The sequence below is a fragment of the Sinomicrobium halophytocola genome (genome assembly GCF_052983395.1).
In genome coordinates, this window is record NZ_JBRKIT010000001.1 from 57672 (window position 1) to 115342 (window position 57671).

Annotated in this window: 40 protein-coding genes and 1 tRNA gene (2 of these 41 cut by a window edge); 29 read left to right on the forward strand and 12 right to left on the reverse strand. The window is 43.9% G+C overall.

What is annotated here, in order from left to right:
• Nucleotides 1-284, forward strand: the 3' end of a protein-coding gene (locus ACVBDY_RS00225) for a TIGR00341 family protein (RefSeq protein ID WP_447173475.1). It extends 1186 nt beyond the left edge of the window; 284 of the gene's 1470 nt are visible here — the last part of the coding sequence; the start codon falls outside the window, past its left edge; the stop codon is at nucleotides 282-284.
• A gap of 60 nt (nucleotides 285-344) precedes the next feature.
• Here the strand turns inward: ACVBDY_RS00225 and ACVBDY_RS00230 are convergent, their stop codons facing one another.
• Both ACVBDY_RS00230 and ACVBDY_RS00235 read right to left on the reverse strand, forming a co-directional pair.
• On the reverse strand, nucleotides 345-1112 hold the full coding sequence (locus ACVBDY_RS00230) for an ABC transporter ATP-binding protein (RefSeq protein ID WP_447173476.1): 768 nt from the start codon (nucleotides 1110-1112) through the stop codon (nucleotides 345-347).
• Complete coding sequence (locus tag ACVBDY_RS00235; protein ID WP_447173477.1) at nucleotides 1112-1849, reverse strand: MlaE family ABC transporter permease; 738 nt, start codon at nucleotides 1847-1849, stop codon at nucleotides 1112-1114. The genes ACVBDY_RS00230 and ACVBDY_RS00235 overlap by 1 nt, the downstream gene beginning before the upstream one ends.
• A gap of 167 nt (nucleotides 1850-2016) precedes the next feature.
• Between ACVBDY_RS00235 and pafA the strand changes: the two genes are divergently transcribed.
• Entirely contained in the window at nucleotides 2017-3666 is a 1650-nt protein-coding gene (gene pafA, locus ACVBDY_RS00240; RefSeq protein ID WP_447173478.1) for an alkaline phosphatase PafA, read from the forward strand.
• 70 nt (nucleotides 3667-3736) lie between these two features.
• On the opposite strand, the gene ACVBDY_RS00245 is transcribed toward pafA, so the two are convergent.
• From ACVBDY_RS00245 to ACVBDY_RS00265, 5 genes are all read right to left on the reverse strand, one after another.
• Nucleotides 3737-5194, reverse strand: coding sequence for an alpha-L-fucosidase (locus ACVBDY_RS00245; protein ID WP_447173479.1), 1458 nt, complete (start codon nucleotides 5192-5194; stop codon nucleotides 3737-3739).
• Nucleotides 5195-5217: 23 nt separating this feature from the next.
• Complete coding sequence (locus ACVBDY_RS00250; RefSeq protein WP_447173480.1) at nucleotides 5218-6666, reverse strand: alpha-L-fucosidase; 1449 nt, start codon at nucleotides 6664-6666, stop codon at nucleotides 5218-5220.
• A 44-nt stretch (nucleotides 6667-6710) separates the two neighbouring features.
• Nucleotides 6711-9116 carry a glycoside hydrolase family 3 N-terminal domain-containing protein gene (locus tag ACVBDY_RS00255; protein WP_447173481.1) on the reverse strand — a complete coding sequence of 802 codons (2406 nt, stop codon included), beginning with the start codon at nucleotides 9114-9116 and terminating at the stop codon, nucleotides 6711-6713.
• A 108-nt stretch (nucleotides 9117-9224) separates the two neighbouring features.
• Nucleotides 9225-10760 carry a SusD/RagB family nutrient-binding outer membrane lipoprotein gene (locus tag ACVBDY_RS00260; protein WP_447173482.1) on the reverse strand — a complete coding sequence of 512 codons (1536 nt, stop codon included), beginning with the start codon at nucleotides 10758-10760 and terminating at the stop codon, nucleotides 9225-9227.
• Nucleotides 10761-10771: 11 nt separating this feature from the next.
• Nucleotides 10772-13894, reverse strand: a complete 3123-nt coding sequence (locus ACVBDY_RS00265; protein ID WP_447173483.1) for a SusC/RagA family TonB-linked outer membrane protein — start codon at nucleotides 13892-13894, stop codon at nucleotides 10772-10774.
• A gap of 798 nt (nucleotides 13895-14692) precedes the next feature.
• Between ACVBDY_RS00265 and ACVBDY_RS00270 the strand changes: the two genes are divergently transcribed.
• On the forward strand, nucleotides 14693-15493 hold the full coding sequence (locus tag ACVBDY_RS00270) for a membrane metalloprotease (RefSeq protein WP_447173484.1): 801 nt from the start codon (nucleotides 14693-14695) through the stop codon (nucleotides 15491-15493).
• Nucleotides 15494-15612: 119 nt separating this feature from the next.
• A complete protein-coding gene (gene era / locus ACVBDY_RS00275) occupies nucleotides 15613-16494 on the forward strand; it encodes a GTPase Era (RefSeq protein ID WP_447173485.1) in 882 nt (293 codons plus the stop codon).
• 23 nt (nucleotides 16495-16517) lie between these two features.
• Here the strand turns inward: era and ACVBDY_RS00280 are convergent, their stop codons facing one another.
• Nucleotides 16518-17012 carry a hypothetical protein gene (locus ACVBDY_RS00280; RefSeq protein ID WP_447173486.1) on the reverse strand — a complete coding sequence of 165 codons (495 nt, stop codon included), beginning with the start codon at nucleotides 17010-17012 and terminating at the stop codon, nucleotides 16518-16520.
• A 131-nt stretch (nucleotides 17013-17143) separates the two neighbouring features.
• Between ACVBDY_RS00280 and der the strand changes: the two genes are divergently transcribed.
• From der to ACVBDY_RS00315, 7 genes are all read left to right on the forward strand, one after another.
• Nucleotides 17144-18448: a ribosome biogenesis GTPase Der gene (der, locus tag ACVBDY_RS00285; protein WP_447173487.1), complete on the forward strand. Its 1305-nt coding sequence runs from the start codon at nucleotides 17144-17146 to the stop codon at nucleotides 18446-18448.
• Between the two features lie 445 nt (nucleotides 18449-18893).
• The gene (locus ACVBDY_RS00290) at nucleotides 18894-19472 is read left to right on the forward strand and encodes an RNA polymerase sigma factor (protein WP_447173488.1); all 579 of its coding nucleotides are present in this window, start codon (nucleotides 18894-18896) and stop codon (nucleotides 19470-19472) included.
• 377 nt (nucleotides 19473-19849) lie between these two features.
• Nucleotides 19850-20827: a FecR family protein gene (locus ACVBDY_RS00295; RefSeq protein ID WP_447173489.1), complete on the forward strand. Its 978-nt coding sequence runs from the start codon at nucleotides 19850-19852 to the stop codon at nucleotides 20825-20827.
• Between the two features lie 162 nt (nucleotides 20828-20989).
• A complete protein-coding gene (locus tag ACVBDY_RS00300; protein ID WP_447173490.1) occupies nucleotides 20990-24499 on the forward strand; it encodes a SusC/RagA family TonB-linked outer membrane protein in 3510 nt (1169 codons plus the stop codon).
• Between the two features lie 18 nt (nucleotides 24500-24517).
• A complete protein-coding gene (locus ACVBDY_RS00305; protein ID WP_447173491.1) occupies nucleotides 24518-25987 on the forward strand; it encodes a SusD/RagB family nutrient-binding outer membrane lipoprotein in 1470 nt (489 codons plus the stop codon).
• Nucleotides 25988-26121: 134 nt separating this feature from the next.
• Nucleotides 26122-27618, forward strand: a complete 1497-nt coding sequence (locus ACVBDY_RS00310; RefSeq protein WP_447173492.1) for a calcineurin-like phosphoesterase C-terminal domain-containing protein — start codon at nucleotides 26122-26124, stop codon at nucleotides 27616-27618.
• A gap of 10 nt (nucleotides 27619-27628) precedes the next feature.
• Nucleotides 27629-28885 (forward strand): hypothetical protein, encoded by a 1257-nt coding sequence (locus ACVBDY_RS00315; protein WP_447173493.1) that lies wholly within the window; start codon nucleotides 27629-27631, stop codon nucleotides 28883-28885.
• Nucleotides 28886-28960: 75 nt separating this feature from the next.
• On the opposite strand, the gene ACVBDY_RS00320 is transcribed toward ACVBDY_RS00315, so the two are convergent.
• Nucleotides 28961-29464, reverse strand: coding sequence for a DUF456 domain-containing protein (locus tag ACVBDY_RS00320; protein WP_447173494.1), 504 nt, complete (start codon nucleotides 29462-29464; stop codon nucleotides 28961-28963).
• A gap of 332 nt (nucleotides 29465-29796) precedes the next feature.
• Here ACVBDY_RS00320 and ACVBDY_RS00325 point away from each other — a divergent pair, with 332 nt between their 5' ends.
• The 6 genes from ACVBDY_RS00325 to hemW all read left to right on the forward strand — a co-directional run bounded on the left by ACVBDY_RS00325 (nucleotide 29797) and on the right by hemW (nucleotide 35867).
• Nucleotides 29797-30165, forward strand: a complete 369-nt coding sequence (locus ACVBDY_RS00325; RefSeq protein ID WP_447173495.1) for a BlaI/MecI/CopY family transcriptional regulator — start codon at nucleotides 29797-29799, stop codon at nucleotides 30163-30165.
• Nucleotides 30162-31865 (forward strand): TonB family protein, encoded by a 1704-nt coding sequence (locus ACVBDY_RS00330; RefSeq protein WP_447173496.1) that lies wholly within the window; start codon nucleotides 30162-30164, stop codon nucleotides 31863-31865. Before ACVBDY_RS00325 ends, ACVBDY_RS00330 begins: the two co-directional genes overlap by 4 nt.
• A gap of 74 nt (nucleotides 31866-31939) precedes the next feature.
• Nucleotides 31940-33091, forward strand: coding sequence for a tetratricopeptide repeat protein (locus ACVBDY_RS00335; RefSeq protein WP_447173497.1), 1152 nt, complete (start codon nucleotides 31940-31942; stop codon nucleotides 33089-33091).
• 92 nt (nucleotides 33092-33183) lie between these two features.
• Entirely contained in the window at nucleotides 33184-33750 is a 567-nt protein-coding gene (locus ACVBDY_RS00340; RefSeq protein ID WP_447173498.1) for a hypothetical protein, read from the forward strand.
• A 213-nt stretch (nucleotides 33751-33963) separates the two neighbouring features.
• The gene (gene ruvC, locus ACVBDY_RS00345) at nucleotides 33964-34518 is read left to right on the forward strand and encodes a crossover junction endodeoxyribonuclease RuvC (RefSeq protein WP_447173499.1); all 555 of its coding nucleotides are present in this window, start codon (nucleotides 33964-33966) and stop codon (nucleotides 34516-34518) included.
• Nucleotides 34519-34739: 221 nt separating this feature from the next.
• Nucleotides 34740-35867 (forward strand): radical SAM family heme chaperone HemW, encoded by a 1128-nt coding sequence (gene hemW, locus ACVBDY_RS00350; RefSeq protein ID WP_447173500.1) that lies wholly within the window; start codon nucleotides 34740-34742, stop codon nucleotides 35865-35867.
• A gap of 158 nt (nucleotides 35868-36025) precedes the next feature.
• Here hemW and ACVBDY_RS00355 read toward each other — a convergent pair whose 3' ends face one another.
• Nucleotides 36026-36991 carry a M20/M25/M40 family metallo-hydrolase gene (locus ACVBDY_RS00355; RefSeq protein ID WP_447173501.1) on the reverse strand — a complete coding sequence of 322 codons (966 nt, stop codon included), beginning with the start codon at nucleotides 36989-36991 and terminating at the stop codon, nucleotides 36026-36028.
• Nucleotides 36992-37178: 187 nt separating this feature from the next.
• Between ACVBDY_RS00355 and ACVBDY_RS00360 the strand changes: the two genes are divergently transcribed.
• From ACVBDY_RS00360 to ACVBDY_RS00375, 4 genes are all read left to right on the forward strand, one after another.
• The gene (locus tag ACVBDY_RS00360; RefSeq protein ID WP_447173502.1) at nucleotides 37179-37928 is read left to right on the forward strand and encodes a cyclase family protein; all 750 of its coding nucleotides are present in this window, start codon (nucleotides 37179-37181) and stop codon (nucleotides 37926-37928) included.
• A gap of 93 nt (nucleotides 37929-38021) precedes the next feature.
• Entirely contained in the window at nucleotides 38022-38393 is a 372-nt protein-coding gene (locus ACVBDY_RS00365; RefSeq protein ID WP_447173503.1) for a DUF4260 domain-containing protein, read from the forward strand.
• Entirely contained in the window at nucleotides 38390-39028 is a 639-nt protein-coding gene (locus ACVBDY_RS00370) for a DUF4230 domain-containing protein (RefSeq protein ID WP_447173504.1), read from the forward strand. Before ACVBDY_RS00365 ends, ACVBDY_RS00370 begins: the two co-directional genes overlap by 4 nt.
• An 86-nt stretch (nucleotides 39029-39114) precedes the next feature.
• Nucleotides 39115-39483 carry an MmcQ/YjbR family DNA-binding protein gene (locus ACVBDY_RS00375; RefSeq protein ID WP_447173505.1) on the forward strand — a complete coding sequence of 123 codons (369 nt, stop codon included), beginning with the start codon at nucleotides 39115-39117 and terminating at the stop codon, nucleotides 39481-39483.
• A 154-nt stretch (nucleotides 39484-39637) separates the two neighbouring features.
• Here the strand turns inward: ACVBDY_RS00375 and ACVBDY_RS00380 are convergent, their stop codons facing one another.
• Nucleotides 39638-41041, reverse strand: coding sequence for a dipeptidase (locus ACVBDY_RS00380; RefSeq protein WP_447173506.1), 1404 nt, complete (start codon nucleotides 41039-41041; stop codon nucleotides 39638-39640).
• A gap of 124 nt (nucleotides 41042-41165) precedes the next feature.
• On the opposite strand from ACVBDY_RS00380, the gene ACVBDY_RS00385 reads away from it, so the two are divergent.
• A tRNA-Leu gene (locus ACVBDY_RS00385) sits at nucleotides 41166-41247 on the forward strand.
• A 381-nt stretch (nucleotides 41248-41628) separates the two neighbouring features.
• Here ACVBDY_RS00385 and ACVBDY_RS00390 read toward each other — a convergent pair.
• Entirely contained in the window at nucleotides 41629-42594 is a 966-nt protein-coding gene (locus ACVBDY_RS00390) for a substrate-binding domain-containing protein (RefSeq protein ID WP_447173507.1), read from the reverse strand.
• Between the two features lie 424 nt (nucleotides 42595-43018).
• On the opposite strand from ACVBDY_RS00390, the gene ACVBDY_RS00395 reads away from it, so the two are divergent.
• From ACVBDY_RS00395 to ACVBDY_RS00425, 7 genes are all read left to right on the forward strand, one after another.
• Nucleotides 43019-44383 carry a glycoside hydrolase family 16 protein gene (locus ACVBDY_RS00395; protein ID WP_447173508.1) on the forward strand — a complete coding sequence of 455 codons (1365 nt, stop codon included), beginning with the start codon at nucleotides 43019-43021 and terminating at the stop codon, nucleotides 44381-44383.
• A gap of 75 nt (nucleotides 44384-44458) precedes the next feature.
• Complete coding sequence (locus ACVBDY_RS00400; protein WP_447173509.1) at nucleotides 44459-47536, forward strand: SusC/RagA family TonB-linked outer membrane protein; 3078 nt, start codon at nucleotides 44459-44461, stop codon at nucleotides 47534-47536.
• A gap of 1 nt (nucleotide 47537) precedes the next feature.
• Nucleotides 47538-49172, forward strand: a complete 1635-nt coding sequence (locus ACVBDY_RS00405; protein ID WP_447173510.1) for a RagB/SusD family nutrient uptake outer membrane protein — start codon at nucleotides 47538-47540, stop codon at nucleotides 49170-49172.
• 546 nt (nucleotides 49173-49718) lie between these two features.
• The gene (locus ACVBDY_RS00410) at nucleotides 49719-52517 is read left to right on the forward strand and encodes a glycoside hydrolase family 2 protein (RefSeq protein WP_447173511.1); all 2799 of its coding nucleotides are present in this window, start codon (nucleotides 49719-49721) and stop codon (nucleotides 52515-52517) included.
• A 14-nt stretch (nucleotides 52518-52531) separates the two neighbouring features.
• A complete protein-coding gene (locus tag ACVBDY_RS00415; protein ID WP_447173512.1) occupies nucleotides 52532-54307 on the forward strand; it encodes a hypothetical protein in 1776 nt (591 codons plus the stop codon).
• A gap of 6 nt (nucleotides 54308-54313) precedes the next feature.
• Complete coding sequence (locus ACVBDY_RS00420) at nucleotides 54314-55828, forward strand: sialate O-acetylesterase (RefSeq protein WP_447173513.1); 1515 nt, start codon at nucleotides 54314-54316, stop codon at nucleotides 55826-55828.
• 377 nt (nucleotides 55829-56205) lie between these two features.
• Nucleotides 56206-57671 carry the 5' portion of an FAD-dependent oxidoreductase gene (locus ACVBDY_RS00425; RefSeq protein WP_447173514.1) on the forward strand. 934 nt of this gene lie beyond the right edge of the window, so 1466 of the gene's 2400 nt are visible here — the first part of the coding sequence; its start codon is at nucleotides 56206-56208; its stop codon lies beyond the right edge, outside the window.

A 57671-nucleotide genomic window follows, 5' to 3' on the forward strand; every position in this document is an offset into this window, starting at 1 on the left:
GTTTCCTGGAAGATGAAGTATCAAGGCTACGAAGGCTTACCTATAATGTAGATTTCGCAAAACTGAGCCAGGAAGCTAAAGTCTTGTATGACGGCATAGGGGAATTTGGCTTTTCCAATGAAATCAGGACGGATTTTGCCAGAACGGATACGGTACCCGCTTTTACTGTAAAATGGAAGGAATCCGCTTCCGGGCCCCAGCGTGAAAAGGAATATGAGAAACTGAAAAGTTGGTTACAGCTGAAAACTTCTAATGATAAAGTGGAAATAAAGCAATTGAATTAAAAATAAGATCGGGGGACCTTATAGAAATTCGCCCCCCGATCTTATAATATACAGTTTTTATCAGTTTCTCTCCTCAATATACATCTGCCGGACCTTTTTAAAGAGTTCCGAAGAGTATACAAAATCGGTCACTGTTTCGTTATCAGTCTTAAAGATCTCCTTGTTACTGCCCTCCCAGGCTTTATAGCCGTCTTTCAGGAAAACGATCTTTTCCCCGATTTCCATTACGGAGTTCATATCATGCGTATTGATTATCGTGGTAATGTCATACTCCCGGGTGATTTCCTGGACGAGATTGTCAATCACGATTGCCGTTTTCGGGTCCAGTCCGGAATTGGGTTCGTCGCAAAAGAGATATTGCGGCTTGTTGACGATCGCCCTGGCAATAGCCACCCTTTTTTGCATTCCTCCTGAAATTTCCGAAGGGAATTTGTGATGAGCGTCCGTAAGTTCTACCCTGTTGAGTACAAAATCTACCCTGTCCCGCATTTCACCTGGAGAGTTACTGGTAAACATCTTCAGGGGAAACATCACGTTTTCTTCCACGGTCATGGAATCGAAAAGGGCGCTTCCCTGGAATACCATGCCCATCCGCTGACGGAGTTCCCGTTTTTCATCATCATCCATATCCGAATAATTGGCACCATTATATATGATATTTCCTTCTTCGGGAGTGAATAGTCCGAGAAGCGATTTGAGAAATACGGTTTTCCCGGAACCGCTCTGCCCGATGATAAGGTTTGTTTTGCCTTTTTCGAAAGAGGTTGAGATGCCTTTCAGAACGGGTGTACCGTCAAAGGATTTATGTAAATTTTCTACAACAATCATCAGCCGAGTAACATTTGAGTGAGAATATAATTAATGATAATGATCACTACGCTGGTCCATACAAAAGAAGTGGTACTGGCTTTACCGACCTCCAGAGCCCCCCCTCGCATGTAAAACCCGTGATAGGAGGGTATTGTGGCCAGTATAAATGCAAAGATAAAGGTTTTGGAAAAAGCGTAAAAAACGTGATAGGGCTTAAAATCGATCTGAAGCCCCTCTATAAACTGAGTGCTGGTATTAAACCCTCCCAAGACACTTGCAGCCCAGCCTCCCAAAATCCCCAGGTACATAGATATGGATATTACAAAAGGGTACAGGAGCAAGGCAATTATTTTTGGAAAGACCAGGTAATTCAGGGCATTAATTCCCATTACCTCTAAGGCATCTATCTGTTCGGTAACACGCATAGTCCCAATACTGGAAGTTATATAAGAGCCCATTTTCCCGGCCATGATAATAGAGATAAAGGTAGGGGCAAATTCCAGTATTACCGATTGCCGTGTGGCAAAGCCCACCAGGTACTTTGGAAGTAGAGGGGAATCTGTATTTAAAGCAGTCTGTATGGCTACTACCCCGCCTACAAAAAACGAGATAAAAACCACAATGCCCAGGGAACCGTATATCAGGTCGTCAATCTCTTTGAGAATAAGGCTTTTCATTATTGTCCACTTGGTGGGCCTCCTGAAAACTTCCAATATCATTAAAAAATACTTGCCAATGGATTCGAAATACTTCATACGGTAAAAATATAGTAACTAAAGTAAAAAAAAATAATGTTAGGCGGTTTATTTCGTGAGGATCATTTTTTTTGTGATTGTAGAAGGATATATCGTTAAATAATGCATAGGTAATCGGATTTTAATGAGAACTGTTTACTTTTACAGGTCTTAAAATTTTAAAAGTTATGAGAAAATTAGCAGCTGCGGTATTATGTGTATTCGCAGCCTTCGGTTCTAAAGCACAAACGGAAGAAACTCCTTATGCAAAACCCAAACTTGTAGTAGGTATCGTAGTAGACCAGATGCGGTACGATTATATCACCAGGTTCTGGGAAAGATATGGTGACGGCGGTATAAAACGCCTGGTAAATGACGGCTTCAATTGCAGGAATAACCATTATAATTATGTGCCCACTTATACAGGTCCGGGGCATGCCTCCGTATATACGGGGACCACTCCGGCAACACATGGTATTATAGGAAATGACTGGTATGATAAGGAAGAGGACAGAATGGTATACTGTGCAGAGGACGATACACGGCAGTCCGTTGGTACGGAGTCGGATGCAGGGAAAATGTCTCCGCACCGGATGAAAACCACTACCATAACAGACCAGTTAAGACTGGCTACGGAACTCCGCGGTAAGGTTATAGGAGTGGCCCTGAAAGACAGGGGATCAATTCTGCCGGCAGGGCATGCTGCTAATGCCGCTTATTGGTTTCATGGCAAAGACGAAGGGAAGTGGATAACCAGTTCCTATTATATGGATGAGCTTCCCGAATGGGCAGAAAAATTTAACCGATCCGGCAAAGCGAAGGAATATGCTACCACATGGAATACGCTCTACGATATAGATAGCTATGTGGAAAGCGGCCCCGACAACAATTCTTATGAGGGTCCCTTTAAGGGAGAAAAATCGCCGACATTCCCCCACGAATTAGGTAGGTTAATGAAGAATAACGGAGGATATGACATCCTGAAATCGGTTCCTTACGGGAATAGTCTGACCGTGGATTTTGCTCTTGCCGCTCTTGAAGGGGAAAGTCTTGGGCAGGACGATATTACCGATTTTCTCGCGGTAAGTTTCTCGGCTACGGATTATGTAGGGCATCGGTTCGGGGTAAATTCGAAAGAAGTACAGGATACTTACCTGAGACTGGACAAGGACCTCGCCCGGCTTCTTTCCGCACTGGATGAAAAAGTAGGGAAAGGCGAGTATACCGTTTTCCTTACGGCAGACCATGCCGCGGTACAGGTGCCTTCCTATCTGCAATCCCTCAATATCCCGGCCGGTTATTTTGACCAATTGAACTTTACACTTTATATAAAAGACTTCGCAAAGGAAAAGTATGGGGTAGACGGATTGATAACAAATATCTCCAATTCCCAGATTTTTATAGACCACAAAATTGCCCGTGAAAATAATCTGCGTATCCGGAATATACAGGACGACCTGGTAGAAGAAGTTATACAGTACAAAGATGTGGAGAAGGCATATGCGGCACATGTATTTACCGAAGCGGAATTTACGGAGAGGATTACCGCACTGTTACAAAGAGGGTACAATCAGAAAAGATCAGGAGATGTGCTCTATGTGCTGGCACCTGCGGTTATTTCTTATTCTAAGACCGGGTCTACGCATGGCTCTGCTTTAAACTACGATACCCATACCCCTCTTTTATTTTTCGGAAATGGGATCAGGAAAGGGAAAAGTACTGTTGAAGAAACACATATTAACGATGTGGCTCCTACCATTGCGGCCCTCCTGGGTATTGCGTTCCCAAGCGGCACTACCGGCCACCCGGTACAAAAGGCAATAGAGATCGAGGACTAAATGTTCCAGGTTATAAGTTACAAGTTGCAGGTTCAACCAAACCTGCAACTTGTAACCTGCAATCTGAGATCTAATACACTTCAATATTGGAGATCAACGGGCATGCTTTGGCGCTTGTAATGTTTATACGTATTTTGCCTGTTCTTACCGCGCCTGTTTTCAGGATACGCTTATAGCCTATGGTGGTGGCAGCGGCTATTTCTTTCCAATCATCTCCCTGCTGTACCTCTATGGTGAAAGATTCGACTCTTTGTCCTAGTTCTATATATTCCTGGAGGAGGATATAAGAAACCTGTTGTTCTTTTCCGAGATCAATTTCAACCGAAGCAGTGGTCGTATCATCGTCCGTAGCCCAATAGGTGTGTTTTTTATCATCCGTTACGTTAGTTGCCGCATATTCCCCGGACTTTCCGCGGTATGTGGTCGCTGTTGCCGGAGCTCCGGCAGCAAGGTTGGTACGAAAGGTATCATCCATAAGTTTTCGCCATCCCCGAAGGGCTTCCACATCGTTCTCGTGGATGAGGCCACGTTTGTCCGGAGGTATGTTGAGCAATAAGTTGGAACCCCGACCTACGGAAGTTAGGTAGAGATCAAATAACTGTTCGGCTGTTTTTACTTTGGAGTCTTCTTCTTCATGGTAGAACCAACCCGGGCGGATTGACACATCGACTTCGGCGGGGATCCATTGTTTTCCGTCTGCGGAACCTGTGGATAATAATTTTTCTATACCGGCTTTTCCGGCATATAACGTATCATTGGAAATGGTATTCCAGTTGGTTTCTCCGGCCAGCCCTTTTTCATTACCTACCCAACGGATATCCGGTCCGGCATCGCTGAAAAACAATACTTGCGGTTCGGGTTGTATTTTGTGCACCATATCCAGCGTGGCCGGCCAGTCATAATAAGTTTGTCTGTCGATATTCCGGGTTTCATTGGCACCTCCGTAGTAACCGTCACCGCCGTTTGCACCGTCAAACCACATTTCAAAAGCCGGGCCGTAATTGGTGAAAAGTTCTTCGAGCTGGTTGCGATAATACGCGATATAGGACGGTTCTCCGTAGTCGGCGCGGTTGCGGTCCCAGGGAGACATGTATATGCCGAATTTAAGGCCATGACGTTTGCAGGCTTCGGAAACTTCTTTTACGATATCTCCTTTACCGTCCTTGTAGGGGCTGTTTTTAACGGAATGTTCGGTGTATTTACTTGGCCACAGGCAAAAACCATCGTGGTGTTTGGTAGTGAGTATAACACCCTTGAATCCCGCTTCCTTAAGTGTAACTATCCATTGGTTTACATCGATGTCCGTCGGGTTGAATATGGAGGGATTTTCGTCCCCGTAACCCCATTCCTTACCGGTGAACGTATTGGTAGTAAAGTGGATAAAGGCGTTCAGCTCCATTTCCTGCCATGCCAGCTGGGCCTCAGAAGGAACAGGGCCTAAGGCTTCCGGAGCGGATACCTGTTTTTTGGGTGAATTACAGGAGCAGAGGGTAAGGAGGGTTGTGGTGATAACGATTAGTCTTTTCATGTTTTCCGGTTTTGTACTCAAATTTATTTTTCCCTTGTATAGGAAAATGCGATGGCGGGAACATCTTTACTTTGTTGCAGGGAGGCGGGTAAAAATACCCTGACCCGGTTTCCTTCTTTTTCCCATTTTACATTTTTCCCGGTTTGGAGAAGTTTTATACTGCTGCCCTTTTTCGGGAGGTTGCCTTTCCATATTACGGTTTCCGGTACGGTTTTTCCCTCCGGAAGGCAGACAATGGCATAGGTTTTCTTTTTCTTCAGGTTTTGGGTAAAGTAGGTGTTTCCGTCGCTGTAATGATCTACAGTACGGGTATTGTAGATCGCTTCTCCGTTTTCGGACATCCATTTCCCGATTTCTTTTAAACGGTCTATGACTTCCTGCGAGAGGGTACCGTCCGGCCTTGGCCCTACGCCGAGCAGCAAGCTGCCTCCCTTGGCTACAATCTCCGCGAGGGAGTGAACAACCTTTGCTGCGGATTTAAACTCATCACCCGGAACGTGACTCCAGGCATTTCCGAGGGTCATACAGCTTTCCCAGGGGTTGTCTATTTTTTCATCCGGAATTCTCTGCTCCGGGGTCTGGTAGTTCTCATACGGGCCGTGTACGGTACGGTCAACCATCAGGATGCCCGGCTGAGCTTCTCTAGCCATGGTAGCTATTTTCGGTATATCTATGTCCTGGCTCCATTCGGGGATTGGCGCCCCCCAGGAGAGAACTTCGTCATTGACGGTTTCCCGGGGGCGTACCCAGCCGCCGTCCAGCCAGAGTATATCGATGCTACCGTAATTGTGCATCAACTCGCTGATCTGGTTAAAGGTAAAATCCTTGAATTTATTCCATCGCCAGGGATTTTTGCGGATGTCGTAATTATTGTTTCGGGTTGCCGTGGCGTATTTGGGCCACCAGTAGTATTCGGAATGCCAGTCGGGTTTGGAGAAATAAGCCCCGATCATAAAACCTTTTTTACGAAAAGCGTCGAATACATATTTGGCGACATCCGCACGGGGATTACCTGCAAAGGGACCGTTGGATATCTTAAAATCGCTTTGCCTGGTATCGAACATATTAAAACCGTCGTGATGTTTTGTGGTGAAAACCAGGTATCGCATTCCTGCGGCATCGGCGGCATCAGCCCATTGTTCCGGGTTGAAGTTTACGGGATTGAACTTTTCACTTTGTCCCCAGTACCATTTTTTATAATCGTTATAGCTTATGGTGCTGTCCCGCTCTATCCAGTCCTCCGAGCAGATGGACCAGGATTCTATGATGCCCGGAACGGCATAAATGCCCCAGTGAATGATCATGCCGAATTTCTGGTCCTGCCATTTATCCAGCTTTTCGATCACTTCCGGATCTTTCGGCGCTTCATAGATAGCGGATCTCTGGTGCAGGTTATTTTCCTGCGCATGGGCAGAAAGGGCCAGGCCGAGACCTGCGCACAAGCCCAATACCGCTTTTTTGTAAAAAGTCATGTAAGATCTGTTTTTACTGTTTTCTGTGAAAAGATATGAAATTCTCATGGGTTATGTATCTTGATATTATGGGATATTTCGAAAGAATCGTTAAGTCTTATGTCTTGGGAAGAAGCCCCTATCATGAGGGAGAAAGTCCCGGCTTCCGTTACCCATTCTTTCCGGGTATTCCAGAGCATCATGTCTTTGGCTTTCAATTCGAATTCCAGGATTTTCTCTTCTCCCGGTTTGAGGTGAATTCTTTTAAAGGCCTTAAGCTGTTTTTTTGGAGTGACAACAGAACTTACATCGTCGCGAAGGTATACCTGGGCCACTTCATCACCGTCCCTTGTACCGGTATTTTTTATTCGGAATTTTATATTTACGGCGATGTCATTTTCAGTTTCATCAACAGTTACATTAAGTCTGTCATATTGAAAATCGGTGTAACTCAGGCCATGGCCGAAACTGTAAAGCGGTTTGGCATCTTCTTCCACGTAATTGTGTTTTACGGGGAACAGAGCATTGTAATACACCGGTAATTGTCCTACGGATTTAGGAACAGAAATCGGCAACCTTCCGGCAGGGTTATAATCGCCGAAAAGCACATCGGCAATGGCATTACCACCTTCCTGTCCCGGATACCACGCATCCAGGATGGCGGGGACATTTTCCGAAGGCCAGTTGAGGAGCAAGGGACGTCCTTTGATAAGGACAAGGATAGTAGGGGTCCCGGTCTTTACAATGGCCCGGAGTAATTCGTTTTGTTTGCCGAGGAGATCAAGGGTAGCCCTGTCATAGCCTTCCCCGCTTTCCATGTCGCTTATGATATCTGCGTTGGCATCCGAATTGACAGTGGCGGCGCCTGTGTCTATATATTTTGTTTTAAAGTCGCGGGCACTCGAACCACCCAGGATTACTACGGCTACTTCTGCCTGTTCTGCAACTTTTACCGCCCCGGGAATATCAGTTTGAGTAGTATCGCGAATGGCACATCCCTTCACGTAAGTGACTTTAGCGGAAGGAGAGACTTTATTTCTTATACCCTCCAGTACGGTTACGATATTATGTTCTGCCTGGGGCGCTGTATAATCTCCGAGTTGATTATATATGTTATCGGCATTGGGGCCTATGACAGCTATACTCTTTATGTCTTTGGACAAGGGGAGCAGGTTCTCCCGGTTTTTGAGGAGGGTTACGGACTCCCGGGCTACTTTGCGGGCAAGCGCTATATGTTCCCGGCTGCGTACTTCCTTTTCAGCTTTTTCAGGATCTACATAAGGATTTTCAAACAACCCCATTTCAAATTTAAGCCGAAGTATCCGACGAACAGATTCATTCAGCGTATTTTCAGATACTTTTCCGGATTTCAGGGCTTTCAGAAGATATGCTCCGTATCCTTTACCCCCCAGGTCAGCATCTACTCCGGCATTTATAGCCAGCGCTGCTGCCACCGGGAAAGTACCTGCAATGTGGTGGTTACCGAGCAAACCTTCTATACTGCCCAGATCGGAAACGACAAAACCCCCGAAATTCCATTCACCGCGAAGGAGGTCGTTTAGCAGCCATTGATTGGCGGTACTCGGGACACCGTCAATAGAGCTGTATGCAGTCATTACAGAAAGGGCGCCGGCACTTACGGCGGCCTTAAAAGGAGGAAGGTAACTGTGTTGTAATTCACGGGTTCCCACATGAACCGCATTGCCGTTATGTCCGCCTTCAGGGACACCGTATGCGGCGAAATGTTTAAGTGTGGAAATAAGGTTATAACCGCTTTTCAGGTCATTCCCCTGAAATCCGCGAACCATAGCCTCACCCATTTTACTGTTGAGCACAGGATCTTCGCCATAGGTTTCTTCTACTCGCGACCAACGTGGTTCACGGGCAAGGTCCAATACTGGTCCGTAGCCGACATGACCACCCTGAAGGCGTGCTTCTTCGGCAATAACGACGGCCATTTTTTTTATCAGCTCCGGGTTCCATGTGCTGCTTTGTCCGATGGAGGTGGGAAATACGGTTGTGCCGATAGCCATGTGGCCGTGGGGACATTCTTCGGAGAGCAGGAGGGGAATACCCAATCTGGTTTCTTCTACGGCATATTTTTGTATGGCATTGGTGGCTTTCGCGGCCAGTTCGGGATGGAGTCCCGTTTCCAGTGTTTTTTTTGTCCACGGATCTGCGCGAAGCGTTGCCCACAACATGCCTATATGCTGTTCCTTTATAGCCTTGCGGAAGGCATCGCTTTCCGTGACTTTATTTCTTTTTTTAGTATACATGTCCCATCCGAGAAGCGTGCTGAGCTGCCCGACTTTTTCCTCGATGGTCATGCGTTGTAACAGGTCGGTTACTCTTTGTTCAACGGGAATCGAACTGTCTTTATAAACAGGAAGAGCAGTACTCTTTTTTTGGGCGATAACAGGTAAGTGACTGATGAGAAGTATGATCCATATGGCGTGCCGGAGTGCTTTCATTGTCTGTACGGGATTTTTCCAAAATTAATAAGAAAAGAGGTTGTAATTAAAGTAACAACCTCTTTTCATAGTTAGTAGCTAGGTTATGTAATTGCTTTTTTTCATGAGTTAATCCACATCCCACCACACCCTGGTTGTAAGAACATCCGGGCCCTGAGCTTGTATTACAGCTTCATAATTTTCTCTGTTAGTAAGTACTTCTCCCTGAGGATAAGTGAGTCTCCGGGGTATACTACCATTAGTGACATTACCAGGATAGTTTACCGGAGTTAATTCGGGAAACCCTGTCCTTCGCCAGTTGGCAAAAGCCTCGTATTCGTTGAGGAAGGTTACGATCCAGTATTGTATGTTGATCTGTTCCAGCGCCTTGCTGGGGTCAAAAGGGTTTTCTGACAGGTATTCTGCAATTTCGGTATTGGAAATAACAGCTTCAGGATCATACATCTCCAGGTATTTCATCGCTGCGGTAACGCCGGCATCGTAATGTGCCTCCACATCTCCTCCGGCAAGCCCCCATCTGAATGCGGCCTCGGCGAGCATGAATTCTACTTCGGCATAGGTCTGGAGAAACATAGGGTCGTTCTCACCTGTAATATATAAGCGATTGGGCTCGGTATACGTATTCAAATTGCCCCCACCGGGATAGTTTTCTATGGAATTCCCATCCAGTCCATTGGGTAAACCTTTTTGTGTTTCCGGGTTTAAACGCTCTTCATTGGTTCTGAGTATGTCTTCATCGTCCTCATCTTTTTCACCGGTGTTTTGCGGTAATGCTCCGTATATAGTGAACCTTGGATCATCTTGAAGAAGTGCAACAAAAGTCGTACTCAGTCTTGGACTATTGTCATTGGTAAAGGTTTGGCCGTTACCGTTTTTATTTACTCCGGCCTCAACTTGGTGTGCAACAAAAGCAATATCGTCATTAGATTCCATAACACCACCTTCTATGGCTTTGGTCACCCACTGTTGGGAAGCTGCCGGATCCACTTTAACTAACCTCAGCCCCAGACGCAGCATCATGGAATATGCGTATTTTTTCCATTTGCCCAGATCTCCCTGGAAAATAATATCGGCATTTCCCAGTTCGGAAGTCCCTGTCTCTAATTGCAGTGCAGCTTCTTCAAGTTCCTTTAACATGTCTGCATAGATGTCTTCCTGCCGATCATATTTAGGTCTTACGATTTCTTCTAATACTCCCTTTCCGGCTTCGGTATAAGGGATGTCCCCATACAGATCGGTTAATCTATGATAGATAACCACTCTTAAAATTCTGGCTATGGACATCATTTCTCCCGTATTGCCTTCTTCATTTAGTTGGGCTATGATGTCTTCTATACTTTTAACGGCATTAGGGTACATAGCATCGTATAAAGAAGAGGCGTAATCCCGGTTCCAGAAATATTTATCTCCGGACCAATATCCTGCAGTTGTAGCACAATGCTGCATCATAGTGGAGAGATAGATGAGGTTTGCCCTCCAACTTTCATATTCGTCGCCCGAAGTATAAAGCATAGCTGCTGTAAATTTTGGTTCGACAGCTAGGTTTCCCGCTTTTGTGGGATCTTCATTAAGATCCTCAAATCCTTTATCGCAGGAAGATAACAGGATTGAAACAGATGTAAGTATATATATTATTTTTTTCATGGCCGTTCTCTTTAGAATTTAATGTTTACACTCAAACCGTAACTTCTGGTTGACGGAACACCAAAACGCTCTAGTCCCTGGGCATTGGAATTGTTAAATGCAGATTCCGGGTCTATATTGTCGGCATCTCTTTTGATGAAAAACAGGTTTCTGCCTATCAATGAGAAATTGATTGCGGTTAAGAAAGTGTTTTCCAGCATTTCCGATGGTAAGCTGTACCCCAGGCTTATTTGGCGAAATTTGATGAAATCCGCACTTTGTATATGTTCTTCTGCAATTTCGTATACTCTTTGGTAGTAATCCTGCAAGGCTATCTCTCCCTCTTCTCCTGCTCGGTCAGGATCGGCGATTGTAGTCGTAAAAGAATTTCCTTGTTGATTTACACCAGCAACAGTTAGTCCGTTTTCCCGTCCTTCAAGAGTATTTTTACTCAACCCGTTGTATGTAGCCCAGGCACTTGTGCCGGACCATATTTTTCCTCCAAACTTGGCGTCGATTAAAAAATCCAGATTAAAGTTCTTATAGCTAAAACTGTTATTTAATCCCATGGTCCACGGAGGAACACCATCTCCAAGGATACCTCTGTCACCAACTACAGGCCTGCCGTCATCCTGGTAAATAATCTGATTATTTTCATCCCTGGCATAAGTAGTGCCATAGATCTGTCCGTACGGTTTTCCAACTACGTTTCTCACATCGGCAAACCCGTAGCCAACCCCTAAAGTAACATCATTATTGTTTTCATCGGTAGCTACGACTTTACTTTCATTATATCCCAGATTATAACTTACATTCCATCGTAAGTTCTCATTTCGGACCGGAGTGGCCGTGAGCAGAAGTTCTATCCCTTTATTTTCAAGAATTCCCAGATTCTCTAAGGATTTACGATATCCTGTAGATACAGATCTGTTTACTTCTACAATATCATCTGTAGTTTTGTTATAATACCAGGAAAAGTCGATCCCGATACGGTTATTGAAGAATTTTAAGTCTGTCCCTATTTCGTATTCTTCTTTAGTATAGGGTTTTAAGTATGCATTTGGTATTTGGTCGCCTGATATTTGTCCTATTGGATTTCCCAGATGATTACCGAAAATTTCATATAACAGACTTAGTCTATAGGGATCATCAGCTCCACCTGCTACAGAAGAATAACCTGCCCGGATCTTACCGAAACTAATCCATTCGGGCATTTGAAGCGCATCTGTAAAGACAAAACTGGTATTTGCGGAATAGTAGAAGTCGTTATTCGGTGTTGTCTTCCCAACAGCTGATAGTGTGGAAAACCAATCGTTACGTCCTGTTAGAGTTAAGAATAAAAATTCATCATAAGATAATTCTATCGAAGCGTAGAGTGAATTTATTTTTTTTTCAGTGTATTCATAACCCTCATTAGCCGCTACAAGGTTAGCCGTATTACCTATGGTTTCCAAGCCAGGAACTATAAAATTTTCGCCTCGTCTTTCAAGCTTTTCGAATTTAACAGTATTACTACCTGCACCTAATATGGTATTGGTAGCGATCTTATCTGTAATATTCTTTTCTATTCCTATCATAAAGTCCGCATCGACCTGGGTAGAATTATATTGGGCTTCACGCATGGCTCCCAATGGTCTATAGGCTGTACCCCACGGTTCTACAGTGGTCAGTCGGGTGGTGTAATGGTCTAAACCGGCTCTCCCGGATAAGTATAACCAATCCAGGGCCTGATACCTGAGAGTAGCAGATCCGATGGTTCTGTTTTTTCTATCGTGTGTTTTGAATTTATATGCGGACCAATAAGGGTTTTGCTGATAAATGCTTGAGGATATGCGATATTCGGTATCATCATCATTATAACCCGGTCGGAAATTTAAAACGTCGACGTTTGCCGGTAACAAGGCCACGGAGAAGTTAGCGTTGCCAGGAGCATCTGATAATCTGGGCCTGTTATTTACATCTTCTATGATGTATTTGGCGGAGATGTCCGCAGTTAATTTGTCAGCCAGAATAGAACTTGCATTTAAGGAAAATGACTTTCTGTTCATTCCTGAATTTGGTGTAATATCCTTATTTGTCATGTCCGAAGCAGAGAATCTGAAACTTCCTTTTTCTCCTCCACTGCTAATGGCCACAGTATTTATAAAAGTATTTGCAGTTCTATAAAATCTTTTTATGTTATTACCCGTGTCAGAATACGGTCTGCTAACTCCGTCAAACTGTACCACATTTGAGCCGTCCAGCCTGGCACCCCAGGAAGAAAAGGCGGCATCCAGAGCGGCAGTGGAAGATAATGGAACCTCTCCTCTTGACCCTTGACCATATTCTTTTTGAAAATCATATATATCGGTGTTTACCGTATCAAAGGTCAGGGAGCTGGAATATTCTACTCCCAGTCCATCCTGGCCTTTTCCGCTCTTAGTGGTTATAATGATGACCCCCCTGGAAGCCCTGGAGCCATATAAAGCACTGGCGGCACCTCCTTTTAAAACACTTACGGATTCAATGTCGTCGGGGTTGATACTGGAGATCCCGTCTCCGAAGTCTGAGCCTCCCCATTCACTGGCAGAGCCTATATTGGTATTGTCTATCGGAATACCGTCTATTACATATAAAGGCTGGTTTTCTCCACTCAGTGAACTGGTACCTCTTATAACAACCCTGCTCGACCCAGCAGCTCCACTAGTAGGCGCGGTTACATTTACTCCCGCTACTTTTCCGGCAAGTGAATTTATGGCATTGGTTTGTTTTACCCTGGAAAACTCTTCCCCGTCAACTTCGGTAAGGGAATATCCGAGGGCTTTTGCGTCTCTTTTTATCCCCAAGGCGGTTACAACAACCCCTTCCAGTTCTTGTGCATCCGGAGACAGGGCAATATTAATGGTGGTTTTCCCGACAACGGGTACCTCCTGGGTTGCATATCCCATATTGGAGAAAATCAGAACAGTGTTTTCAGAAACCTGAATCGCAAAATTCCCGTCAAAATCAGTTGAAGCTCCTGTGGTAGTACCTTTAATTACCACATTTACCCCGGGTAATGGCATGCCGTCCTCGGCATCGGTAACCACTCCCGTGACCGTCCTGTCCTGGGCAAGCAGTAACTGACCGCAGAGGAGAAGAACAGTAAATACAAAAGTTAATTGTCTTTTACACATTTTAATTTTGAGTTAGTTAAAAATATGGAGCGACCACTTGGGCCACTCCGGAAAATAGTGATTGGCCCTTTCGTTAAAAAAGGGAGATAAATGTTATGGTAAAAATGAACATAAGGAAATTTTTTCGACTAATGACAATTCTGAAAAGTCGAAGGAAGTGTTAAGAATGTGTTACTATATTCTTGTAAAAAGGTTGTATGTAAGAGGTGATTTTAAAATGTATGATTTATCTTCAGCATTATTTAGCCTTTTTATTTTTTAAATTGAGGTTTTTACCTGTAAAAATGAAGATATGCCACACGAAAAATCGTAATAATTAGGCAAATTTATGAAATGATAGTGAAAGTGATAATGAAAAAAGGATATTGGCGTGGGATGTCTATGCTTTTAACAATAATTAAGGTGTTTTAACTTCTCTATAACATTGGTGTACGGATATCCTTTTGAATGGTAAGTGTTTTAAACTTCGGTGTCAAAGGGATTGCTTTAATGGCCATTTTCCGGGCATTAAAACGGGAGCAACGGGTTGAATGCTGTTTAATCCTGTCACGGATATGGATACTAAGAGGCTAAGCTTATTATAGGGCCCCTTGTTTTAGCTGATCGTTCCCTTTTCGGTAATCGGGGCTTGTCCTGACGATATTTAACAATTAAAATCGATGAATAACAATTGTAAAAGGCTAAAGGATTCTTCCGGGACGGTGGTTGATATGAAAAACATATTATGGTCATTACGAACTTTTTATATTGTGTTTTTAACAATTCTTTTGCATCTTTACGGGCTTAATAATTTTTTATATGTCAGCAAAAAAGATATTGTGGCTTCTGTTGTTTGTGGTTGCCACCTCTACGGGAATTGTAAGCTGTTCGAGCGATGATGATGATAACGAAGGAATGGTTCCTACGGAAACAGATAAAACTTTAAACCGGAAAGGCACGGGAGATGCTGCACACGATTTGCTTTCGGCACAGAACTATTCCAGGATTGTTCTGGAACTTATTTATATAGAAGGGTACGAACCTTCTTCCCAGTCTGTAGAAAACCTCAAGACTTTTATCGAGGCCCGGATGCACAAACCGGACGGGATTGTCATTGAAGAAAGATGGATCGATTCACCGGCACTTTCGGAATACAGCGTGGATGCGGTATTTGAACTGGAAAAAGAAGAGCGGATGCGGTATTCCGATAAGGAAGAAGGAGAGATTACGGTTTTTGCCTTTTTCGCGGATAAAGGATCGGACAAGGACGAAGGGAATAAAGTAGTCCTTGGAGCTGCATACCTGAACACCTCTTTTGTGATCTACGAATCTACCATACGTGAAATATCGGGTAGAACCGGGGCTCCTAGCAGGGTGACGATGGAAAGTACCGTATTACAACACGAATTCGGACATTTGCTCGGACTGGTTGACCTCGGCACGGAAATGCAGGAAGATCACCTTGATGAAGCGAACGGCCATCACTGTGATGCGGAAGAATGCCTGATGTTCCACCAGGCGGAATCCGGCGGAAATATTTCTGATCTCATCAACGGAGGAGAAATTCCGGAACTGGATGCACAATGTCTGGCTGATCTCATGGCCAACGGAGGAAAATAAATACCTATAACACGATATTACAGTGGTTTTGTGCTGAATAAATGAGAATAGTGCCCGGTAAATAGTACAAGTTTGTTCCGTAATTGATAATTTTGCCGGAGAACCACAATTCAGTATCCATGCACAAAGCAGGTTTTGTAAATATTATAGGGAATCCCAATGTGGGGAAGTCTACCCTGATGAATGCCTTCGTAGGTGAAAAAATATCTATTATCACCTCCAAGGCACAAACGACACGGCACCGGATATTCGGTATTGTGAACGGAGAGGATTTCCAGGTGGTCTTTTCAGATACCCCGGGGGTCATAAAGCCTGCGTATAAGTTGCAGGAATCCATGATGGATTTTGTAAAATCTGCTTTTGAAGATGCGGACGTACTTGTCTATATGGTAGAAATAGGTGAGAAGAAGCTTAAAGATGAGGCCTTTTTTGCAAAACTCAGTAAAACAAAAATCCCCATACTGCTATTGCTGAACAAAATTGATACTTCTTCGCAGGAGGAACTGGAAGCACAGGTAACGTACTGGAAAGAAGAGCTTCCCGGTGTTGAGATATATCCTATTTCGGCCTTACAGAATTTTAATGTGAGGGAAGTGTTCCAGCGGATACTGGAATTGCTGCCGGAATCCCCTGCATTTTATCCCAAGGACATGATCACAGATAAACCGGAACGCTTTTTTGTCAATGAGGCCGTCCGTGAAAAAATATTGCTTTTCTACAAAAAAGAGATCCCCTATTCCGTAGAAGTGGAGACCGAGGAATTCCTGGAAGAGGAGGAGATCATACGGATACGTTCCGTAATTATGGTGGAACGCGATTCCCAGAAGGGAATTATCATAGGACATAAAGGCGGCGCCCTGAAAAAAGTGGGTATTGAAGCCCGTAAAGATCTTGAAGCCTTTTTTGGCAAGCAGGTGCACCTCGAACTTTTTGTCAAAGTAAACAAAGACTGGAGGAGTAATGACAGGCAGTTACGCCGGTTCGGATACAACCGGAAGTAAGATAAGAAAATTACATTTTCCGGTCAGTTCAGCAGACTACGATTGTTCAGAAACTCGTAAAAGCCGTAAATAAGTGTTTTTCCCTTAGATTTTTTTGACTTCCTGACAACATACAATATTCCCCAGGAGATGATCATCAGGAGGGACAGTGCCGTAATAAGGATATAATCTGCCCCGGTATACCAGTTCAGTAAAGTCCAGATAATTAATGTGATGGATGCCATACCCGTTGAAAGTTGCAGGTATAGCAGCATGTTCCACAACGGAGACCGTGGGGCGAACCATCCGAAAAGAACACTCCTGGATTCATCGATCCTGTTTACTTCCAGGAGCAGTTGCGGAGCCCACCATTCCTCTTCGTTTTCGGACATCACAATAAGGGTGTGTTCATTGGACCGGGTTACCCTGTAAAGCGGATTGGAAGTCTGCAAAAAAGCGGATACAACAAAATTTTTATTCTTAGGGAGTTCGACGGAAAACTGTGGATCAAGGGCAATCTTGTCACCTAGGCTTTTCATAACCTGATTTATTTAGAAGAATAAATATAGTTCTTTTTTTAAGAAAAAACACTATAAAAGAGCCAAAGGATAAAACTTAGAAGGTCTCTTAAAAAAGGAAGTATTACCTTTGCCCCTTTAAAACTTTTTGCATGAGCAATATAGTAGCGATAGTAGGAAGGCCGAATGTAGGGAAATCAACGCTTTTTAATCGTTTGATCCAGCGCAGGGAGGCTATTGTAGATGCCATTAGCGGTGTAACCAGGGACAGGCATTATGGAAAGGCGGACTGGAACGGAAAAGAATTTTCCGTGATAGATACCGGTGGTTATGTAATGGGGAGTGATGATATCTTTGAACAGGAGATCGACAAGCAGGTAGAACTGGCCATAGATGAAGCGGATGCCATTGTATTCGTAGTAGATGTGGAGACAGGAGTTACCGGTATGGATGAAGATGTGGCCCAGCTACTTCGGCAAACTGATAAACCGGTATTGGTAGCTGTCAATAAAGTGGACAATGCCCAGCGCGAAGCCGATGCCGTAGAGTTTTATGCGCTTGGTCTGGGAGAATATTTTACCATTTCCGGTATTAACGGAAGTGGAACGGGGGAATTGCTGGATGCCCTGGTTAAGGTATTGCCCGAAATAGAAGAAAAAGATGAAGAAGAGTTACCGAGATTTGCCGTAGTAGGAAGGCCTAATGCCGGAAAATCATCGTTCATCAATGCCCTTATAGGAGAAGAGCGGTATATAGTTACCGATATAGCAGGCACAACCCGGGATAGTAGCGATACCCGTTACAACCGATTCGGTTTTGAGTTCAGCCTGGTAGATACTGCGGGGATACGACGAAAAGCCAAAGTAAAGGAAGATCTGGAATTCTACTCGGTAATGCGTTCGGTCAGGGCCATAGAGTACAGTGATGTTTGCCTCCTGCTTATCGATGCCACTCGTGGTTTCGAAGGCCAGGATCAGAACATTTTCTGGCTGGCGGAGCGTAATAGAAAGGGAATTGTTATCCTGGTGAATAAATGGGACCTTGTAGCGAAAGATACATCCACCACCAAAGAATTTGAAAGGGAAATACGAAAAACGATCGAACCGTTTACCGACGTACCTATTATTTTTATTTCGGCACTTACCAAACAGCGTATTTTCAAAGCTATAGAAACTGCCGTAGAAGTATACCAAAACCGAAGCAAGAGGATACCTACGAGTAAACTCAACGAGGTTATGCTTCCGGTAATAGAGCATACCCCGCCACCTTCAAATAAAGGAAAGTATATAAAGGTTAAATTCTGTACCCAGCTTCCGACAGCGATGCCGCAGTTTGTCTTTTTTGCTAATATGCCGCAATATATCAAAGACCCGTACCGCCGTTTTGTAGAAAATAAGCTCAGGGAAAATTTTGGTTTTCACGGGGTCCCCATGGATGTATATTTCAGAAAAAAATAAGTTTTAGACTTTCATGCTTTTCTGCCGGACGGACAGGCAGCCGGGCGTGAATATGCTTAATTAAACAGTTTCCATACCTCCTGACCAGCAGTCAGGAGGTATAATGGTATTCAGACATTTTTCCGGTTTGGTTCGCCGGAAGAATAAAATCACAATCTCTCCAGGTCCTGAAAAGGATTACCGGTTATTCTCTTGATACTTATCGGCGAGAAAACCGTAAAATTAATATCCCTCCACAAGAAAATATTCTTCAGTGTTTTTATTTTTGATTAAAAAATAACAATATTATTAATAAATTAGCATTGTATTGATCTGTTTATTGGTGTTTTGTTGTTTTAATGCTGCTTAAAAAAAAGTTAATACCAAATTAACAGAAGCTTAAACCTCGTTTTTTTGCGTGTTTTGATTATTTCAATTCATTTGTTCATCCGGTATATTAATAAAAATGAATAGAAAAATCCCCGAATCATCTGATCAGGAATTATTGGCAGAACTCAAAAAAGGAAACAAGTCCGCATTTGAGGAGATATTCAACAGGTATTGGAAGCGTTTGTTTTCTTATGCCTATAAGATATACGAAGATGAGGTGGTGTGTGAGGATATGGTTCAGGAGATCTTTATACGCTTGTGGGAAAGATCTATGGATTTAGATGTAAATAATTTAGAAGGCTACCTGTTCCGGGCAGTAAAATATAAACTTGCCAATTCTATTCGGGATTTGAAATTTACCGTGCAACATACTGATGCCCTTTCTGCTCTCCCCGAAATACCACCGGCAACCCGGCAAATGGAATACCAGGAGCTTGAAAGAGAAGTATTTGTTCTGGTAGACCAACTACCACATCGTTGTAAACAGGTCTTTTGCCTGAGCAGGGTAGACAGTCTTACCAATACGGAAATCGCAGAAAAACTGGATATCTCAGTCCGTACCGTGGAGACCCATATCAGCAATGCTCTGAAATACCTGAAAATGAACCTTCATGTAGCTTACTTATATGCTATTGCTGTTTTATTCCTGTTCTGATTTTTAATTTTCTCTCCTTTAGTTTCTGGACATTTTAGCCACGAATACACAGATATACTAAACCAGATATGTGGTAATAGTTACTTTGGAATGGGCGTCCCTTTCAACGGGACAAGCCTTGGCAAAACAGACTTTCAGTCTAATTCCAAAACTAAAAAACAACCGGCTGCAAACTGTTTGTATTTTCAGATTTGTCCCGGGAGGTATACCCTGTAAAAAAGCTTTAGATCGGCTTTGTGTTTTGTTACGGAAAATTCAGTGTTAAGATAGGGTTAACGCATCTTCTTCCTTATTACCAGAATATTAAATACTCATTTTTTTTCTTTTTACTTACGTGTCAGTTGCTTTTTGTGTGACTTACAGTAAAAGCATACATCTTGAAAAAGCAGGAATTCATAAAACTGGCGGAAAAATATACCGATGGCCGTTGCACCCCGGAGGAAAGGCAAGTGGTGGAGACTTTTTTCGATAAGTTTCAGAAGAAAAAACAGGAGTGGGAGTGGAGCGAGGATGAAGAAAGGCGCCTGCGAATGCTGGCCGGGATACGAAACCGGATAGACAGGAGTAGTGAAAACAGGGGAATTGCGGGAAACACGCGGCAGTGGTACCGGATTGCCGGTATCGCAGCATCTCTGGTGCTTTTTATAGGAGTGGCTTTATACTACAATTTAAATGTGGGAGAAAGGTATAGAGAAGAGATAGCCATGCGGGGAGAAAAAAAAGAAATTACGCTGGAAGACGGTACAATGGTCTACCTGAACGCGGAGAGTTCCATACAATATCCACAGCATTTTTCCGGAGTAAGGGAAGTGATCCTGAAGGGAGAGGCTTTTTTTGAGGTAACAAAAGACCCGGAAAGACCCTTTATCGTAAAATCCGGCGATGTGGAAACCCGGGTTTTGGGCACATCTTTTAACATAAATGCATATTCCGGAGAACACGTTCGTGTCAGTGTCAACACAGGAAAAGTACAGGTGACTGATACCCGGCCGGAAGGTGAAAAGGCTTTTCTGGAGAAAAATCAGCAGGCGATGTTCCGGCAGGAGACAGGAAAGCTGGAAGTGTCCGGAACAGATGCCGAAAAATACAGGGCCTGGACAGACAATGTTATGGTTATGGAAAGCAATACTCTTAAAGAGGTTGCCGATATGCTGGAAAGATGGTATGACGTCGAAATCGTTTTTATAGATAAAGATCTTGAAAATAAAACGATTACGGGTAAATATAAAACCAATGATATCCGGGAGGTACTGGAGAGTATTAAGTTTCTCAAACAGGTAGACTACGACTTCACAGCCCCGGGAAAAATACAAATAAGAAACATGTCTAACCCGCAAAAACCAGCGCCCATGTAACAGTTCCCCTAAAAAACAAAACCCATTCCTGTTACAGCAGAAATGGGTGTCTCCGACATCGGTTACAGCCGAAAAACGGAGGTTGGACTAATCAAGTAATCACTCTTTACAGGAATTCTGTTTACAGACAGAATACATCATGAAAACCCTTTTAGCCAAAAAATGAATACGAAACTACAAAAATTATTGTTGAATGCGATAAATATCTGTATTTGCTCCTTTGCATCAGTTTTGTCCTGCGTTCAATTGTATGCATTTCCTTCGGAGACTCAGCGTCCGGAAGCAGTAAATGTGACTATAAAACTGGAAAATGCCACGATAAAACAATTGTTTTTCGAGATTGAGAACCAAACCGAATTTACCTTTGTCTATGACGAAAAAGTGTTGAACACTACCCGGAAACACACCTTTTTCTACCCGGATAAGAATGTATCGGAAATACTGGAAGACCTGAAATCGAGAGAGAATCTCATATTCCGGCAAATAAACAATACCATCACGGTTACTTTAATATCCGCTCAGCAAAAAGGTATAGGCGGGGTCATAAAAGATTCGGAAGGAACGCCACTTCCCGGAGCCACCGTAGTAGTAAAGGGAACCAGGAAAGGAACGATTTCCGATTTTGACGGTAATTTTCACATCGACGTTCCGGACGGGGGCAAAAGTGTTTTTGTGTCTTTTATCGGGTATAAAACAAAGGAAGTGCCTATCGGGGGGCGCACATTTCTGGATATAACGCTGGAAGAAGATGTCAGTTCACTCGATGAAGTGGTTGTTACCGCATTGGGAATTAAACGGGAAGAGAAACAACTGGGATATGCGCAACAAACTGTCACTTCCGATCAATTGACCGATGCCAGGCCGAATAACTGGTCGGAGGCCTTGAGAGGAAAAGTGCCGGGACTGTCTATAAACGGTCTGGGCGGCCCAATAAGTTCACAACAGATAAAACTCCGGGGAGACAATTCCCTGGATCCCAGTAACAACGGGGCGCTTATTGTTATAGACGGAGTGGTGGTGCAAAACGAATTCCCCGGCTCCGGAGCGTCCAACGGATATATGGGAGGAGACGCCTCTAATGATACCCCGGTGGATTTCGGAAATGCCGTTTCCGACCTTAACCCCGAAGACATTGAAAGTATATCCGTACTGAAGGGGGCAGGTGCTGCTGCACTTTATGGGTACCAGGCGGCTAACGGTGCCATCATTATCACTACCAAATCCGGTAAAAAACAAAAGGGACTGGGCGTTACCATCAGTTCCAATACTAAATTTGATGTGATCACCCGCTGGCCCGACTGGCAATATGAATATGGACAGGGAAGTGGTAAAGGCGGATATGTAAAACCCGATACGGACGAAAATGGTAATCCCGTGCCCTATAACGATCGCCTTTATTATACTTACGGGGCATCGGAAGACGGTAACAGTACCGCGGGAAGCAGTAGTGCCTTTGGCCCTCGTTTCGACGGACAGTATTATTATCAATACGACCCTGAAGTAGAAGGACAATCGCCCGAACGACAGCTCTGGAGGCCGTATAAGGACAACAGGAAAGCATTTTGGCGCACCGGAGTTACCAATACGCAAAATATTTCCATCCAGGGAGGTGGAGAAAACGGTTCTATACGAAGTTCTATTACCCATACCAAAAACGAATGGATCATGCCCAATACCGGATTTGAACAATTGTCATTCTCTGTCAATGCCAATTACCAGGTATCCGATCGTATAAAACTCAGCTCCGTAGTAAATTACAGGGATAAGGAAAGCGATAATCTGCCGGGCCAGGGATATAATAACCATTCTATCGCATATTTTATGATCTTCCAGAATCCCAATGTAGACCTTGACTGGTACAGACCTATCTGGAAACAGGGGCAGGAACAGGTAGATATGATACGTCCCTACAGCAGCTATATCGATAATCCATATGCCATGGCCTACGAGATGATCAATAGCCTGGACCAGAATGCGGTTACCGGTAACCTGAGAATGGACATAGAACTTTCTCCGAAATTCAACCTGATGCTCCGCGGGGGACTGAACATGTACCACAAACGTATGGAACAGCGCCGCCCCTATGATATTAACCGCTATGCAAAAGGATATTACAGGAAAACAGGGATCTTTAAAAAAGAAACCAATCTCGATTTTCTACTGACCTATACCGATACCTTCGGCGAAGACTTCGACATTAGTGTCAATGCCGGGGGAAACACGATGGACTACCAGTATAACCGGCAGGACGGATGGGCCGTGGGATTGGAAATTCCCGGCACTTACAACCTTGCCAACGGTACCGAGACTTTTACCAGTGAGTTCGACGGTTATAACAAGGCGAACAGTCTTTACGGAATGATGACACTGGGGTGGAAAGACAAGATATACCTGGACCTTACGGCGCGGAATGACTGGAACAGTGTGCTTCCCAAACACAACTGGTCATTTTTCTATCCCTCGGCCAGTGCGGGTATTATTCTCAGTGAAATATTCCAGATGCCTGAAGCCGTTAGCTTTGCCAAGTTGAGAGCTTCTGTAGCAGATGTTGGAGGAGCAGGTCAGTATGGCAACCGATATGGCACCAAAAAATACTACGGACGAAGTGATTTCGGAGGGTCGGCAGTGGCACCTACCTCCCTGTACAATATCGATCTCAAACCCGAGCGTACGACCAGTACGGAAATCGGCCTGGACCTCAGGTTCTTCAATAAACGTCTTTCATTGGATGCAGCTGTTTACCAGACCAATAGCCGAAACCAGATCCTCGATATTCCCCTTCCCGAATCTTCGGGGTATAACAGTGCGACCATTAATGCGGGAGAGGTCCGCAACCGGGGCGTGGAACTGATGCTGAACGCTATTCCCGTGAAATCACAGAATTGGGAGTGGAACACTACGCTGACCTGGTCCAAGAACGAAAGTAAAGTGTTGTCCCTTCACGAAAAAATAGAAGGAGGAGAGATGCAGTTGTTGAGTTCTTCCGGCGCACGGCTGATGGCCGTGAAAGGAGGGCCGGTAGGAGCACTTTACGGAAGAGGATTTGAACGCTCTCCCGACGGAGACGTTATTTATGACGACAGCGGTTATCCGGTACTTAGCGAAGGGGTAATATATATAGGGGATACCCAGCCCAAATGGGTTGCCGGTTTTATAAACAGCGTCCGATTTAAGAATTTCCGTCTCAGTGCTGTTATTGACGGTAAATACGGAGGGACTATCTATTCGCACACCCATCACAAGCTTACCCAGCAAGGGAAACTGAAACACACGCTCAGAGGAAGAGAAGAAGGAGAGCTCGTAGGAAAAGGAGTAGTAGATAATGGAGACGGCACGTATTCGCCTAATACCAAGGCAATACCTATAGCAGAGTATTACGACACCCATTACCTGCTTGCGAACACCGAAGCCAATTCTTTTGATGCTTCCTTTATAAAATTGAGGGAAGTGACCCTGGAATATAACTTCCCGGCAAAGCTACTGGAAGGTACGTTTTTAAATAAATTCAGCCTTTCCCTGTATGGCAGGAACCTGGCGGTGATCTCCGATTTCCCGATATATGATCCGGAAGTTGCCGGGCTGGCCGGCGGGACCAACATGCACCCAGGGGTGGAAGTAGGACAAATGCCCGTACCTACGGAGTTCGGAATGAATATTCAATTAGGATTTTAATTTGAAAAAAAATATTGTATGAAAATCTTTAAACCTTTTGCATTGCTGAGTCTGCTCTCCCTGTGGGTGAGTTCCTGTACAGGGGATTTTGAAGAGACCAACACCCACCCCAATAACCTGGAAAGTATTACGGCCGGAAGTGTCCTGAACCCGGTGCTGTATGAACTGGCCAGCCGGAACGGTATACAGATGCGTAGTGTGGGCGCTCCGGTGACACAAATGTTCTGGGTCACGGACGACTATATCAACTCTCCCTTTCTGTATGATTTTGACGTTAATATAGGAGGAACCACCTGGCGGGACTATTATCGTTGGTTGAATAACCTCAAGGAGATGGAAGCTGCTGCCATTCGAGATGGAATGCATAATTATGAGGCGATTGCTCTTACCCTGAAAGCGTATGCTTTTGCCATGCTTACCGATTGCTTCGGCGATGTGCCATTTGAAGAGGCCCTGCAGGCAGAAGAAGGTATATGGTATGCGGAGTTTACTCCTCAGGAAAAAATATACGAAACCCTACTGGACGATTTGGAAAGGGCCAATACGCTTTATACACCGGATGAAGGCATGATCTACGTAAGCGATATCCTGTTTAATAATAATCTGGATAAGTGGCGTAAATTTACCAACTCATTACATTTGAGGCTTTTGCTTCGGGTTTCCGGTCGCGCTGAAACGAATGCTTTCACAAAAATGACAGCAATGATCAACAACCCGGCACAGTATCCTGTCTTTGAGAGCAATGAAGACGGAGCCGTACTGCACATTGAAGGGATTCCCCCGTTGCTGTCACCGTGGGACCGTCCGCAGGATTTCGGGACATTCAGGTATTACGGCGATTTCTTTATTGATAATCTCAAAAATTTTAAAGATCCCCGCTTACCTCTTTATGCCTCGCAGGCCAAAAACCAGGATACCGACAACGTTGGGTTTATAGGGCAACCGGTGGATTTCGAATCGCCTTTGCCAGATAGTATAGCCACACCTTCCGGAGTACTTAACAGTTTGGCGACCGAACCGTTGATCATTCCCTTCCTGAGCTATGCCGAAGTGGAATTTATTAAGGCCGAGCTGGCCCAACGCGGATATATATCCGATGCCGAAGAACATTACGAAAAGGGAGTGACCGCTGCCATAGAAATGTGGGGACTGGAGATGCCTGTAGAACGAAATGAAGCGGGAGAGGTTACCGACGCCGATGCCTATTTTAGTAATGAATATACCAAATATGACGGTACCCTGGAGCGTATTATACTGCAAAAATACTATGCCCTGTTTTTTACGGACTACCAGGCATGGTTTGAACACCGAAGGACCGGACTTCCTGTGCTGGGGGTGAATTCCCAGATGAGGAACGGCGGAGAAATGCCATCACGTTTGTATTATCCGCTGAATGAAATAGACCGGAATAACGAAAACTACAAAAAGGTAGTGGAACAAATGGGAGGGGATAAGATCAATGTCAAAGTATGGTGGGATGTGGATTAAGGTGTGGAGATGAAACCGGGGGCTTCGATACATCCCGAACAGAGTTCGGGACACTCAGCCGCCTCCGTTTCGGCCCAATGCTCAAATTTGTAACTATATAAACCTATAAACCACAATCAAAGTTCATTACAACCATGCAAAACAGAAGAGATTTTATTAAAAAAGTGGGGCTTGCCACCGGGGGGATTTCCGCTCTCGGTTTTTTCCCCGCCGCGGCATATGGCAATTTGCCGGATCTCGGTCTTTACAGGCCGGTAAAGGTAAAAGGAAGGGTAACTTCCGGGAATAAAGGTCTGGCCCGGGTAACAGTAACCGACGGCCTGAATGTAGTGCAGACCGATTCCGGAGGGCACTTTGAATTTATAAGCAATAACGGCAGAAATTATGTCTATATCAGCCTGCCCTCCGGTTATGCCATAGATCGGCTGGAAAACGGTTCGGCCAATTACTTTAAGCCACTTGTGAAGAACAAGGAAAACCAGGAGTTCCATTTTCAGCTCCGGGAATCGGGAGCTTCGGATGAAAATCATCACTTTCTTGTTCTGGCTGACACCCAGATACAAAATGAGTACGAAGCGGAGCAATTACTCAGCGTATCCACACCCGACCTGGTAAAAACCGTAAAAGAGATTAACGATCCCAACCTGTTCGGAATAGGCTGTGGCGACCTTGTTTTTGACAACCTGTCGTTATTGAAGGATTACAACGCTATGGTAAAACAGACGGATATCCCTTTCTTCCAGGTGATCGGCAATCACGATATGGACCTGGGAGGGCGAAGTGATGAAAGCACGACAGGTACTTTTAACAGCCATTTCGGCCCTACCTACTATTCGTTCAATCGTGGAGAAATTCATTATGTGGTGCTGGACGACGTATTTTTTATAGGCAGGAATAAAAAGTATATCGGTTATATCACCGAAGAACAACTGGCCTGGCTGGAAAAGGACCTCAGCTTTGTAGAGCCCGGCACTACGGTGGTTGTATCCCTGCACATACCTACCTACACAGGTTCGGTGAAGCGCTATCCGGATAAAGACCATATAGGCGGAATAGTGAATAACAGAAAACACCTGTACAAACTCCTGGAGCCCTTTACGGCACATATTATGTCCGGGCACACCCACTTTAACGACAATATGAAACTCGCGGATAACCTGTATGAACACTGCCATGGAACCGTATGCGGAGCCTGGTGGAGTGGTCCCGTATGCCATGACGGCACACCGGGCGGATATGGGGTTTACCAGGCGAAAGGTTCCGACCTGTCCTGGCGATATAAGTCCACCGGATTGGATAAAGACCACCAGTTCCGGGTATATAAGAAAGGGGAACACCCGGACCATCCGGAAAAATGGGCGGCCAATGTGTGGAACTGGGATGCGGACTGGAACGTCGTGTGGTATGAAGACGGAATACGCAAAGGACAACTGGAAAGAACGACAGCAAGAGACCCGCTCAGCATTAAACTGCACGAAGGTCCCGATCTGCCCGAAAGGAGGAAATGGGTAGAACCGCAGTTGACTGATCACATGTTTTTCTTTGAACCGAATGCTTCAGCTTCAAATATCGTAGTGGAAGCGACAGACCGGTTCGGAAATGTATTTAAAGAAACCGTAAAATCCAGTTAAAAAAAGAACAATGAAACCTACTTATATATTAAAAACCACCTTTTTTGCCCTATGGATGTTTGCCTGCTCCGATCCGGATGTTCCGGAAACCGGGGAGGCCCCTGTAAGCGAAGTTTTTTCGGTAGCCGCCCCGGCGGATGATGTTACATTTTCCTATACCGATGAGGGCAGTTTTGTGTCCGGGTTATCCTCGTACGGATATAAAAACCCGGGCCAACTGGACCTTAACAGGGCAGCGTCCAAAAGCGGGTATAATTCCGTTTACGGTTTCAATATCCCGGCAGATCGTCAGGTTGCCGGTTTTAAATGGAACAGCGGGGATGAACAGACCAGAGACTGGAGGCCACAGGGTATTACCGGTTTTACATGGAACGGACGCCGGTTTCTGCTTGTTACCTGGTATGGTGTAGGTCCTTCCCAGATAGCGGGAGTGGAAAATCAGCATAAAGGAGCAAGGGTATCCCTCGTAGATATTACCGACATGAACAATATTACATATAGGCATATTTTATTGGTGCAGGACAAGGAAAACCGTTTTTACCAGGATTCCGATAAATATACCCAATACGAAGAATTCGGACCGGTGCGTATACACGCCGGTGGAGTGGCATATTATAATCAGAAGATTTATGTGGCCTCAACAAGTCTCGGGACCCGGGTTTTTGATCTCAATAAGATCATTGAAGTTTCCGGTGATACTTCAAAAAGTAAACTGGGGAAAGAACCCGATGGCACGTTGAGGGCATTCAATTACCGGTATGTTTTGCCACAGACCGGGTTTTATGATATTGACGGGGCTTCTCCTTATTCCTGTATAGCTTTGGGTGAAGGAACATCTTCGGAAACCAGGTTCTGGACCGGACAGTATATAACTTCTTCGGACGGAAGAACACCGGAAGTTTATGGTTTTCCGGTAAATTCCCAGGGCGAAATAACCCAAAGCCCCTTGCCTGAGGTTATAGCACCGAAGGATAACGCAACCGGGAATAACGGCCCGGTATTTAATATGCAAGGTGTATACAGAAAAGGGACAACCACCTTAATGGCAGTTACCGGTAAGAGTAAATACGAAGGGTCTACAGCGAGGCTGGTGCGTTACCGGGATGGAGACACTTCGGGAGCACGTTACCGATGGCCCCACGGAGCGGAAGACCTGTATTATGAACAAAGTACGGGTTATCTGTGGAACCTCACGGAATACGAAACATCAAAATACGGCAGTGATAACCGTTGCGTTTTTGCAGTCCGGTATTCCGACTACGATTAATTTAATTTTTCTGTGTTTTTTGAATAGCCCCGTAAGTGTTTTAAGATGCTTTCGGGGCTTTTTTTGCGAATGGATTTAGAAAGAAAACAATCCTGCACGGAACTCCCACATTTTTACAATAAACAATACGAAGAGGACTACCGTGACTACAAATTTCATAAAAGTACCGGTAAGAAATCCCAGGAAAGAACCAAAGGCAGCCCGTAAAGCCGTCTTACTGTCTGCTTTGTTGAACAGTTCCCCGATAAACGCACCGAGAAAAGGTCCGATAAGGATACCAAGAGGAATAGGGGCAATAATACCTACAACCAGTCCTATGGTGGTTCCCCACATTCCGGCCTTACTCCCCCCGAATTTTTTGGTTCCCATGGCAGGAATAAAGTAATCCAGGACAGTGATCCCTACGGCTATCACCAGTGTAATGCCAAGAAACCACCAGCTCAGTGTTACGGTTTTGGTGAGATGAAGCAATAAAAGCCCCACCCAGCTTATGGGCGGTCCGGGGAGAACGGGTAATACACTTCCGGCAATACCGATTATCATACACAGGAGACCGAGAACCGTCAAAGTAATATCCATAGGATTTCTTTTATAAGCTAATATTTAGTATATGACAAAAATTGTTTTTGATACCATTTAACCGGAAAATCAGCTTGACCCCTCCCGATAATTATCGGGATCACCCTTTAGGCGCTGTGTTGAGCTCAGTCGAAATGGCCGGGGTCAAAGATCGAGGAGTCATCGAAAGTCAATTTTTGTCATGTAATTAAAAGCTAATGTAATAAAAAAACATCATTGAACGGATTTTTGAATCCTACCGGAAAATTTTTAACTAAAAAATTAGTTTAAACTAAAAGTTTAGTTATATTTGTGTTTATAAACTAAAAAATTAGTTCAATAATATGTCAAACATGAAGCAGTTAACCAAGGCCGAAGAAGAGGTCATGCAGATATTATGGGAGCTGGAAAGAGCGAATGTTGCTGCCGTTATAGAAAAATATGAAGGTACTAAACCGGCTTACAACACGGTATCTACCATTGTGAGGATATTGGAAAGCAAAGGGTTCGTAGGGCATGAAAAAGAAGGGAAGGGGTATTTGTACTTTCCGTTACTGAAAAAATCGGAATACAGTAATCAGACTATTAATAAACTGGTCAACAATTACTTCCAGGGATCTTTTAAAAGTATGGTTTCCTTTTTCATGAAAAAGAATGACATAAGCATGGAAGAACTCGAAGAGATATTAAAAGAAGTTAACGATAAAGAACCGGAAAAATGATACACTATTTATTGCAGACCATCGCATTTCAGTTGTTTTTTCTGATCGTATACGATCTGTTCCTGAAAAAAGAGACGTTTTTTAACTGGAACCGGCTATACTTATGGGCCACGCCGTTGCTGTCCTGTATTATTCCGCTGATTAAGATAGAAAGGCTTGGAAAAGTCATGCCGCAGGAGTATGTTGTGATGCTCCCGGAGGTCATTGTAGGTCCGGGGGCAAATCAGACCCGGGAGATTGAAGTGACAGCCACGGTCCCTTTCTGGCAGTGGATACTGCTTGCCGGGATAGTGTTGAGCCTGGTGCTGTTCATCATGAAAATTATCAGGGTTTTCCGGTTGCGGTTTAAAGGAAAAATCATAAGAAAACAGACACATGAAGAGGTGGTGCTTCCGGACAGTAACACGGCGTTTTCCTTTTTCAGCAGTATTTACCTGGGAGATAAAGTATATCGTAAAGACCATAAACATATCATAGCCCATGAGCTGGTCCATATCCGGGGAAAACACACCATAGACCTTTTGTTCTTTGAGTTGCTTCGCGTCCTGTTCTGGTTTAACCCGCTGGTGTATATTTTTCAGGCACGTATGGCCGAACTGCATGAATTTATCGCTGATGCCCAAACTGCCGGCCCGGATAAGAAGGAAAGCTACCGGTTGCTTTTACAGGAGGTTTTTAAGACAGAAAAAATATCATTCATCAATCCATTTTTTAAATCATCATTAATCAAAAAACGAATAGTTATGTTACAAAAATCAAAATCCAGAAAAATTTGGCAGTTTAAATACCTCGTCCTGGTTCCCCTGGTGCTCGGTATGCTGGTATACAGTTCCTGCGAAAATGAAGAAACCGTAGTTCCGGAGGGCGATGCTTCTATTTCTTCACAGGTACAGCAATTAAAAGCAGCCATAGCAAAGAAAGGGAAAATTACCGAACAGGAAAGAGAAGAGATAATAATGCTCAGTGAAATAGTAGTTGTAGGTTATGAAGGAAAGGCTAAAACAAAGATTGAAAAAGATTATCCGGATGTAGACTATTCTTCTGCTGATCTGGATGTCCCCTTCTCTGTGGTGGACGATGTCCCGGTATTCCCCGGTTGTGAGAGTTCTGCCGACCCCAGGGCGTGTTTCCAGGAAAGCATACAGAAACACATCCGGAAGTATTTCCGGTACCCGGAAGAAGCCCAGGACCAGGGTATCCAGGGAAGGGTGGCCATACTATTTACCATAGATAAAGAAGGGAACATTGTACATATCAGGAAAAGAGGCCCTTCGCCTATACTGGAACAGGAAGCGATGCGGATCATAGAGACACTTCCGAAAATGACTCCCGGAAAACACAGGGGTGAGGCCGTTAATGTTCCGTTCTCCATCCCGATAACCTTCAGACTGGCATCGGATTCCGTTGAGGATAAGAGACATTCCGACGTTAGTAAAAGTCCGGATAATGGTAAGGTTTTAGCTTCCGGTGATATGACGAAAGGTGACGGGTATGTCTACGGGACCGTGGTAAACAGTTCCATGAATCTACCCGGGGTCAATGTGGCTGTCAAAGGGACGGGCAGGGGAACGATAACCGATTTTGACGGAAATTTTAAGATCAAAGCAGCAAAAGGAGATGTTTTACATATGAGTTACATTGGCTTGACTGATGTGGAATTTGCTGTAAATGACCACAACAATTATGAGGTCATGATGTAATAGTGAACCGGTATAGTATAATAATACAATATGGAAAGTTAATTATGCAGATAAGGTGTCTTAAACAATTATTTTTGCTGATTTTAGTTTTTTTGGTAAGCACTTTAGTGGCCGGGGCGCAATCCCCGGCCTTGCATATGGCAGACAGCTTGTATGCCCTGGGAAATTATACCGGGGCTATAAACATGTATGCAAAAGATCCTTCGGCAAAAAGCAGCCTGCAAATTGCCCGTGCCTATAATGCCATTGGTAATTACGATAAAGCGATGCTGCAATATGAAAACCTGCTTAATGAACATCCGGATATGCTGCTGGCCCGGAATGAACTCGGAAAGTTGTATCTCAGGACAAAGCAGTTTGAGAAAGCGAAAGCTGCATTTGGTGAACTCACGGAAAAGGACAATGAAAATGCCGATAATTTCTACCGGTTAGGAAAAAGCTACCAGGGTATAATACCGGAAATGCAGTATGCCCTTCCGAACTTTAAGAAAGCGTTCCGGAGCGATGAAACCCATTTGAAAAGTATCTATGAGATCGGGAAATATTATCTGAAACACAGGGAGAAGGATTCCGTATTGAAATATGTGGATAAAGGACTGGAGTTTTATGCCAATTCCATGGAACTGATCAACCTGAAGGCGCTTGTTCTTTTTAACAATGGCAATCACCGGGAAGCCGCCCTGTTATTCGAGCGTCTGGTGGAACTGGGAGAAGAAAAAGCCTATATCTATGAAAGACTGGGAGATTGCTATGTACGTAAAATCGAATACGAAAAAGCCATAACGGCATACGAAAGCGCCCTGAAGTTAAACGGTATGGAGCCCAACCCGAAAACCTTGCTGGCCTTGAGTAAATCTTATCTCAAACTAAAAAATTACGAAAAAGCGGATGCTTTTGCCAAAGAGGCCATTGCGGTACAGCGGGTAACTTTTGAGAACGAATACGAAGTCCTGGCCAATATAGCACTCGAACAAAAAGATGTGAAGACCGGGCTGGATTATTTAAAAAAGGCTTATGAAGAAAACCCCTCCAGCACCCATTCACACTACAGGATGTGTCTTGTAGCCGATAATTATTATGCCGATCCGGAACTTAAACTCCGGTATTATGAAGATTTTTTGGAAAAAATCGGTGATTCCGGTATGGATAGGATGTACAGGGACTTTACTACAAAGCGGATATCCGCCATTAAAAAGGAAATGCATATGAATGCCGGTGTGGAATAATCGCTCGGATACTCTTCAAAAACACAGAAACCACAATAAGTTTGTTTATTTTTCTCAAAAAGTCGTAATTTTCAGCATTCAACGGGTGTTTTATGCGAAGATCAGAAGGCTTTTTCTTTTATACGTTTCATATCGGGTTTACGGGCATTGGTTTTTTGCGCATTTTGACGGGTATGATTTTGTTTGCCGGAATGTCTTCGTGTAACAGGGGGAAGGAGGAAAAACCTTCTTCGGATAAACTTGTACAGGATGAGATCAGGAACATCAATTGGAATGAAGTAGACCAGTATCCCTTGTTTGAAACCTGTGATGAAACAGCAGAGAAAGTCCGGCAGAAAGCGTGTTTCGAAAAAACGTTTGTCCGGTACCTGTATGCGGGAATAGAGGACCAGCAGGTGGTTATGCACGGTAGTGTGGATGATACCATCTATGTTCGCTTTCTCATTTCCGGAACCGGAAAGATCTCTGTGGCCGAAATAGAGCAAAAAGAAAAATGGGAAAAACACGTTCCCGGCCTGGACAGTATCGTAGCGGTCAGTTTGAAAAAAATGCCGGTACTTTATCCCGCATTAAAACGAAATATTCCGGTAGCCACCAAATACCGGTTACCCGTGGTACTTCAATCAGCAACGGTTTCTTCCCCGGGACAAACGTATTAAAGAGTTATAAATAGTTGCAGGTTACAAGTTTCAGGTTCCAGGTTTGGGCGAGCCAAAAGGCACCTGGTTTCCCTTGCAATCTCTATCCTCCCATTTTCACATTCCCGGATATTGTGCACATGAGCGTTTACCCCAGCTTCTTCTCCCTGGTACCTCATAAACCCGTTCTATCTTCGTACCTTTGCTCCGAACAGCCTTGTAATTTTTAAAATTTTGGCAGAAGAGAGAATAATATTGGGCATAGATCCGGGAACGACCATCATGGGGTTCGGACTGATCCGGGCTACCGGAAAAAAGATGTCCTTTATGCAACTGAACGAATTGCAGTTACAGAAATACAGCGATCACTATCTGAAACTCAAACTTATTTTTGAGCGTACAGTGGAACTGATAGATACGTACCACCCGGATGAAATAGCTATAGAAGCCCCTTTTTTTGGTAAAAACGTACAATCCATGCTCAAGCTGGGCAGGGCCCAGGGAGTAGCTATGGCGGCAGGATTATCCAGGGAAATACCCATAACCGAATATTCCCCGAAAAAAATAAAGATGGCCATTACCGGAAACGGAAATGCAAGTAAAGAACAGGTGGCCGGGATGTTACAAAATCTCCTGGGACTTAAGGAACTTCCTAAAAACCTCGATTCCACCGACGGACTGGCAGCGGCGGTCTGTCATTTTTTTAATTCCGGAAAAAGCGTGGGGGAAAAGTCATACAACAGCTGGAATGCTTTTGTAAAACAGAACGAGGGACGTATTAAAAAATAAGAAACTGTTTAAATTTTGTTTTTGGAATATTTTATAGTGTATTTTTTCGTCAGACGAAGGTATTTTGAGGTGCATAGCATAGCTACGGACCGAAAAATAGCTGAAGTATGGCGGAAAAAGACACGTAAAAGAACCAAAGGTTAAAACTTAAACAGTTTCTAAATGCCAGCATCCTTTTTTCCGGGTGATATTGAGCCCGGGCAATAACAGTTTAATTTATCTTGGGAGCCATATACATTCACATACCGTTTTGTAAGCAAGCCTGTCATTATTGCGATTTTCACTTTTCCACTTCCACAGGAAAGAAGGCGGAGATGCTCCTGGCATTACAAAAGGAGCTGGAACTCCGTAAAGAAGAGTTCCGGGATGAGGTCGTGGAAACCATTTACTTTGGCGGAGGTACACCTTCTTTACTATCCGTAGACGAGTTACACCGTATCATTGAAGCTGTTTATGCCAATTATACGGTAGATGAAAACCCCGAAATTACTCTGGAGGCCAATCCGGACGATCTTTCACAGGACAAGATCATCGGTTTGGGCAGTTCACCGGTAAACCGGCTGAGTATAGGGGTACAATCGTTCTTTGACCGGGACCTGCAATGGATGAACCGGGCGCATAACGGAGGGGAGGCTCATAAATGCCTGTCAGCAGCCAGGGAGTATTTTGACAATATTACCATAGACCTCATTTATGGTATACCGGGAATGGACCATACACGCTGGAGAGAAAACCTGGATAGGGCATTAGAATATGACATTCCTCACATCTCCGCATATGCTCTCACCGTAGAACCCAAGACCGCACTGGATAAATTTATCCGAAGCGGAAAAGCATCTGCTCCGGATGAAACACATGCGGGAGAGCAGTTTACTATCCTGATGGATGTCCTTCGGGACAAGGGATTTGTGCACTATGAACTTTCCAATTTCGGTAAAGAAGGCTATTTTTCCCGGAATAATACCTCTTACTGGCTGGGTAAAAAATACCTGGGGATAGGGCCTTCGGCGCACAGTTACGACGGAAAGAGCAGGAGCTGGAACGTAGCCAATAATGCCCTCTATCTGAAATCTTTGAGCAGGGGAGAATTACCGCAGGAAACAGAAGTGCTTACCACAACCGACCGCTATAACGAGTATATAATGACCGGCCTTCGTACGATATGGGGAGTTTCCCTCAAACGTCTGGCAGAGGATTTCGGTACAAAATATCACGATTATCTGTTAAAGCAAACGACAAAATATCTGGATAATGGTTTGCTGGATATCCGGGAAGAGGTATTGCGGACCACGGCTAAAGGTAAATTCCTGACCGACGGTATTGCTTCTGATCTTTTTTATGTAGATTAATACTTGTAGGAGATAACAGAAATCGTTTCTGTACAATTTGACCGGAAAAGCAATCCGGATTGAATCCCATTAAATGGGTCTTATTCCCCAACGCCTGTCCTAATCCATAAGAATATCGGGATTGCCGAGGTAGTTGATTTTTGTTATGTATTAGAATCTTATCCTTTCACTTCCGTGAACGGCAGTTTTTCCCTTTTCATGGCATTTTCGATGATCTGAATTTCCAGGTCAATAATTTTTGCCTCGGCTTCGGCATTTACTTTATCAGCATCATCGGAGGGCATATGATAGTCCGGATGCCCGCCGGTATGAAAAAACAGTACGGGGACCTGTTTGGCATAAAAAGAACCGTGATCGGAGCCACCGCTTCCGGCATTGTCGGTAAAGAATTTTACCCCGGCCTGTACATCTTCAAAAACAGAAGGCCAGTCGCTGCTCGTACCATACCCGCCAATACCGATACCACGTTCTGGAGCATAACGTCCTATCATGTCCATATTCAGCATGAAATGGATGTCTTTTAATGGTAATACAGAGTGTTCCACAAAATATCCGGACCCCAATAAACCAAGTTCTTCGGCAGAAAAAGCGATGAACAGAAAATTATACGGTTCGGTTTCCCCGTTTCCGGAAAAATAACGGGCGAGTTCCAGCAGGCCGGCCACACCGGAAGCATTGTCGTCCGCCCCGTTGTGAATAAGCCCTTCGGGCTCCGGATGTTTGGAACTTCCCTGTTTGCCCGTACCCAGGTGATCGTAATGCGCGCCGATAACAATAGTATAAAGGGCTCCGTTATCCAGGAACCCGATAATGTTGTTCGCTTTGCGCAGGCTATCTTTAACCACCACTTTCTTTACCTTGGCAACGAACGGTTGTTTGTATTTCCGGGTACCTGCGGGCGATAATCCGTATTTCTTATATTGACGTTCAATATACCGGGCTGCTTTTTTCAGCCCCTTACTACCGGTTCCCCTCCCTTTCATTTTGTCTGCGGCCAGGATGTTTATATGCTGTTGTATAATTGTAGCATCGGGGCTGACAGCGGTATCCTGGGCAAATGTTTGGAAATAGCTGCTAAGGAAGAATAAAACGGAACAGAACAATACTATTTTGCGTATGGTCATCGGGATAAAAATTTACGGAAAGCAAATCTATACGTTTTGACGGTAAGCTACAAAAAAATAACCTCGAAACCTGAAACCCGGGGCTTCGATACATTCCGGCGGAGTCGGAACACTCAGCCACCTACGCCCATGTCCTAAACCTGGAACCTGGACCTGTAACTTTAAACCATTATTCCTAAATTGCAGTATGCAAACGACTATACAACACCGGGGAGTTACATACCGTACCGACCTGGACCAACCGATAGATATTTCCATCCCGTTACGAGCCTCGGAAGACAATCCTGTGGCGTGGTATCTCGGAGCTCCCGAAATAACTCCTGTACAATCCGGCGACTGGACGGGGAGTGTGGAACAGGGCGCTTCCACCAACTTTAATAATATATTTTTCAATCCCCATGCACATGGTACCCATACGGAGTGTGCCGGGCATATTACCAGGGAGTTTTACAGTGTCAACGATGTGTTGCAAAAGTTTTTCTTTATTGCGGAACTGATCTCCGTACAACCGGAAACTGAGGGCGAAGAAGACCAGGTTATTTCGCGGAAGCAGGTAGAAAATCTTCTTTCGGGAAAGGATCCGGAAGCAGTCATTATTCGTACTTTACCTAATGACAAAGGCAAGCTCATCCGGAAATATTCCCATACCAATCCACCGTACCTCGAAGAAGAGGTCGCCTTGTATCTTCGGGAAACGGGGATAAGACACCTTTTAATTGACCTTCCTTCCGTAGATAAAGAAAAGGATGATGGCAAATTGCTGGGTCATAAGGCATTCTGGGATATAAACGGTAAAATAAGGCTGGATGCTACCATCACAGAATTTATTTTTGTGCCCGATTTCGTACCGGATGGAACATATTTGTTAAATTTACAGATAGCATCTTTTGAAAACGATGCTTCCCCGAGTAAACCGATACTCTATAAAATATGGTAAAATGAAATGCCCTTAAGCAAAATTGTCATACCAACCGATATGATTACTTAGGGCATTCCATCTGACCCATAAAAAACAAATAAAAATAAACAGATGAAACGGACGATACAGGTAGAAGAGTTATTAATGTTCATTCTGGGAGTCTACTTATTCCGGCAGACCGATTATTCCTGGTGGTGGTTTTTCGGACTCTTTCTGGCACCTGATATAGGAATGATAGGATATATATGGGGTACCAGGGCAGGAGCGGTTACTTATAATCTTATGCACCATAAAGGAATTGCAATAGGGTTATTTTTGCTGGGCATTTTTTTTGGGTCACAAGCCTTGCAGATAGCCGGCGCCATATGTTTTGCCCATTCCGGTTTTGACCGTGTACTCGGATACGGGTTGAAATACGGAAATTCCTTTAACAACACACACCTGGGATTAATAGGAAAAGAGAAAAAATCAAATAGTTTATGAACGATATTTTTACCTTGCTGGTAGGTCTGGTATTGGGCGTTATTGCCACATACTGGTTGTATACCTACCTCAAGAGGAGGCAAAGCAAGCAACTCACACAAAAGCAGTCGGTAGTATTACTGGAAAAAATACGTAGAGTGTGTAAACTGACTACAGTAGAAGGCGACTTTGCAGAGATCTATCATTATGAAAATACCAGGCAACATCTCTTAAGCCTTATATCCAGTAGAAAGAAAGCGCTGATCATTATCAATGCCAAAGTGCATATAGGTTTTGATCTCCGCAAGGTGAGGATGCGGGCCGATAACAATGGAAAACGCATTATTCTGACCGATTTTCCGCAACCACAGGTCCTGTCTATAGAGCCCGATCTCAAGTATTACGATGTGAAGAACGGCCTGTTTAACAGGTTTGCTTCTACGGACCTTACGGAACTCAACAAAGAGGCAAAACAGCATATTCTGGACAAAATTCCGGAGAGCGGACTTATGGAAACAGCCCGGAAGGAAGTTCTGGAAGCCGTTTTGCTGATAGAGACCATTGTACAGACCATAGGCTGGAAACTGGATTACTCTGCGCTGGAAATAACAGAAAGAGAAAAAGAGAAGATTGAAGCAAAGACAGAAGAGTATTAAAAGATGAAGATGTCTGACCGACCATATAAGGGCAAATAACACCATACCCCGGATAATAAAGGGAACACTAACATAACATCCGACATATGACTATTGACAGATTGAGGAATTATTGTCTGAATAAAAAAGGAGCTACAGAAGATACCCCTTTCGGAGAAGATACCATAGTTTTTAAGGTAATGGGAAAAATGTTTGCCCTGACCTCGCTTGATAAGTGGGAAGCGGGAGATCATTCCGTTAACCTGAAATGCGAACCGGAACGGACAGAAGAACTGAGAGCGGAATACCAAAGCATACAGCCGGGATATCATATGAATAAAAGACATTGGAATACGGTAGACCTGGACGATGGAGAGCTTTCCGAAGAACTTATCCGGGAACTCATCGATATTTCCTATGACCTGGTGGTGAAGGGGCTTACGAAAAGACAACGCGAAAACCTCGATTCCCTCTAAAGGTATCTGTAGGTAGTAAAATAGCGGAAAATCACCTAAAACTGTCATTCCGGACGGAATTGTAAAATGTGGCGGACTGAAAAAATGAGTCCGTTTGATTTCGCCCGAAGTGACAGAATAAAGAGCTATTGACTTTTTTGCGGTTGGGGGCTCCCTATGTATTTTCTTCGGACTTATACAATTCCGTAAAATATTTATAGAATAAGGGAATGGTTTCTATCCCCTTCAGGTAGTTAAAAATACCGAAGTGCTCATTGGGCGAATGTATGGCATCCGTGTCCAGTCCGAAGCCCATTAATATGGTTTTGCTGTGCAGTTTCTTTTCAAACAGGGATATGATGGGAATGCTTCCCCCGCTTCGTTGCGGAATGGGAGGGATGCCAAAGGTGTCGCTGTAGGCTTTGCTCGCTGCCTGATAACCGATATTGTCAATAGGAGTTGCATATGCCTGTCCGCCATGATGGGGTTTTACGAGTACCTTCACACCTTTCGGGGCAATACTCTCGAAATGTTTTTTAAATAATTCCGTGATCTCCACCCAGTCCTGGTCCGGAACCAGCCGCATGGATATTTTGGCATACGCCTTTGCAGGGATTACTGTTTTGGCACCTTCACCTGTATATCCACCCCATATACCGTTGACATCCAGAGTAGGGCGAATGGAATTACGTTCGTTGGTCGTATAACCGTTTTCGCCGTAAACATCATCGATGTTCAGGGTATTTTTATATTTTTCGAGGGAAAAAGGGGCTTTGGCCATTTCCGCCCGTTCTTCTGGTGAAATTTCCTCTACTTTATCGTAAAAACCGGGAATGGTAATATGATTGTTTTCATCATGCAGGGAGGCGATCATCCTGGTCAGGATATTTATAGGATTGGCCACTGCACCGCCGTATAACCCGGAGTGCAGGTCACGATTAGGCCCCGTGACTTCCACTTCCACATAGCTCAACCCCCTTAATCCGGTGGTAATGGAGGGCTGTTCGTTACTTATCATTCCCGTATCGGAAATGAGGATGACATCATTTTTCAGCTTTTCCTGGTTGCGTTCGATAAACCAACCCAGGCTTTCCGAACCTACTTCTTCCTCGCCTTCTATCATAAATTTGACGTTACAAGGAAGTGTATGGTGCTTTACCATGTATTCCAGGGCTTTTACATGCATGTACATTTGGCCCTTATCATCACAGGCTCCTCTTGCAAAAATGGCACCTTCCGGATGGATATTCGTCTTTTTGATCACCGGTTCAAACGGACCGCTTTCCCAAAGTTCCACCGGATCGGGCGGTTGCACGTCGTAGTGGCCATAGACCAATACGGTGGGGAGTTCCGGATTGATGGTCTTTTCCCCGTAAACAATAGGATAACCGGGGGTATCACAGATTTCCGCATGGTCGCAACCGGCATTTAAAAGACTTTCTTTTACGGCTTCGGCTGTATTAAGGACATCCTGGGAAAAAGCGGGGTCGGCACTTACGGAGGGAATTCTGAGGAGTTCTATAAGCTCTTCGATAAACCGTTCTTTGTTTTTTTGAACGTATGATGAAATATCTTCCATGAAGCAGAATAACTTTTATAATCTAATCAAAAGTACAAAAAAGATATTTTTCAAAGTGCAGTCGGTTTTTATTCGAAAAATAAATTATATTTGCACCCCGATACTACAACAGTGGTGTCATTTTGCGGGTGTGGTGGAATTGGTAGACACGCTAGACTTAGGATCTAGTGCCGCAAGGTGTGAAGGTTCGAGTCCTTTCACCCGCACAAAAAGCCGAGGAGAAATCTTCGGCTTTTTTTGTTAAAATTAAATCTGAAAAAGCTAATATTACATTTGTAATAATAATAAAGCGTTCCACTTCGGATCATCATTCCCATTTGTTGTGGACTAAGCAAAAATCATTATCAATTTGAGAATGCGCTTGAAAATAAAAAAACAAACTGTATATGAATAAATTTAAAAATTTCATTACACTTTAATTGTTGTTCAGCATTGTCATTTCAAAGCGATATACAATTCTTTAACTACAATCTTAAATTCAGAGATTAAAAATTGGCCCTCGTGAAAATAGTTTTGGTATATTAAAACAATTTATTAATGCCGTCCTGTTGTCATAGTTTCAAATTCAATGAATTATACTTGATACATTACAATGAATTACGGATAATAACTTTAGCTGGATCGCGAAGATTTACAGTTGTACGGTTTAATATGGCTTTGGCCGCTTCTTCTCCCATTTTATGGAAATCGGAACTGATCACGGTAATCCCATTTTCCAGAACCTCTTTAACAGCAGTGTCATTATAGGAAATAAGACCGATGTCTTTACCGAGCTTCCAGTTCTTTTTTCGGGTGATCTTTATGATATCAACATCATCCTTGTCATAGCGGTTAAAAGTGATGTAGGCATCTCCCTTTTTCGTTGTTTTTTCGTCTATGCTGTGAATGACTTGATATTTTTTGTTGTGTTGCCCGGCAAAGGATTCGAAACCTTCAATAAGGTCCTTTGCATGAAAAGCTTCCGGAGGAGCTACTAATACCAGTCGCTGATACTTTTTCAATTGAGGTAACAATGTGGTCAGCGAGTCTTTGATGTCGGATTTATGATCCTGATAGATACAGGTATATTCACCTTCCAGTCCGTTTTCCCGGTGATCTATAATCACCCGTTTGTGTGGAGGTATTTTGTTGAGTACAACTGTCGGATCTTCCTTAAAATATGTATTTATGACAAAATGAGTATAGCTGTTAAGGTTCTCTTCGATAAGCTTTTCAAATACCTTGAAATTATGATGGTGAAAGAACACATCCACATCGGCATGATCCTTTATGGTTTCTAGAAAAGATTGGTATACCCGGTCACGAAGGATATTCATTTTGTCCAGGATGAGACATACCCGGTATGGCAGGTGCTGCTTGATGCGTTTTAAGTAGTATCCCTTGCGGTATTCCGATTCTATAATTCCCTTTTCCGACAGGTAATTCAAGCCTTTTAAAGCAGTTTCCTTGCTTATTTTAAGCCGGGTGGTGAGCTGGATGAGGGAAGGAAGCCGATCATCGATGTTTAATTTTTCTTCCTCTATCAGCGACATGATATAATCAACCAGTTGCATGTATTTTAAACGATGTATGTTACCGGTGCTGTTTGGTATAGAATCCGGAGCCTTTTCCAATATGTGTTGATTATGGATTAATAAATGATTTGCAAATTTATTGTTTTTGTCTGTCCGAAACAAGAAAATGACCACGCTAAACCGGAATAATTAGGAATATCGTAATTTTTTGTACATAAAATTTGGCATTTAAAATTTATTCCACTATACTTGCCTTGAAAAACAGACCATTCCAAACCAGACTAAAATTATGAAAACAATTATGAATCTTTCGCACGGATATCTTGATTTGTCAGGATGGATGATTTTTAATCTCCGTATTTGGATACATATTGGTTGGATTTAAGAATATAGCTTGTTAGGAACCGGGGAACAACGTAGTGAACTACGGATTTTTAAATGTGCAAGATAAACCAATAGATCTATGAGAATAAAACTGTTATTAAGATGGATTTCCTTTCCCACTATGAAGATGTCAATTTATTTTTTAATGATAACCGTCATTTTGCTGGTAGGTTGTGAGAAACGGTCGTTTGAAATGTCTGAGGGTATTAAAGGGGGAGATGCGATGACTTACAATGTAGCTTTACCGGGATATACATTGGTATGGGAGGATAATTTTGACGGTTCGATTTTGGATAGCACAAAATGGAAATACCGTACAGACTGTAAACTTCAGAGTTGTCAGCGACCGGAGAATGTTGTGGTTGATGATACTCTGAAAATTCTCCTGAAGGAAGAAAATTATCAGAACAAACCATACACCGGAGGTGGAATTATCACCAGGCAACCAAGTGGCCACGGTTACTATGAAGTGAGTGCTAAATTGGATGGTGGATACGGTTGGCACGAAGCCTTCTGGACTACAGGAAGCAGCGGATTTGATGACCCAAACCCATTGACCGATGAAGGTGGTCGTAAGTTAGAGATTGATTGTTTTGAACATTATGGAGATTATGATGCGCTTAACTTCACCTACGGTGCCATAGAATGGGGCCCTTTTCAGGGAGGTATAAACCGTGATTACGTCACAATAACGCAGAATCTCGCTGCTGATTATCATACCTATGGATTTGAATATACACCCGATTACTTGAATTATTATTTCGAGGGTGAGTTGCTCAAGACCGTGGATATGCGGAGCGTGCCCCAACATGATTTTTATCTGTGGCTGACGTGTATTGCCACGGAGCCGGATGCCACGGAATCAGGTACGGTTTACTTTGACTATATCAGAGCCTATGAAATTTCTCCGGAAGATTATGAGTTGCGAAAAGTACAATTTATCAACGATCTGGATTCATTGCGTGGCCCGCAAGAGTCAAACGGAACCGATCTATGGGTTGAAGCGGAGGATTTCGTCCACACCAACAATTGGACCATTGAACGGGATATCGACCAAGCAATGGTGCTCAAGGGCTTTGCCGGATATGATGCGGAGCGCGATTCGACCGATTTAAAAGCTACCACGGGCGTTGTTGTTGACGAACCCGGCGTATATAAATTGTGGGTGCGGTCGCGGGATTTCGATACGCAACAGGGGCACCGTAAATTTAAACTGATTATCAATGGGGAGGAGTCACCGGTCGAATTCGGGACACATGGCGAAGTAGGGTATGAATGGCAATCTGGAGGAGATTTTGCTCTGGAAGAAGGGGTGAATATACTGGAACTCTATGACAGTTCTCAATATTTTGCAAGGTGCGATAAAATCCTGTTGACCACTGATATCTCTTTTGAACCGGAGGGAATTGGTGGGTTTGCAAACACATCACATGTAAATCCATAATAGAGAATTTCATCAGGAAGGGAAGGGCTTATTTTTTAAAACTAACCAATCACTTTATCTTAAAAACCTTAAAGAATGAAAAAAAAACTATTATTAGTAATGTTAGCATGTCTGTGCTTTAATAGTGCCTGGAGCCAGGATTTTGTAGTCTCAGGTACAATTACTACTATAGGTAACAACCCCATACCTTTTGCCAATATTGTAGTACAGGGCACCGCAACAGGTACTGTGGCAAACCTGGATGGGGAATATTCCATTACTGTTGCTCCTGATGCTATATTAGTGTTTAGCTATGTGGGTTATAGTAAGCAGGAAGTCAATGTTGATAACCGCACCCAGATCAATATACAACTGGAAGAGGATGTGGCTGCTCTTGACGAAGTGGTGGTCATAGGGTACGGAACACAAAAGAAAGCTAATCTTACCGGGGCTGTAACATCAGTATCTGTTGACGAGGCAGAAGGTAGGGCATTGACCAGTGTTGATCAGCTATTACAGGGAAAAGTAGCCGGGATGAGTATTGTTCAGAATTCAGGCAGGCCTGGTGATGATATGTCAGAAATACGTATCCGGGGAGTATCCTCCATTGACAATAATAATGAACCACTGGTTATTATAGATGGGGTGCAAGGAGAACTGAACGATGTCAGTCCAAATGATATTGCCTCGATATCAATACTGAAAGATGCTGCATCAACTGCTATTTACGGATCAAGGGCATCCGCAGGAGTGATTTTGATTGAAACCAAAAAAGGGACAGCAGACGGAGGCGAATTGAAAATCAATTACAGCGGAACATGGTCTACAAGCTCTCCCACACGTCTGCCGCAAACTGTCGATTCCTGGACGCATGCCGAGATGTTGAATGAGGCTCGGATGAATGTCAGACAACAGCCGGCTTACACGGAAGCTGATATTGAACAGTATCGAGCGCAAGATGATCCAAGGTACCCCAACACAGATTGGTATGACGTGTATTTCCAACAGGGCACGATACAGAACCATTATATTAGCCTACAGGCATCACAAAGAAACTATGGCTTTTCCAATTCCATAACCTTTAAGGACCAAAAAGGAGTATTGATCGGGACCAAAGCAGACCGTTTATCTTTTAACAGTAATCTCTGGGGATACTTTTTCAATAGAAAAGTGAAGGTGTCGGTGGGTGCAAACGGTTATCGGGATAAGGTAAATGAGTTAACTTCACCCACTAATACTGTCATGGCAGAAATCGCAGCAATGACCCCGGTTGCCTTTGTACAATCTATAGATACATTGACAGGAGAAAATAACCTTTATAGCTACAATGGCAGGTTCCTGGCCGGAAAGGAACTCGGGGGCGGCATCAGCACTACTTCTAATGTGCTTAATACACGCGCAATTGTTGAGGTTGAGCCGGTCAAAAATTTAAAAGGAAAAGTGCTTGCGGCAAAAAACAGATATATAAGTCACTATGAAAAACTTGAGCCTGAATTTTATACTGCCGGTGATTTCCTCGAAAACTCCACCAATAGACGACTTTCTTCTTTGGAGAAGCGGTTTATACAACGTGATCAGAATACTTTATTGCTATCCTTGGAATATAAATGGTCTATAGGGCAGCACGATATGCAATTTTTTGCTGCTCATGAAAAATTGGAGACGATTTATAAACGCGACGATGGATCGGCTAGGGAAATATCCAGTAATGCTCCTATCTTTAATTATGGCGATCCCAATACGCTTTACTTGAGTAGTAATGCGAACGAGTATGCTACGGCATCTTATTTTGGCCGTTTTAGCTATGCTTATGCCAATAAGTATTTGTTGGAGTTCAATTTCCGTAGAGACGGTTCTTCTCGTTTTGCGGATGGAAATAAGTGGGGGAACTTTCCGTCTGTTTCCGCGGCCTGGAGGGTCAGTGAAGAAAACTTTATGCAAAAATGGGATTTTATGGACTTGAAGATACGCGGATCCTGGGGGCGTTTGGGCAATCAAAATATCTGGACGCAATATGCCTTTGCCGATGTAATGAGCGGACAAGAATACTATGCATTTGGCAATACGATCGTGCCGGGAAGAGGAACAAACCTGTTGGCTAACAGAGCTACCCGTTGGGAAACGACCGAACAGACCAATATTGGATTCGATCTGTCGCTGTGGAACCGGTTGAGTATAGAAGCAAATTGGTTTCATAAAAAGACGTTCGATATTTTGGCCAGGGTAACTGTTCCCCCTTCTCTGGGGGCAAATACATTGCCCTATCAAAATGTGGGTACCATGGTCAATAAAGGAATCGAGCTTAGCTTGAGTTACAGGTCACCTCACCGTATGGATAAATTTAATTATGCAATCGCCGCAAATCTCACATTTCTAAACAATAAACTGACGGATCTGGGAGGTTTGTCTTTTATTGATCACACTGCCAATACCCGGAGTGTTGTGGGACATCCTTTTTCTTCTTACTATGGTTATCAGGCGGAGCGGATCTACCAGGTGTCTGATTTTGCATGGCAGAACGATAGTGATCCCGCTATTCCGCATAGCGAAAGAGCGTATGTGCTAAAAGAAGGGCTTCCGGATCAGTCGAGCCTTATGGACATGCCCGCACCGGGAGATATTAAATTAGCGGATACCGATGGAAATGGAGAGATAACACCTGACGACCGCAAGTTAATCGGTAACCCCTTGCCTACATTCGAATATGGACTTAGCGTAGACCTTTCCTATAAACAGTTTGCGCTAAATATTATCGCCCATGGTGTGCAAGGTGCCGATGCCTATATGAATGGAATGATGGTTGCACCGTTTTATAACACCAATGGACCGTTGCGTAAAGAACTTGCCGAGAAAAGATGGACGTTCGAAAACCCATCAGAGAAGTACCAGCGTGTATACGTGGATAAAACGCGGGATGCCCTGGTTACCAGTTATAATATTTACGATGCTTCTTTCTTCCGCCTGAAGAGTGTACAGCTTAGCTATGAACTGCCTGATAAGCTCGCACAGTACCTCAGCCTGGACCGTTGCAGGATATTCGTAAATGGGGAGAACCTTTTGTTACTTACACCTTTTATCGAAGGTTTTGACCCCGAACGGAGCTATAGAAATGTAACGGCAGCATTTCATCCGCAGATTTCAAGTTATACCCTGGGCATTAATTTAAATTTTTAGAATGATGAAAAAGAGAAGTATAATAACTTATATATGCTTTTGCACAGGTCTTTTGTCTATCATAACTGCGTGTGATGATAAGTTTTTAGACCGGGAGCCGATAGACTTCCTTTCGCCGGATAACTTCAAAACCGAACGGGACATTCGGGAGGCTGTCAATGGTATTTACAAAGCCTTTATTTCCGATCGGGAAGAACCCATATATACCGATTTTGTGGTGGACAATGGCTATTATCCCGATTATCAATTGCTTTGGACAGGAAATTTTAATAATGAAACCCCGTATATAGTAAACAAATGGTCCCGGAATTATAGGATGATCTTGAGGGCCAATACAGTATTGCATTATATCGAGGAGGTGGAGATGTCTCAGGAGAGCTACGATCAATACCGGGGGGAGGCATTGTTCCTGCGAGCTTTAGCTTATTTTGATCTGTCATTTTTTTATGGTGATGTGCCCTTACGCATAAAACCGGAAGGATTGGATGAAGCCGATAAGCCGCTGACGCCCAAAACGGAAATTTTAGAATTCGTGTTGAACGATTTAGAGGAAGCTGCGGAACTCTTGCCTACGTCCTATTCTGAGGGTGATAGGGGAAGGGCGACGCAAGGGGCAGCTTTGGCCATAAAAGCCCGGGCGTTGTTATTTAATCATCGTTATGAAGAAGCGGCGGAGTATTGTGCAAAAGTAAGAGCATTGGACATGTATGAAATCCGACCGGAATACCAACTGTTATTTTTGCCGGAAGGAGAGGCCGATAACAAAGAAGTGATCTTTGATCAGCAGTACGAACAGCTTGCGGATCAGTTTGGCCTGTCGACAATATGGTATACCCGATTCCGGTCCTACAGCGGCTATCAGGTATCTTATGATCTGTACGAGCAGTTTTATTCCACCAATGGACTCTCTATCAATGATCCCGATAATACATTGTATGACCCCACCATAAAATCTACCGGGCTTGCGGCACCTTCTCTCTATATCAAAGAGGGAGGGTACGACAATCGTTTCCAAAACCGTGACCCTCGCTTACATTACTCTCTTGTTGTACCTTATTCTATCCGGGATTATCATTTGGAGACCGGCGAACCTATCGTGTCTTATCCATCCCAGCAGGCATCGGCAAACTTTACGAGTTTTCGGGTTAGAAAATATCTCGACTATTCGGATAACGGCATCAACAATATTTCAGGTGTCAACCCGGTTATTATTCGCTATGCCGATGTGCTGCTCATGGAGGCCGAGGCACTCGTAGAGAGCGGAAGTTACAATGAGTCACATGTGTATGACCTCATCAATCAGGTGCGCCAGCGTGCCAGCGTGATGATGCCAAAAGTAGAGGATGTGGAAGGCCCGGGACTTTCGCCCGAGAATCTGATAACTGTAATTCGTCACGAAAGAAGAGTGGAATTTGCCTTTGAAGGACTGCGTCTGTTTGATATGATGCGTTGGGAAATTGGGGAAGAGGTTTATAAAGATTTACGCGGATACAGGCCGCAAGAACTTACGCCTTATGCAAGTACGATTAACTACGAGGTGTATTCGGTACTTAATCGGACATACGATCCATCCCGCGGATACCAATGGCCTATTCCTAAAGTTGAACTGGATGCCAATAAGGCAATCATTCAATAAGGAGCCATATAACAGGTTTTGTTATGTTATAAATGAAAAAAATGATGTGAAAATATACTCAGTACATGACAAAATTCAATTCCGCAGGATTTTCCTCTCCCGAAAGCTTTCGGAATTTGACCCTGGCCCTCTAAAGGGAGATCTCGATAAATATCGGGACGAGGAAAATCGGGTTCCCTTTAGGGGTAGGGTAAAACTGATTTTTCGACAAATAGTGCCAAAATCTAATTTTGTCATGTACTAAAGAAAATATATCAAGTTTGTTGATATCCTTAGGATGAAACATCTATGATTAATTTTTAATAAACCAGAATAATGAAAAAAAATACTCAGTTTTTCAATGTCAGAGCTAATTTATGGACATCAACGTCAGACAACGCAGTATCGATGTTAGGATACGGACGGGTATTGGAGGATTCTCGCGATCAGAATATAAACAGGAGTACGATTGCCAACAGGGAGGGATACTCCGCTATATATGTGCGGGATAGATAGGGTTAATGTAATAGATATCTACAAGTGCATAACCTATAAATTATCGAATTTATGAACCCGATATTATTTTTAACCCAGTTTTCCCATTTATGGAGGAAGGTGATGATTTTTCTCCCATCGTACAGTATTGATTTATTAGTTGGATGTAAAAAACTCATAGACGACTCATCTGATTTGGATAATGCTCCCAAAGAAGGATCTGCTCCACTTCCCGGTTATGCGTTGATGTGGGAAGGCGAGTTTGATATGCCTGTGTTAGCTGTGGAACGTCAGCGATACCGCACGCAGTTCAAATGGAGTTTTTTGTTTTTGTGTTGTTGTTTGTTCGTCGAACCTGGTTGGGCGAGAAGTGTGGAAGGTGAGGAGTACCTGTCGCTCAATGGATATTGGGCATTTAAAACCATCGAAGTATTGGAGGATGCTGTTTCCTTGACCCATCCCGACTCCGTTTGGGAAGAAAGAGACTCATTGTTCGTTCCCGGCAATTGGGATACAGAATCGGCTTACGCCCATTACAAGGGATTGGGCGTGTATCGCAGAGATATACAAGTACCTGCCACGTGGAAAAACGACATTATTCGTATACATTTTGAAGCCGTCTATGAGACAGCGTCCGTATATATTAACGGACGTTATGTTGGAAGCCACAGAGGAGGGTATACACCTTTTGAATTTCGGGTGGAAGATCTTTTGAAAATTGGCGAAAATAATGTCATTGCGGTGGTGGCGGATAATCGGTATAGACGAGGAGCTTGGTGGGCTTGGGGAGGAATTAGCCGCGATGTCGCTTTAGTGAGAAATAAGCCTGTCAGAATAAATCAGCTTCTCATAACACCCGATGTCGATTTGCAAACAAAGAAAGGCGAAGTGGAGATAGCTTATCGTTTGGAAAATAACGCTTTGGACAAAGCCGACATGCAGGTTTCCGTGCAACTATTTGCCGATGATCAGTATAAGACCATTATCGCAGCCACAAACTATACGGTAACTGTGCCTAACGAACAATCCGCTACGCAGAAACTCACCCTAAAGCTGGCAGATGCCGTAAAGCTATGGCATATCGATTATCCCTCTCTATATGGTTGCGAAATCACGATCAGTAAGGACGGACAAAAACTACATCAGAAACGTAGTGCCTTTGGTTTTCGCAAAATCGAAATCAAGGGACAACAGCTGCTATTGAACGGAGAGCCTGTTAGGCTTGCTGGCTTTAACCGTGTGCATGATCACCGTGCGGTGGGCAATACCGAACCACTATGGCTCATCAAGAAAGACCTGGACCACATGAAAAGCCTGGGGTGTAACATGACACGAATGATGCACGCACCGTTATCCTCAGAATTATTGGCGTATGCAGATAAAATAGGAATGCTTATCATCGCCGAAATCCCTGTTTGGGGAATCGAAGATCCACAAGCATTTGAAAACAACCCGCTTACACGTCATTGGCTAAAAGAAATGATTGAACGAGACTACAACCATCCGTCGATAATAGGATGGAGTATGGGCAATGAATTGGCGGCTGAGACGGAAGACAGAAAAAAGTGGGCGATGAGCCGTGAACAGTCCCAATACGTTATCTCGATGATGCGGTATGTACGGTCAGCGTTGGATGACAGTCGTCTAGTAACCTACGTTTCGTTTACTGCTTTTAGGGACAACGATCCCAGGATGGAACCCGCTCAACATGCCGATATGGTTTGTTTTAATAGTTATGGTGATTTTGTGGAAATGGCACAAAAAATCCATCAGCGCTGGCCCCGGAAATTGATTTTGGTATCTGAATTTGGGCAGGGGCAAATAGGTTATCATCAAGATGACACTTTGGATGAACGGATTCCTGATAGGCTGAAACGTGTGGCAGCGCTTCCTTATGTGGCAGGGGCTTCTCTCTGGACGTATAACGACTATCGGAGCGATTATAGACAAACTCCGCTTGGAGGCGACCGTACCTGGGGGGTAGTGGATGTATGGCGCACACCAAAAAAGGCGGCGCAACAGATCCGCGAAGCATTTGCTCCCATAGCGGGTTTAGATGCAGACTGGGCAGTACGTCAAAACAACCTAAAGGTAACCATCCATCCCCGAGCGCAGCATGCGCTACCCGCTTATGTACTGAGAGGTTATAGGCTCCGTTTGCAAGCGTATGCTAAAAACGGGAAGGGATATAGTAGCGATTCCATCGTATTGAACGACATTCACCCGGGTGATGAAAGCATTCAACATGTTTTTTCGCAACCCAGGCAGTGGAGAAACGCATCGTTTATCAAGTTAAGTTTAGTCAGTCCCACCAACCACATCGTTTATCAACGCTTTGTGTACAAAGATGCTCCCAACCCACCGGAGATTACACAAATACTGACCGCAGATACCGTGGCAAGACTTTATTTCAAACCTGTTTTGCCAGAAACACAGGTTGTATTGATATTTCCCGGCGGAGATACGATCAAGACCACAGCCTTGTCTATTGATATACCGAAAAGAAGATTGTCCGGAAATGGAAAAGTCCATATATATATTTCTAACCACAAGGGCAAAAGCAAACCCTTATTACCTGACATACAATTTTCCGGGGCGCCATTGCCTCCCGTTATCCGAAAGGCGATGCAAGTAACGGACGGGATTGTAGTAGGTTATGAGGTACAAACCACAGACAGCCGTTACCGCATACAATACCGACCCGTACAAACCCCTGACCATGTCCAAGAAGTCGAGACCGGGCTGGAAGGGTCTACCAAGATTAAGGTTACGGATCCCGTTGGTTATGAAGTGAGAATCAGGGAAGAACGCCCTGACAAGGAAAGCCAATGGTCTCCTTGGGAAAAAGTAGAAGAAAACAAGATTATATAAACTAATAAATAGAGATGCGGGCAAGATATAAAATAGAACACAAAGAACTGCGGTATAGAGGATTGATGATATGGATAGTCCTCCTTGTCGCCGGAACGACAATTGGGGTTAATGCTGCAAGGATGCAGGATAACACCGTAGAGGTTTCAGACTTTGGTGCATTGCCCAATGATGGAAAATGTGATCGAGCAGCTATAAAAAGGGCTCTGGACTATGCAAAAACTGTGAAGGCAGAAGAACTGGTATTTGATGTAGGAACTTATGACCTATTCGTAAGCGATGCTTCTAAGAATACCGGCCTGGATATTTTGAGCCTGCATGATTTTACAATGAGAGGCGCTATCAATCAGAAGGGAAACCCTGCAACGACTTTTCTTCGTCATTATGACTTCAAAAATGATATGCACGGTAAACCCATTTTGTCTGTGCGTCATAGCAACAACTTCCGTTTGCAAAACATTATTTTTGACAATAATCCACGGTATTCTACCGCGGGTGAAGTGGTTACCAACGATGGGGAATCTGTTACGGTAAAAATATTTGAAGGCAATCCGGTGATTGATGGCACCTTGTTTTTTACGAGTAATATTTGGGATCTGTCAACCAAAAACCTCAAAAAAGTGGAAAGCCCGACTTATGGAGGAGATGTATACAAGAAAAGAGAGGAATATACATGGCATGTCGTGGGAGACACGGCCAATCGGATCATGCAGCTCCATTCGCCTACTCTAGCGTCGAAAGTTGCTATAGGAGAGGGGCTCAGTTGGCATTTCTCATATAAAGGTATTCAAGTCAATTTCTATATGTGTAATGATCTGTCCGTAGAAAATGTATGGACATTTAATGCCATTGGTTTTTGTATGCGAGCCGAAGCATGTGAAAACATCACAGCCAAAAAAGTCAAGATCATAGCTCCCGACAATCAGTTGGCTGTCGGTTCTCGCGATGGGTGGAAGCTGTACGCCTGTCGTGGAAAAGTCGTCATGGACGAAATCTATATGGAGGGAGTACGTTGGGATGGACAAAATGTACACGGATCATTTTTATGGCCGTACCAGGTCGTCGATAAGCATACGATATGGCTAAAAAAGAAAGAAGGCGCTGCTTTCCCTATCCCGGTAGGTTCGAAGATAGGTTTCTGGAATGGTAAGGAGGAAATATTACGTACCGTGCAAAAATCAGAATTAAAGCCCACCGGAAAAAAGGAACGTGGATTTTTATTGACGTTTACAGAGCCCGTCCCTGATTTTGTGAATGAAAAAACCCTTTGCCTGATATATGGTTGGAATATAGATAACTATATGTTGAGCAATTCGACTTTTCGAAATATAGCAGGCAGTGCCAGCCTTATCCGCAATTCCAATGTGAGCATTGTGAACAATACGTTCGATCATATCATGTACCCGGCCATTATGATTGGGGGAGCCATTAATGAAGGAGAGGGGGTGGTACCGAAAAATGTAAGGATTGAAAGAAACAAAATAACACATTCGGGATGGATGTCGCGTCATGGTATCACCGGAGCGATCGGTATCCGCAACCAGGAAGAGGGTGAAGAACTGGTTTTTCATACGAATAAAGACCCTAAACTTCAGGAACGAAAATCGCCCTGGATGACGGATGTGCGTGTTATAGGAAATACGATTGAGGATAGTAGAGAGGGCATCGTAGCCAAAGGGACGTTAGGGATGCATGTCAGGGGAAATAAGTTTTTTAGGGTAAAAAAAAACATTGATGTAGAAAAAGAAAGTAATCCCGATGTACGTATCGAAGGAAATAATATTAAATAGAGATAGATGGAATTAGCAAAAATGAAGAATTTTATCGGACTGTTTTTGGTCTTGGTAGCAACGGTCGCTCAAGCGCAATTGCGAATGCCGCACTATTTTTCTGACCATGCGGTACTTCAGCGGGATCAACCCGTGGTATTGTGGGGGTGGTCGAAACCGAGCGATAAGTTATCGGTTACTATTGGAGATGAGTATTATACCGCAAAAGCGGGTGCCGACAGTATATGGCAGGTTCAGCTCCCTGCCAAATCAGCCGGAGGGCCCTACGACATCAGTATTTCGAGCGCCATGGAAAATGTCGTTATAAAAGACATTTATTTTGGCGATGTGTATTTCTGTAGCGGACAAAGCAATATGGCATTTCTGATGAAGAATGAACTGCATAATCAAGAAGAAAAGGAGGAATTTCCATTGATAAGGCAACTCTTTGTGTACCGTAAAACGGCGATCTCTCCACAAAAGGATGTGTTAAAAGCCGAATGGATGGTAACGGAAACTTCGAGTTTCAATAGATTGTCCGCTGTAGCCTATTATTTTGCAAAATCATTGCATAAACAAGAAGGCGTTCCGATCGGGATTATTCATGCTTCATGGGGAGCATCTCCTATAGAAACATTTATGGATGCCTCGTCTTTGAGCGAGTTTAAAGATGCCTCGGCCAAGGTAGAAAAGATTACACCGGAATTTATAAAAAACACACGGAAAGCCAATGAACAGTTATTGAAAGAGAATCCTGATGTGAGGAATCCCAAAGGTCTTGTCAACATAGAAAACCGCTATCCTACGATGATGTACAACGGTATGATCGCACCTTTTTTCGCTTACCCTGTAAAAGGCGTGGTTTGGTATCAAGGGGAAAACAACGCCTTTGTGCCCTTATGTTATGATTACGAGGCGATGCTCTCCAATTTGATTACGTCATGGCGTGCATCGTGGAACGATAAGAAATTACCTTTTTTTATTGTTCAGTTAGCCAATTATGGGAAAGTTATTGACAAACCGAAGGCCTCGGCTTGGGCTGTAGTGCAGGAAGCACAATTCAACGTCAGCCAACGTATGAAGTATGTTCGCACCGTTGTAATCAATGATATTGGTGATCCATCGGATATTCATCCGCGAAATAAAAGAGATGTCGGCAAACGTTTGGCTGCCTCAGCTTTACAAGTAATCTACAGACATAAAAAGGAGACCGTAGAAGGACCGGTTTTACGCAAAGCGGATATCAAAGACAATGTATTTGAGCTTTCTTTTAAAAATGTAGGAAGCGGACTCATGGCTAAGGATGACGGTAATGAGCTCCTCGCTTTTGCCCTGGCTGGTGAAGATAACAAGTTCTACAGAGCTACGGCAGAAATCCGAGGCGATAAAGTTGTAGTGTATAGCAAAGATGTGCCAAAGCCTGTTTATGTACGGTATGCGTTTGAAAGTAGTCCGGAGAACATTAATTTTTACAACAAAGAAGGTTTTCCGGCTGTGCCTTTTCGCACTGATAGGCTAAAAGATGCGAAAACACGTCTTTGATAATGGTTATCTGTTGAATATTTGTTCGGAAACACAAGTGATCACCTATGCCATGCAACAGCCGCATGTTGGCCTTATACCCCATCCACGTTTTGTTGGAAAGACGGGCATAGCCCCGTGGGATATCGCAGAAATTACAAAGCTTATCATAATATCATCGGCGAAAGTAAAATTGTTGTAGAAGAATTTGAGTTACATTAAATTTTTGGCCTGAGGAAGGGGTTGTGAAAAACATTTGGAATTACTGAAAAATTTTAAACGAGTTCTATAAAAAAAAGCAGTTTAGTTGCCTATACAGAGAAATTTTCTTTTCTTTGAAAAATATACCAGACTAGACCAGACCATTAATGGAATGGAAGACAAAATAAAACTAAACAATGATAAAAAAAGAATACGAAGCAAGTCGGACATTGAAGACGAAGGAAAACCACACCGAGCTCGCTATAATCGGCGGCGGGCTCTCCGGTGTATGCACGGCAATAATGGCGGCGCGAAAGGGTGTTCAGGTAGTCTTGGTGCAAGACAGATCGGTATTGGGAGGAAACTCTTCGAGTGAAGTACGTTTATGGATATTAGGGGCCACCTCCCATCTCGGTAATAACAACAGATGGAGCCGTGAAGGAGGGATTATAGACGAAATACTGGTAGAAAACACTTACAGGAATAAGGAGGGGAACCCGCTGATATTCGACACGATCTTACTCGATAAGGTAACAGCAGAGCCTAACATCACACTATTGCTGAACACAGCAGTATATGAAGTACACAAGACCAAAAAGGACACCATCAGTTCGGTGAAAGGTTTTTGCAGTCAGAATTCGACCGAATACATCATCTATGCACCTTTGTTTTGTGATGCCTCCGGAGATGGTATTGTCGGTTTCCTTTCTGGTGCTGCTTTTAGAATGGGAGCAGAGAAAAAAGAAGAATTCGGAGAGAAGTTTGCGCCGACAGAAGAGTATGGAGAACTGTTGGGGCACAGCATGTATTTCTATACAAAAGATACAGGACGTCCCGTGAAATATACGGCACCGACATTTGCGATGGACGTAAGCAAGGAAGTTCCACGTTTCAAAAGTTTCAATGCAAAGGAATTTGGATGTAAGCTTTGGTGGTTGGAACACGGCGGAAGGATGGATACGGTACATGATACAGAACAGATCAAGTGGGATCTATGGAAAGTTATTTATGGTGCTTGGGATTATATCAAGAACTCCGGTAATTTCCCGGAAGCCGAAAACTTGACCTTAGAGTGGGTGGGGACGATTCCTGGGAAGCGCGAAAGTCGCCGATTTGAAGGGGATTATATGTTGCGCCAACAGGATATCGTAGAGCAACGGGTACACGAGGATGCGGTGGCATACGGAGGATGGTCTATCGACTTGCATCCTGCGGACGGTGTATTCGGCGAGAAGCCGGGATGCAACCAATGGCATGCTAAAGGAGTCTATCAGATCCCGTATCGCTGTCTCTACAGCAAAAATATCAAAAACTTATTTCTTGGCGGACGGATCATCAGTGTTACACACGTTGCTTTTGCATCCACGAGGGTAATGGCTACGTCAGCACACATCGGCCAGGCCATTGGTATGGCAGCTTATATGGCGAAGGAAAAAGGCAGAAAGGGGGAAGAATTGGTTGAAACGGAAGCCCGCCGCGATGTTTTATCCGGATCGGGAAACAGTGTATCGCAGTATGCTATAAACGATACGTCGTACACCTCGCCGGATACCCGACAATTTTTAACACCCCGTGATATTTTAACCGAAGGTTTTGTGCCCAACCTACAGCAAGAGCTCCTCAAAGCGGGACAACATATTCCAAACCTGGCAGTAAAAGATGA

Coding starts and splice junctions, on each gene's coding strand:
- ACVBDY_RS00230 (WP_447173476.1), bottom strand. CDS start 1,112: ATGATTGTTGTAGAAAATTTACATAAATCCTTTGACGGTACACCCGTT.
- ACVBDY_RS00235 (WP_447173477.1), bottom strand. CDS start 1,849: ATGAAGTATTTCGAATCCATTGGCAAGTATTTTTTAATGATATTGGAA.
- pafA (WP_447173478.1), top strand. CDS start 2,017: ATGAGAAAATTAGCAGCTGCGGTATTATGTGTATTCGCAGCCTTCGGT.
- ACVBDY_RS00245 (WP_447173479.1), bottom strand. CDS start 5,194: ATGAAAAGACTAATCGTTATCACCACAACCCTCCTTACCCTCTGCTCC.
- ACVBDY_RS00250 (WP_447173480.1), bottom strand. CDS start 6,666: ATGACTTTTTACAAAAAAGCGGTATTGGGCTTGTGCGCAGGTCTCGGC.
- ACVBDY_RS00255 (WP_447173481.1), bottom strand. CDS start 9,116: ATGAAAGCACTCCGGCACGCCATATGGATCATACTTCTCATCAGTCAC.
- ACVBDY_RS00260 (WP_447173482.1), bottom strand. CDS start 10,760: ATGAAAAAAATAATATATATACTTACATCTGTTTCAATCCTGTTATCT.
- ACVBDY_RS00265 (WP_447173483.1), bottom strand. CDS start 13,894: ATGTGTAAAAGACAATTAACTTTTGTATTTACTGTTCTTCTCCTCTGC.
- ACVBDY_RS00270 (WP_447173484.1), top strand. CDS start 14,693: ATGTCAGCAAAAAAGATATTGTGGCTTCTGTTGTTTGTGGTTGCCACC.
- era (WP_447173485.1), top strand. CDS start 15,613: ATGCACAAAGCAGGTTTTGTAAATATTATAGGGAATCCCAATGTGGGG.
- ACVBDY_RS00280 (WP_447173486.1), bottom strand. CDS start 17,012: ATGAAAAGCCTAGGTGACAAGATTGCCCTTGATCCACAGTTTTCCGTC.
- der (WP_447173487.1), top strand. CDS start 17,144: ATGAGCAATATAGTAGCGATAGTAGGAAGGCCGAATGTAGGGAAATCA.
- ACVBDY_RS00290 (WP_447173488.1), top strand. CDS start 18,894: ATGAATAGAAAAATCCCCGAATCATCTGATCAGGAATTATTGGCAGAA.
- ACVBDY_RS00300 (WP_447173490.1), top strand. CDS start 20,990: ATGAATACGAAACTACAAAAATTATTGTTGAATGCGATAAATATCTGT.
- ACVBDY_RS00305 (WP_447173491.1), top strand. CDS start 24,518: ATGAAAATCTTTAAACCTTTTGCATTGCTGAGTCTGCTCTCCCTGTGG.
- ACVBDY_RS00310 (WP_447173492.1), top strand. CDS start 26,122: ATGCAAAACAGAAGAGATTTTATTAAAAAAGTGGGGCTTGCCACCGGG.
- ACVBDY_RS00315 (WP_447173493.1), top strand. CDS start 27,629: ATGAAACCTACTTATATATTAAAAACCACCTTTTTTGCCCTATGGATG.
- ACVBDY_RS00320 (WP_447173494.1), bottom strand. CDS start 29,464: ATGGATATTACTTTGACGGTTCTCGGTCTCCTGTGTATGATAATCGGT.
- ACVBDY_RS00325 (WP_447173495.1), top strand. CDS start 29,797: ATGAAGCAGTTAACCAAGGCCGAAGAAGAGGTCATGCAGATATTATGG.
- ACVBDY_RS00330 (WP_447173496.1), top strand. CDS start 30,162: ATGATACACTATTTATTGCAGACCATCGCATTTCAGTTGTTTTTTCTG.
- ACVBDY_RS00340 (WP_447173498.1), top strand. CDS start 33,184: ATGCGAAGATCAGAAGGCTTTTTCTTTTATACGTTTCATATCGGGTTT.
- ACVBDY_RS00355 (WP_447173501.1), bottom strand. CDS start 36,991: ATGACCATACGCAAAATAGTATTGTTCTGTTCCGTTTTATTCTTCCTT.
- ACVBDY_RS00360 (WP_447173502.1), top strand. CDS start 37,179: ATGCAAACGACTATACAACACCGGGGAGTTACATACCGTACCGACCTG.
- ACVBDY_RS00365 (WP_447173503.1), top strand. CDS start 38,022: ATGAAACGGACGATACAGGTAGAAGAGTTATTAATGTTCATTCTGGGA.
- ACVBDY_RS00370 (WP_447173504.1), top strand. CDS start 38,390: ATGAACGATATTTTTACCTTGCTGGTAGGTCTGGTATTGGGCGTTATT.
- ACVBDY_RS00375 (WP_447173505.1), top strand. CDS start 39,115: ATGACTATTGACAGATTGAGGAATTATTGTCTGAATAAAAAAGGAGCT.
- ACVBDY_RS00380 (WP_447173506.1), bottom strand. CDS start 41,041: ATGGAAGATATTTCATCATACGTTCAAAAAAACAAAGAACGGTTTATC.
- ACVBDY_RS00390 (WP_447173507.1), bottom strand. CDS start 42,594: ATGCAACTGGTTGATTATATCATGTCGCTGATAGAGGAAGAAAAATTA.
- ACVBDY_RS00395 (WP_447173508.1), top strand. CDS start 43,019: ATGAGAATAAAACTGTTATTAAGATGGATTTCCTTTCCCACTATGAAG.
- ACVBDY_RS00400 (WP_447173509.1), top strand. CDS start 44,459: ATGAAAAAAAAACTATTATTAGTAATGTTAGCATGTCTGTGCTTTAAT.
- ACVBDY_RS00405 (WP_447173510.1), top strand. CDS start 47,538: ATGATGAAAAAGAGAAGTATAATAACTTATATATGCTTTTGCACAGGT.
- ACVBDY_RS00410 (WP_447173511.1), top strand. CDS start 49,719: ATGAACCCGATATTATTTTTAACCCAGTTTTCCCATTTATGGAGGAAG.
- ACVBDY_RS00415 (WP_447173512.1), top strand. CDS start 52,532: ATGCGGGCAAGATATAAAATAGAACACAAAGAACTGCGGTATAGAGGA.
- ACVBDY_RS00420 (WP_447173513.1), top strand. CDS start 54,314: ATGGAATTAGCAAAAATGAAGAATTTTATCGGACTGTTTTTGGTCTTG.